The sequence below is a fragment of the Microvirga splendida genome (genome assembly GCF_016427565.1).
Taxonomy (GTDB): Bacteria; Pseudomonadota; Alphaproteobacteria; order Rhizobiales; family Beijerinckiaceae; genus Microvirga; species Microvirga splendida.
Genome location: NZ_JAELXT010000013.1, coordinates 1 through 56,041, shown reverse-complemented (window position 1 = coordinate 56,041; position 56,041 = coordinate 1). Strand labels below are relative to the sequence as shown.

Sequence of the window (56,041 nt, the reverse complement as noted above, 5' to 3'; positions counted from 1 at the left end):
TCCAGCGGTCCGACAGGGGCTCCACGCTCTCGTCGCCGTCGCGGATCGACTGCCGGTCGTTCGTGCCCAGCATGACGACGGCCACGGAGGTTTTCTGCCCCCCGTCGAGGGTGGCCTTGATGAAGTTGGGCCAGTCGGCCGGGTCGCTGCGAACGAGGTTCGTGTCGCTCCTGACCTTGGACACGACGGCGACATCCTGGTCGTCGTCGAAATGGGCGTCGAGCCCCTGGCGGGCATATCTCGCCAGGGCGTCGCCGAACACCACCACATGGGTGCTCGGATCGACCTTCGGCTTCTCCTGCTTCGCGACGGCCGCCGGCGGGGGCGTGGACCTGCGGGGCCTGGACACGGGAGCACGCGCCGGCGGCTCCTCCTGAGCGCCGAAGAAGCGTCTTAAGCTGAAGCCCTGCTGTGGCTGGGCCGGCTGCACGAGCTTTCCGGGGTAGTAGCCGGGCGGATAAGCCCGCGGATCGCGATAGCCCGGCTGCTGGTAATAGCCGGACTGCGCCAGGGCGGCATCGATCCCGCCCGCTCCCAGGAGCAGGGCCAGGGTCATGCATCGAAGGATCGGCACTATCCTCATGGGCGGTTCCATCCTCGTCCGGACCAGCCTGGCATAGAGCCGTAGGACGGTTCCGTCAGCGGGTCGCGCGCAGTTCGCGCAAGACAGCATAATCCGCATAGCCGTCCGGGATCAAACCACGCCGGAGCTGGAAGTTCCGCACGGCCTCCCGGGTCTTCGAGCCGAACTTGCCGTCCGTCTCACCCTCATAGAAGCCCAGGCGGGCGAGGCGCTCCTGCAATTCCTGGCGCTGGTCCTTTTCCATCATGGGGCCCTTGGGCCAGGCCCCCTGGATCGGCAGACCGCCCAGGAGGCGATCCCCCAGATGGGCCACGCCCATGGCATAGGCATCCGACGAATTGTAGGCCTTGATGACATCGTAGTTCTTGGTGACCAGGAAAGCCGGCCCGCCCGCCCCGCCGGGCAGGAACAGGGTGGCTTCGCCTGCCCGAGGCATGGCCTTTCCGTCGGACCGGCGCAGGCCGAGCGTCTGCCACTGGGCAAAGTTCAGCTTCAGGTAGCGGAAGTCGAATCCCTTCGGCAGCTGGACCTCAAAGCCCCAGGGCAGCCCCGGCTCCCAGCCGTGCTGGCGCAGGTAATTGGCCGTGGACGCCATGGCGTCCGGCACCGAGGACCAAATGTCCCGCACCCCGTCCCGATTACCGTCGACGGCGTATTTCATGAAGCTCGAGGGCATGAACTGGGTCTGGCCCATGGCGCCGGCCCAGGAGCCCAGCATCTTGGAGCGGTCCACATGCTCCTGCTCCAGAATCTGGAGCGCTGTCAGCAGTTCCTCCCGGAAGAAGTCGGGGCGATAGCCGGTATAGGCCAGGGTCGACAGCGCTCGGATGGCATAGATCGAGCCGGTGAAGCTGCCGTAATTGGTCTCCATGCCCCAGACGCCGAGCACCACGGAGCGTGGGACGCCGTAGGTCTTCTCGACGGCGGCCAGGGTTTTCGACCACTCGGCATTCATCTCCCGGCCGCGCTTCAGACGCTCGGCCGAGATGGACCCGTTGATGTAGTCCCAGATCGGGCGGACGAACTCAGATTGCTTCTTGGTGAGCGCGATAATCTTGGCATCCGGCTCGACGCCCCGGAACGCCTCGTTGAAGGTGGCCTGGGAGACGCCCCGCGCCTTGGCCTCCGGCCAGAGCCCCTGGACGAAGCGCTGGAACCCGGCTTGCGAGGCCTCCTGCGCCTGAACGGGCAATGCCATGACCGCCGCACCGGCGGTGAAGCTCAAACCGAGAAGGAGGGCGCCGGAAAGGCGGCGCACCAGAAGCTGGCGCATGGGAGTCGCTCACGGAAACAGGACGGATCGTCCTGCCATTGCGACACTACGAGAGTTAACAGCCGGTTGACAGCTAGCCTTATAGGTAGGGGCCTATGCGGCTTTTCGACCCGCCAGGGCCTGCTCCCAGCGCAGGGCCTGAGCGACGATCGCCTCCAGATCGTCGTGCTGCGGTGTCCAGCCCAGCTCCCGGATCCGGTCGACCTTCGCCACGAGTTGAGCCGGGTCGCCGGGCCGGCGCGGGCTCAGGCGGACCTCGAAATCGACGCCGGAGACCCTTTTGACCACGTCGACGACCTCCAGCACCGAGGCCCCGTGGCCGTAGCCGCAATTCATGACCGTGCTCTCGCCGCCATTGCGCAGGTGCTGGAGGGCGACGAGATGCGCGCGGGCAAGATCGTTGACCTGGATGTAGTCGCGCACGCAGGTGCCGTCCGGCGTGTTGTAGTCCGTCCCGAACACGTCGAGATGGGGCCGCTGGCCGAGCGCGGCTTGAGCCGCCACCTTGATGAGGTGCGTCGCCTGAGGGGTCGACTGGCCGGAGCGGCCTTTGGGGTCGGCGCCGGCAACGTTGAAATAGCGCAGGATGGCATAGCGCAGCCCATGGGCCGTATGGGCATCCTGCAGCATCCATTCGCTCATGAGCTTGCTGCGGCCGTAAGGGTTGATCGGCACCAGCGGCATGTCCTCGGTCAGGAGGGGCGCCTCGGCATTGCCGTAGACCGCAGCCGTGGAGGAAAAGACGAAGTTCTTGATCCCCTTCCGGACCGCCGTTTCGATGAGCGCCCGGGTCTTCACCGTATTGCCGAAGTAGTAGCCCAGCGAGTCGGTGACGGATTCCGGCACCACGATCCTGGCGGCAAAATGCAGGATGCTGTCGATGCCGTGCTCGTCGATGATGCCGGACACGAGGCCTGCGTCGCTCACGTCGCCGGCGATGAATGTGGCCTCCTGCGGCACGGCCCAGCGGAAGCCCGTCGACAGGTTGTCGAGCACCACCACCATCTCGCCGGCGTCCAGGAGTTCGAGCACCATGTGGCTGCCGATATAGCCCGCGCCCCCCGTCACCAGTACCGCCATGTCCGTCTCCCGAAATCCACCCCGTTCAGAGGCTTAACCACAACGCTTCAGGTTCAATTCAGGTCCGGAGCTTCAATGAAGAAGCGCCCCGGTGAAACAAGCCGGGACTTACCGCGGTATGGGTCACCGAAGCTTGGCCTTTGTCGGTTTCCTTTTCCGGGTCCTGTCTTAGATTATCCCTCCACCTTTCTGCTCACTCATGGCTCATTCAATGAAGCGTATCCGCAAAGCAGTCCTGCCCGTCGCCGGTCTCGGCACCCGGTTCCTGCCAGCCACCAAAGCCGTGCCCAAGGAGATGCTGTGCGTCGTCGACCGCCCGGTGGTGCAGCACGTGGTCGACGAGGCCCGCGCCGCCGGGATCGAGCACTTCATCTTCGTCACCGGCCGCAACAAGGCGGTGATCGAGGACCACTTCGACATCGCCTACGAGCTCAACCGCACCCTCGAGGGCCGCGGCAAGACCAAGGAACTGGAGATTCTGGCCAAGGACCAGCCGCAGGCCGGTCAGACGAGCTTCACCCGTCAGCAGGAGCCCTTAGGGCTGGGTCACGCGGTGTGGTGCGCCCGGGAGCTGGTGGGCGACGAGCCCTTCGCGGTGATCCTGCCAGACATGCTCAGCCGCGGCTCCATGGAGCAGATGATCGGGGCTTACGAGAAGCACGGCGGCAACATCATCGCCGTGGAGGAAGTGCCGGAGGACCAGACCCACCAATACGGCATCGTCTCGGTCGGCCAGGAATTCGGCCAGACCTTCGAGATCACCGGCATGGTGGAAAAGCCCCCGAAGGGCACGGCCCCGTCGAATTACATCATCTCCGGCCGCTACATCCTGCAGCCCCAGGTCTTCGACCTGCTCTCGACCCAGGAGCGCGGCGCCGGCAACGAGATCCAGCTGACCGATTCCATGATCCGCCTCATGAAGGAGCAGCCCTTCTTCGGCATGAAGTACCAGGGCAAGACCTACGACACGGGCTCGAAGATCGGCTTCCTCATGGCCAACGTGGCCTATGCCCTCGAGCGTGAGGAGCTCTCAGGGGAGTTCCGCAAGGAACTCGAAGCCCTGCTGCGTCAGAAGTAAGCGGCTTAGGCTTCCGCCAAAGGGTTCCTCCAAGGGTTCCTCTCGGCCGCCCGCCTATGCTAAAGGGCGGCCATGGCACTTGCAAAACCCGCACCCCACTCGCCCGATCCGGCCATCCACTCGGCCCTGCGCACGCTTGAGACCGAGCGGGACGGGCTGACGATCCTGATGGAGGCCATCGGCAACGGCCTTGGGCAGCCCTTCATCGCAGCGGTTGAAGCGATCGCTGCTGCCAAGGGCCGGGTCATCGTCACCGGCATGGGCAAGTCCGGCCATGTGGGCCGCAAGATGACCGCCACCTTCGCCTCCACTGGCACCCCCGCCCACTACGTCCACCCGGCGGAGGCGAGCCACGGCGACCTCGGCATGATCCAGACGGACGACGTGATCATCGCCCTGTCCTGGTCGGGGGAGACCGCGGAGCTTGCCGACATCATCGGCTATTCGAGGCGCTTCCGGGTGCCCCTGATCGCCCTAACGTCGAACGCGGAATCGACCCTGGGGGGCGCCGCCGACATCTGCCTGACCTTGCCCAAAGCCAAGGAGGCCTGCCCCAACGGGCTGGCGCCCACCACATCTACCACGATCCAGCTGGCGCTCGGCGATGCCCTGGCCGTCGCCCTCCTGGAGCGGCGCGGATTCACGGCCGACAATTTCCGGGTCTTTCATCCGGGCGGAAAGCTCGGCGCACGCCTCAAGCTCGTGCGCGACATCATGCACAAGGACGAGCGCCTGCCGGTGGTCGGGATCGAGGCCCGCACGGGCGAGGCCATCGACGAGATCGGCCGCAAGGGCTTTGGGGCCGTGATCGTGGTGAACGGCGACGGCACGCTCGCCGGCATCGTCACGGACGGCGACCTGCGCCGCAACCTGCGGCCCGATCTGGCGACGCTGCCGGTGACCGCCATCATGACGAAGACGCCGCGCACCATCGCGCCGGACGCTCTCGTGGCCACGGCCCTGGAAATGGAAGAAGCCTCCCGGATCACCGCCCTGATCGTGGTCGAGAACAGCCGGCCCGTCGGCCTCGTGCATTACCTCGACCTGCTGCGCGCGGGCGCAGCTTAATCAGGGGTCATCCACCACAAGCGTCGAGCCCTCGACTCGGACCACGCGCACCCTGGCACCGGCGAAGCGGTCGGCGCCTGTCACCCGCCAGGAGCTGTCATCGACCCGGATGCGCCCCTCCCCGTCCTTGATGGGGGTCTCAAGCGTGAAGACCCGTCCGACGAGGGACTGGCCGCGCCGGTTGAGCATCTCGGCCTGAGGATCGGTCTGTGACCTGAAGCGGGCAACGGCCCGTCCCAGGATCGCCGCCGCGATGCACAGGGCCGCGAAGAGCAGCGCAGCCGTCTGCCAGGAGAGGCCGAGCGCCGCATCGATCAGGCCGGTGACGATGGCGGCAAGGCCGAGCCAGAGGAAGAACGAGCTGGGCGCCACAAGCTCGACGCCGATGAGGATCACGCCGAGGATGATCCAAGACCAGGCGCCGAGGCCGATGAAGACGTCCCGGATCATGAGCGCTCGGCCCCTCCAGACACCGTGGGGACGCTTCGCGCGGGCCTGTTGAGCCCCGCCCCGCCCTCGCCGAACACCGATTTGGTGAGTTCGGCGATGCCGCCGAGCGTTCCGGCTAGCCCCGCCGCCTCGATGGGCACGATGACGACCTTCTGGTTGGGGGCCGATGCGAGCGCGCGGATCGCATCGATATATTTTTCGGCCACGATGAAGTTGGCCGCCGCGAGATCGCCCCTGGTGATGGCATCGCTCACCATGGCGGTGGCCTTGGCCTCGGCCTCCGCCTGACGCTCGCGGGCTTCCGCATCGCGGAACGCCGCCTCCCTCCGGCCTTCCGCCGCCAGGATCTGCGACTGCTTCTGACCCTCGGCGCGCAGGATCTCCGCCTGGCGCAGGCCCTCGGCCTCGAGAACGGCGGCGCGCTTCTCGCGCTCGGCCTTCATCTGCCGCGCCATGGCGCCGGCGAGATCCTGCGGCGGGAGAATGTCCTTGATCTCGACGCGGGTGACCTTGGCGCCCCACGGCGAGGCGGCCGCATCCATGACCCGCAGCAGGCGCTCGTTGATCTCGTCGCGGTGGGAGAGCAACTGGTCGAGATCCATGGAGCCGACGACGGTGCGGATGTTGGTCATGGTCAGAACCAGCAGGGCCTGGTTCATGTCCGAAACCTCGTAGGAGGCGCGGGCGGGATCGAGGATCTGATAGAAGGCGGCGGCATCGATGGTGACGCCCGCATTGTCCCGCGTGAACGCCTCCTGGCTCGGGATGTCGAGCACCTGCTCCATGACGTTCACCTTCTTGCCGATCTGATCGATGTAGGGAACGATCAGACCGAGGCCGGGGGTGAGCGTGCGCGAATAGCGCCCGAAGCGCTCGACCGTATAGGCATAGCCCTGCGGGACCGTCCGGATGCCCATGGCGATCGTCACCACGACGAGCAGCACCAGAACGATGACGAAGATGTCGAAACCACTCACCAGCATGAGTCCCCCAGGCAACGTCGTTGCAGAGGGCTCACGCTATCCCAATCAGGCCTGGAGTCCTAGAGAGCAGAGAGGCCGTTGCAGACAAAGGGCCGGCGAATGGCTGGTCCTACAACGTCATTTGCCCAAGAAGTCAACGAAGCACGGCGCATAGCCGCTCGAAGATCCCGGGAGCTGCAATCACATAATCGGTCCCATCCTCTCCCTCGCAATCAGCCGGATTGAGCACCTTCAGGCGCGCACCGGCTTCCACTGCAATCAAGCCGGCGGCCGCGACGTCCCATTCGTGGATCCGGTCGACGAAGCCCGTCAGGCGGCCGTCGGCGACCCAGCAGATGTCGAGTGCGGGAGCCGCGAGACGGCGAATGTCTCCGAACTCGCGCAGGAGCGGCTTCAGGCGATCCACGACCTCGTCGAGGCGGTTACGGCGGTGCGGAAATCCTGTTCCGATCAGGGCCCGCCGAACATCGGTTGAAGGCGAAGCCTTGATTTGTTGGCCGTTGCGATACGCACCTCGTCCGGCAACGGCCCAGAAGGTTTGCCCCTGGAACGGCGCGTGAACGACGCCGAGCACAGACGTGCCATCGACCTTCAGCGCTGCCGAGACGGCAACATGGTCGTGCCCGTGAACGAAGTTCGCCGTGCCATCAAGCGGATCGATGATCCAGCACAGCCCCTTCGAGGAGGTCCCACTGCCCGCCCCCTCTTCGGACAGGACGGCATGATCCCTGAAAGTCTGCGCGATGCGCTGCTTGAAATGACGGTCGACGGCGAGATCCGCATTGGTGACGACCTCAAAGCCATCTTTGCCGTCAACGGCAACGTTGCCCTTGCTGCGGATCTCGCGAAGAATGTCGCCGGCCTCGGCACAGACGGCCAGGGCGAAAGCCAAGCCCCGTTCGACCAGTTCATCGTCGTACGACACAGCCAAGGCTCGGCCTCATGCAGTAAATTCAGATCCAGCCCTGCAGCTCGCGCTCCACGATGTGGTTGATGACCCGCATGCCGTCGTCGCTGTCGTTGAGGCAGGGCAGATAGGCGAATTCCTCGCCGCCGTTGTGCATGAAGATCTCGCGGTTCTCGCCGTCGAGCTCCTCAAGGGTCTCCAGGCAATCCGCCGAGAAGCCGGGCGCCACGATGGCCATGCGCTTCACGCCGCTTTTGGCCAGCGCCTCGACGGTCTTGTCGGTGTAGGGCTGGAGCCATTCCGCCGTGCCGAACCGGGACTGGAAGCTCATGCGGAACCTGTCCGGCGACCAGCCGAAGGCCTCGCGCATCAGGCGCCAGGTCTTCACGCACTGGCAGTGATAGGGATCGCCTTTCAGCAGGTATTCCTTCGGCACGCCATGGAAGGAGGTGAGGACGACCTCCGGCTCGAAGGGGAGCTTGGCCAGTTCCTTCTTCATCGAGGCGACCACGGAATCGATATAGACCGGATCGTCGTGGTAGGGCGGCGAGACGCGCACGCTCGGCTGCCAGCGCATGTCCATCAGCGCCCGGAAGGCCTGATCGCAGGCGGTGGCCGAGGTAGCGGCGGCATATTGCGGATAGAGCGGCACGAGGAGAATGCGGTCGCAGCCCTGGTCGAGAAGCGCCTGGATGCGCTCGCGCACCTCGGGCTTGCCATAGCGCATGGCCCAGTCGACCGTGATCCTGTCGCCCGCGATGCTCTTCAGGTGCTCGGCAACCTTCTCGGCCTGATTGCGGGTGATGGTCTTGAGCGGACCCTCGTCGCGGTCGTTGTTCCAGATCGACGCATAGTCACGGCCCTTGGGACCGGGGCGCTTGGTCAGGATGATCAGGTTGAGGATCGGCCACCACAGGAGGCGCGGGGTCTCGATGACGCGACGGTCGGAGAGGAACTCCTTGAGGTAACGGCGCATGGGCCAGTAGCTGGTGCCCTCGGGGGTCCCTAAGTTCATCAGAAGCACGCCGATCCGCCCAGCCCTCACGGGCGGGTGGTCCACCGGGCGGACGCCCTGGCGCAGATCGGTCAGATTGACGTTCTCGTTCATAAGAAAAGCCCCTTGGCCGCTGAATTCCTTGAATTCCGCCCCTTGCTGCCGCTTAGATAAGGGGTTCAGGCCCGTCCGCCAACCAAAACCGCCATCACATTGGCGCGCTCGGCCGCAAGCCGCGTTTGCAGAAAACGAACGCGCCTCAGAGGGCCGGGCCCTTGTTCGGTTCTTGCTTGAGAACGGTATCGAGAGCCACCCTGAGGCCTTCCGGTCGAAAATCCATGTCCACCTTGGCATTGAGCTGTGTGGCCAGCACCCGGTGCAGCAGGCGCGAACCGAAGCCCTGCCGGGTCGGTGTCGAAACCTCGGGCCCTCCGCTTTCCTCCCAGACGAGCTTGAGCCGCGTGCCCTCCTCGACCGCTTCCGTCTCCCATGAGACGGACACCTTGCCGCGGGACGCCGACAGGGCGCCGTACTTGGCGGCGTTGGTGGTCAGTTCGTGGATCGCCATGCCGATCGGCACGGCGGCCTCGGAAGGCAGCTCGACCGCAGGCCCGGACAGGGCGATCCGCTGGCCTCTCACGTCGTTGTAGGGGCGCAGCTCCTTCTCCATGATCTCGCGCAGGGACGCGGTCTGCCAGACGGCCTCGGTCAGGAGGGAGTGGGTGTTGGCGAGCGAGATGATGCGCCCGACGAAGGCCTGGTAGAAATCGTCGATGTTCAGGGCCGAGCGGGCGGTGGCGCCCACCACGGCCTGGACGGTGGCGAGCGTGTTCTTGACCCGGTGATGGAGCTCGCGGATCAGCAGGGATTGCTGGGTCTGCGCCTGCTTGCGCTCCTCGATCTCGCTTTGGGCATCGCGATACAGACGGCTGTTCTCGAGAGCGATGGCGGCCTGTGACGTCAGGCCTGCCAGCAGGCGCTCGGACCGCTGATTGAAGAGCGCCGACCGTTCGTGGCCGAAGACGAGAACGCCATGCGTCCCGCCGCTGCGGAGCAGGACGGGAACCGCCATGAGGCTGCGGATCACCGGGAGGCCGGGCGTGGCATCCACCGTGAAGGGCGTGCCGTCGTGGCCCTGCTCGACGGCGATGTTGTCCAGGCGGACCGCCTTGCCTTCCGTGAATGCCGGCGCACAGAGAGCCCGCACGTCGAGAGCCGCGAAGGCTTCGTTGAATCCCTCGGAAGCAAACTTTCCGTAATGTGCCTTCCCATCCTGAGCGGCCCCGCAGAAGAAAGCGCCGGCCTGTGCCTCGGTCAGTTCCACGCCGGCATCGACGACGCTTTCGATGATGCGGTCCAGATCGAGTTCCGCCGCAAGGACGCGGCCTGTCCGGTTCAGAACCTCCAGGGCCGCGGTCTCGGTTCGAAGCTCATGGGTGCGTAAGGCAACCTGCCTCTCGAGAAGAGCCGCGTTCGCCGCCTGCTCGTGGAACTGCTGCGAGGCCAGGGCCGTGAGGGCCAGAAGGGCCAGAAGGGCCACCAGGGCAAAGGCGCCGTAGAGCCGGGTCTGGACGAACCAGGGCGTCCAATAGGCATCCTGCGGCATGCTGACATTGATGTAGAGCGGCATTGTGCCGACCTGCCGATAGGCCCCCACACGCTCGCGGTCCATGCTGATGAAGGAATAGAGACCGGCCTGGGAGGCAGTCCGCAAAGCCGCGTCGAAAGCGGACTTGTCGATGGGCGCAAACGACAGCCCGTCCGGCGGCGGCGGATACTGGGCAATGACCTCCGCGTCCGAGCCGCGCATAAGCACCACGCGGCTGCCGCGGGGCAACCGCACCTTGGACCAGTAGTCGTAGAAGTAGGATAGGTTCACGGTGACCGAGGCAATGCCGCCGAAGGTGCCGTCGCCGTCCTGCAGGCGGCGGCTGATCATGAAGGTCGGAGTCTTCGTGACGCGCCCGAGGATCGGCTCGCCCACGAACAGCCCCTGGTCCCCGGTCACCTGCGCGGTGAAGGCATCGCGGCCGGATGCGTTCGTGTCCGGGGCAGGAAACTGGGCGGATGTCAGACGCAGGCGCCCGCTTGGGTCATTGAGCCAGACATCGTCGATGTAAGGCAGCGCGTCCTTGACCGCCTTGATCTGCTGCCAGAGAGCCTGGGAGGCTTCCACCTGATCCCAGCTCTGCCCCTGCATCAGAGCCATGGTCTGTCTCAGGGTCAGGTCCGTGACCTCCAGGAGCCGCGCGGTGTGATCGGCCAGGAAGAAGGCGGCGTTCCGAAGGTCGTCCTCGTTGCGCTGGATGAGGCGGTTGCGCTGCTCCCAGGCGATATAGCCGAAAGTCAGCAGGATGAAGGCGACGCCGAACAGGCCCATGACGAGCGTCAGCCGTCCGCGCGCAAGGGAGCGTCGGCGGCGCTTCTGCGACAGGCTGATTGATTCGGAGGACGTCTGAAACTGCAAGGAGAGGCCGCTTTGATGTCTGAGATTCGACGTTGCACGCGCAGGATGGCACAGCAAATGCCGTTGATGGAGAGGGAATTTACGTTCCGCGCTCCCGTTGACCAGGGGAGTGCGACCTACCGTGCCTCGGCTCCAGGAGGGATGCGCCCGGACGTCGCGCCGGCCGGTGCCCCATGAAAAACGCCGGGACCCTTTCGGATCCCAGCGCCAGAACAGGCCTTGGTTTTGGATCAGCGCAGGACGACGCGGCCCTCGACCTTCGGCGAGACCTTGCCGGCCTTGTTGACGTAGTCGATCACCTGGCTCGCCATGAGCTGGCTGGCGGACGCATCGATGAGCGACTTGGCGCCGGTGAAGGCCTTGTAGCCATCGCCGCCCCGGGCCATGAAGTCGTTAGTGGCAAGCTTGTAGGTCTTGCCCGGATCGAGCGGCTGGCCGTTGATCTTGACCGACTTCACGCGACTTCCCACCGGTTCCTTCACGTCGACCTCGGCCGTAATACCGGAGACCTGCGGGAAGCGCCCGCCGAGCTCGCGCACCTGGCTGACGCCGTTCTCGAGCGCATCCTTGATCTGCGCACCGGTGACCTCGAGCAGCACGGTGGTGTTGCCGAAGGGCATTTCCGACAGAATGTCGCGCCGGGTCAGCTTCTGGCCCGCGCTGTACTGTTTGTCGGCCCGGATGCCGCCGCCGTTGGTGATGGCGACGTCGGCGCCGACCGCGGCCTTCATGGCATCGGTGATCAGGTTGCCCATGGCGGCCTCGCCTCCACGCACGGTGGCGCGGCGGCTGTCGAGGGGGGTCTCGGTCACGCCGATCTCCACGTCGAGTTCCTTGGACAGCTTGTCCTCGTAGCCCTTCACCACGGCCTCGATCTCGGGGTCCGGCTTCACGCTGGCCGTATCGATGATGCGGAAGTTCGGCGACCAGGTAACGGTGGTCTTGCCGTCCTTCGTCGCCTTGTTCACCGATAGCTCGACGACATTGACGAAGTTGGCCTGGGACTCGGATTCCGACAGGACGACCTTGCCGTCGTAGAAGGCGAGCAGGTGCTCGTCATGGCCGCCGATGATCACGTCCACGCCGGCGGAGCGGGCGATGATCATGTCCACTTCCAGCGGCGTGTGTGCGATGGCGACGACGATGTCGGCGCCCTTCTCGCGCAGCTCCTTGGCCTTGGCGCGGGCGGTGTCGATGGTGGAGGAGAACTTGATGGTGCCGGGGCTCGACGCGATCGGCGTATCCTCGGTGGTCAGGCCGAAGAAGCCGACCTTCACGCCCTGCACCTCGACCATCTTGTCGGACTTGGTGTTGGCGGGAAGGCCGTTGCCGTCGACGATGTTGGTGGCCAGCACGTCGAACTTGGCCTCGGCCATGCGGGCCCGGAAGGCATCGGGACCCAGATCGAACTCGTGGTTGCCCGGGGCCATCGCGTCGACATTCATTCGGTTCAGGATGTCGATGACATGCGCGCCCTTGTCGAAGCCCGAAAGAAGCGAGGGCGAGATCGTGTCGCCTGCATGGATGAAGAAGGCATTGCCCTTCGCCTTCTCCTCCTTGATGACGGTTGCAAGCTTGGCAAATCCGCCGCGGCCCTTCTCGGGGCTCATGCGGTCGATGTCGTTGGTCTGGACGAAGCGGATCGTCACGGCTTCCTGCGCCAGGGCAGTGCCCGACAGCAGAAGGGACAATCCGAGAAATCCGGCGCGCAGGGCGGCAGAGGGGCGGCTCTGAAGCATCATACAAAGTCCTCGTAGCAGGGTGGCATCCACGGATGGAGGCGTGGAGCCTAGACCGGCAACGTGTCACAGAAGTAACATCCTGTCGACGATTTCGACGCCTGCACCGGCGGCACCCCTGATGGCTTTCTCCCTCAGCCGTCGCCACAACCCTTAGCCGGCATACGGTCTCCGCCCGCACCGGGCAGAAAGGCACGTTCTCCTCATGACTGGCCCCATCAGCCACGCCCTCAATGAGTTCCGCGCCACGCCTCAGGCGGCGGGATGGCTCAAGCTGCCCTTCTTTCGGGATGGCAGCGCGGAGGCGGTGGCGGCCAAGGCCGATGCGGCGCTCGCCTCCGGCGCCCAGGTGCTGCCGCCCCCGGAGGCCGTGTTCACGAGCATCTCCCTGACGCCCCTTGAGACGGTCAAGGTGGTGGTCCTGGGCCAGGACCCCTACCCCACGCCGGGCGATTCCCACGGGCTCGCCTTCTCCTATCGCGGCTCCCGTCGGCTGCCCGCGTCGCTGCGCACGATCCTGCGCGAGATGTCCGAGGATCTGGACGTGCCTATGCCCACTTCAGGAGACCTCTCGAAATGGGCCCGTCAGGGCGTGCTGCTCATCAACACGGCCCTGACCGTGGAGGCCGGCCAATCGGGCGCCCACATGAAATTCGGCTGGTCGGCCCTGGCCGATCAGGCCATCGCGGCCATTTCGCAGCAGCAACCGGCCGTCGTGTTCCTTCTCTGGGGAGGCCCGGCCCGCAAGCGCGCGGCGCTGGTGGACCGGACGAAGCATCTTGTGATCGAGGCGGGGCACCCCTCCCCGCTCAACCGACTCAACGACTTCCGCGGGACGAAGCCCTTCAGCCGCGCCAACGCGTGGCTCGTCGAGAAAGGACTGGAGCCGGTGGACTGGCGCCTGGACGCTTAAAGTCCACGAAGAACCTTGCCGAGGAGGCCTCTCAAGGGCTAGGTCTCGCGGCATCTGAACGATGCGTCGCAGGCAGGCTGCCGCGACAGGCTTGGAGATCAGCATGACGGAATCCCTGTTCGGCCAGGTGGAAGCCTTCGCGGGCGACCCGATCCTCTCCCTCAACGACAGCTTCAAGACCGATCCGCGCCCCGAGAAGGTGAACCTCAGCATCGGCGTCTACACCGACGAGCACGGCCGGCTTCCGGTGCTGGGCTCGGTCCGGGCGGCTTACGAGCGCATCGGCTTTGCGGAGCGTCCCTATCTTCCGATGGAGGGCCATGCGGCCTACCGCGAGGGCGTGCAGAAGCTGATCTTCGGCGACAAGCATCCGGCCCTTGCCGGCAAGCGCGTCGCGACGATCCAGACCATCGGCGGCACGGGCGCGGTGGGCATCGCGGCGGACTTCCTCGCCAAGCACTGCCCCGGCCGCACCGTTCTCGTCAGCGACCCGACCTGGGACAACCACCACGGCCTGTTCCAGCGGGCGGGCTTCAAGACCGCGACCTACCCGTATTGGAACCGCGCCACCCGCTCGGTGGATTTCGACGGCATGGTGAAGGCGCTGGAAGCTGCGGAGCCCGGCTCCATCGTGGTGATCCAGCCCGTCTGCCACAACCCCACCGGCGTCGATCTCGACGAGCGGCAGCAAGCCGGCGTGACCGACGTGCTGGTGGCCAAGGGCCACATCGTGGTGTTCGACATGGCCTATCAGGGCTTCGGCACCAGCCTCGACGAGGACGCCGCCTTCGTGCGCCGCTATGCGGAGCGCGCCTCCTGCCTCGTGGCCAATTCCTTCTCGAAGAACTTCTCGCTCTACGGCGAGCGCTGCGGCGGCCTGAGCGTCGTGTGCCGCGATTCAGACGAGGCCGAGCGCGTGCTCGGGCAGCTCAAGCTCGCCGTGCGCCGCAGCTATTCGAGCCCGCCGATGACCGCAGGCCTTCTCGTGGCGACGGTTCTCGGCAGCGACGACCTGCGCGCCCAATGGACCCGGGAGGTGGAGACCATGCGCACCCGCATGGATTCCATGCGCAAGCTTCTCGCGGAGCAAATCCGCTCCCTGTCGAACGAGGTGGATGTGGGCTTCCTCACGAACCAGCGCGGCATGTTCAGCTATACGGGGCTCAGCGCCCAGCAGGTCGACATCATGCGCGAGCGCGACGGCATCTATCTCGTAGGCTCCGGCCGCATGTGCGTCGCGGGCCTCAACGAGGCGAACGTGCTGAAGGTGGCGAAGAGCTTTGTCGAGGTGAGCCAGGCGCGGGGCTGAAGAATACTACTCAGGCCGTCATCCCCGGACTTGTTCCGGGGATCCACGTCTTCTTGCGGTTCTTAAAACGTGGATGGCCGGGACAAGCCCGGCCATGACGTGAAGTGTGGGGTGTGCGGAGTAAGAAACTTACTCCGCCGCAACCGCCATCGGCTGCGGGTCCGTGCGGAACTTGGCCAGCAGATCGGCTTCTTCCGCCTTGGCGGCTTTCAAGTTCCGTTCCTTGATGTGGCCGAAGCCGCGGATCTTCTGCGGGATGGCGGCGATCCCGATGGCCGTGGCGTGATTGCCGGCATTCAGCTTCGACACGATCTCCTCGATCCGTTCCTCGAACTCGCGGACGAGCTGGCGCTCGGTGCGGCGCTCGTGGGTGTAGCCGAACACGTCGAGCGGCGTGCCGCGCACCGCCTTGAACTTCGCCAGAACGCCCATGGCTTTCAGCATCCACGGCCCGAAGCTCATCTTGCGCGGAAGACCCGTGACCGGATCCTTCTTGGCAAGCACAGGCGGCGCCATGTGGAACTCGTAACGCAGGTTCTCGCCCTCGAAGGCTGATGCGACTTGGCGTTCGAAATGGCCGTTCGTGTAGAGACGCGCCACCTCGTACTCGTCCTTGTAGGCCATAAGCTTGAACAGCGAGCGCGCCACAGCGTCGGTGAGCGTCGTCGAACCCGGCACGGCCTTGTCCTCCGCCGCGCGCACGCGCTCGACGAGGCTGCCGTAGCGACGCGCATAGCGCCTGCTCTGGTAGCCGGACAGGAAGGCGACGCGCCGCTCGATCACCTCGTCGAGGGTCTCGGACAGCTTGCGCGATTCCGTGGGCGCCTTCAGCTCGCTCATCATGGACGCGATCACCTCCGGCTCTGCGGCCGCGCGGCGGCCCCAGGTAAAGGCGGCGAGGTTCATCTTCACCGCTTCGCCGTTGAGCTCAATGGCCTTCTCGATGGCAGCACCGGAGAGCGGAACGCGGCCGGTCTGATAGGCATAGCCCAGCATGAACATGTTGGCCGCAATCGCATTACCGAGAAGCGCGGTGGCAATCGCTGTCGCGTCGACGAAGGACACGCCCTCGGCACCTGCCGCCGACTTGATGGCGCGCTTCAGGCGCTCCGTCGGCAGGGAGAAATCGGCGTTGCGGGTGAACTCGCCCGGCATCACCTCCGCAGTGTTCACCACGAGCGCCGTCTGCCCCTCCTTCACGGCGGCCAGCACCTTCTTGGTTCCGGTCACCACGAGATCGCAGCCGAGCACGAGATGGGCCGATTCCGCACTCACGCGGATGGCGTGGATGTCGTCTTGGTTGTTGGCGAGGCGCACATGGCTGTAGACTGCGCCGCCCTTCTGGGCGAGGCCGGCCATGTCGATCATGCCCAGCCCCTTGCCCTCGAGATGCGCCGCCATGCCCAGGATCGCCCCGATGGTGACGACGCCCGTGCCGCCCACGCCTGTCACGATGACGTTGAAGGTGCGGTCGATGGCGGGGATCGCCGGATCGGGCAGCGGCTTGAACGTCATGCCCTCCGTCGAGACGGTCTCCGGCACGGCCTTCTTCACCTTGGCGCCGTGCACCGTCACGAAGGACGGGCAGAAGCCGTTCACGCAGGAGAAGTCCTTGTTGCAGTTCGACTGGTCGATCTGGCGCTTGCGGCCGAACTCCGTCTCGACCGGCTGCACCGCCACGCAGTTGGACTGCACCGAGCAGTCGCCGCAGGCTTCGCAGACGAGATCGTTGATGATGACGCGCTTGTCGGGATCCGGGAACTCGCCGCGCTTGCGGCGGCGGCGCTTCTCCGACGCGCAGGTCTGGTCGTAGATCATCACCGACACGCCGGGCACGTCCGCGAGTTGGCGCTGCACGGCCTCAAGCTCGCTGCGGTGATGGATCGTCATGCCCGCCGGCCAGCGGACCTCCTTCGGGTATTTGTGCGGCTCGTCCGTGACGAGGGCGATGCGCTCGACGCCTTCCTCGCGCACCTGGCGGGCGATCATGTCGACGGTGAGCCCGCCCTCGTGCTTCTGCCCGCCTGTCATGGCGACCGCGTCGTTGAAGAGGATCTTGTAGGTGACGTTGGTCTTGGTGTGGATCGACCAGCGCAGGGCCAGCACGCCGGAATGGTTGTAGGTGCCGTCGCCGAGATTCTGGAACACGTGGCCGCGCTTGGAGAACGGCGACTCGCCGATCCAGTTGGCGCCTTCGCCGCCCATCTGGGTGAAGCCTTCGGTGGAGCGGTCCATCCACTGCACCATGTAGTGGCAGCCGATGCCCGCATAGGCGCGCATGCCCTCGGGCACCTTCGTGGAGGAGTTGTGCGGACAGCCGGCGCAGAAATGCGGCGTACGGGTTGCCACGTCGCCGGTTGCGACAAGCACCTCTTGTGCGTGGCGAAGCCGCGCCACGCGTCCACGCAGGTCGTCGTTGTTGTGGTAGGCCAGCAGCCGCTCGCCGATGGCGATGGCGATGTCGTTGGGATCGAGCGCGCCCTTCACGGGGAAGAGCCAGCTTCCCTCCTCGTCCTTCTTGCCGATGCAGACCGGCTGATTGGCCGTGCCGTAGAGCTCCTCGCGCAGCTGCACCTCGATGAGGGAGCGCTTCTCCTCGACCACGATGACCTTGTCGAGGCCGCGCGCGAAATCCACCAGCTCCCGCTGCGACAGCGGCCATGGGCAGGCGACCTTGTAGAGGCGAAGCCCCATGTCGTTGGCCTTCACCTCGTCGAGACCGAGTTCGTCGAGCGCCTGGCGCACGTCGAGATAGGACTTGCCGACGGTGATGATGCCGATCTTCGGATTGCGGCCGCCGGAGAGCACGATGCGGTTGAGGTTGTTGGCGCGCACGAACGCCAGCATGGCGTCGCGCTTGAAATCCTGAAGCCGCGCCTCCTGGTCGAGCACGCCGTCGCGGTTGCGGATGTTGAGGCCGCCCGGCGGCATCGCGAAATCGTCAGGAATAATGATCTTCACGCGGTCGAGCGATGCATCGACGGAAGAGGTCGATTCGATGTTGTCCTTCACGCATTTGAAGGCGACCCACGTGCCGGAGAAGCGGCTCATGGCATAGCCGTAGAGGCCGTAATCAAGGATCTCCTGAACGCCCGCCGGGTTCAGGATCGGCATCATCACGTCGACGAAGTGGAACTCGGACTGGTGCGCGACGGTGGAGGATTCGGCCGTGTGATCGTCGCCCATGAGCGCCAGCACTCCGCCGTGCTTCGACGAGCCGGCCATGTTGGCGTGGCGGAACACGTCGCCGGAGCGGTCGACGCCCGGGCCCTTGCCGTACCAGAGGCCGAAGACGCCGTCATACTTGCCCTCGCCGCGAACCTCCGCCTGCTGCGCGCCCCAGATGGCGGTGGCGGCGAGTTCCTCGTTGAGGCCGGGCTGGAAGACGATGTTCGACTGATCCAGCCACTTGCGGGCACGCCACAGGTTCTGGTCGAGGCCGCCGATGGGGGAGCCACGATAGCCGGACACGAGACCGGCGGTGTTGAGGCCCGCCAGCCGGTCGCGCTCGCGCTGCATCAGCAGCATGCGGATGACGGCCTGGGTCCCGGTGATGAAGACGTGATCCTTGGTGAGATCGTACTTGTCGTCGAGCGTCACCTGACGAAGCGCAACAGAACCTTCGGCCATGATCCGTTTCCTCCTGGGGCTTCCGCCCCTCTGCCGGTGTTCCGGTCTTATCGTGCAGAATATGTCAGTAATGCTGACATATTTGCCGGAGCCCGTCAATTGATCCCCATCGCCCACGCCTTTGTTTCGCCTCTGTTAACCCTACAAGGATCATATCGTCTCTCGCGACCGGCTCTCGTCGGCAGCGTCGCTGTTCCCTGGGTCAAACGCATGACACGCCATCTCGGTCTGATCTCCGCCTTGGCGGCCTTGAGTGTGGGCCTGGTCTCACCGGCCCTGGCACACCCGCATGTGTGGGTGACCGCCAAGGCGGAAGTGGTTTTCGCCCTCGATGGGCGGGTGACGGGCGTTCGCCACCATTGGACGTTCGACGAGGCCTATACGGCCTATGTCACGCAGGGCCTGGACAAGGATGGCGACGGCAAGCTGACGCCCGAGGAACTGCAGGAACTCGCCGACGAAAACGCCGCCTCCCTCAACGAATTCGACTACTTCACCGTGCTCAAGGCCCGGGGCAAGCCCCAGACTTTCGATGCGCCGCGGGAAGCCCGGATGAGCATGGAGAAGACGCAAGTGTCCATGTCCTTCCTCCTGCCCCTCAAGGCGCCGGTGGCGCCCACGGGAGCGGTCTCCGTCGAGATCGAGGACCCGACTTTCTTCGTTTACTTCAGCCTGACGGAGGGCCAGGCGGCCATCTCGCTCGCCAATGCGCCCCAGGGCTGCGTGACCAGCATCGCCAAGGCCAAGCCGCTCGATGCCACCATGCAGCAGATCCTGCAGGATGAGGGCGCCATCCAGCCGCAGGATATCGGCATCGAATATTCCAACAGGGCCATCATCGCATGTCCCTGACCTCCGACGCCCCTGCCCTTCCGAGCACCGACCGCACGCCTCTGTGGCGACGGGTCGGCATCATGCTCGCCGCTATCGCCGTCGTGGCCGCCGTGATGGGCCTGATCGGCCTGTGGCTTGGGCCCATCGGCAAGCCCCCGCCGCGCAATCCCTTCGGCATGGGCCTGCGGGAGGCGACGCCCTCCGGCAGCATCGGCGCCTGGATCCTGTCGGTGCAGTCCGACTTCTACGCAAGCCTGAGGGACAGCGTGCGGGAGCTGAAGGAAAACGGCTCCGCCTTCCTCACGCTTCTGCTCGTCGGCTTCGCCTATGGCGTCTTCCATGCGGCCGGTCCCGGGCACGGAAAGGCTGTGATTTCGGGCTATCTCGTGGCGGACGAGAAGGCGCTGCGCAAAGGCTTCCTCCTGAGTCTGGCGGCCGCCCTGGTGCAGGCGCTGGTGGCCATCGGCATCGTGTCGCTCGTCAGCCTCGTGCTGCGCGCCACCGCCTCCACCATGAACAGCATCGCCCTGAACGTGGAAGTGGCAAGCTTCATTGCGGTCGCCCTGCTCGGCGCGGTCATCACCTGGCGCAAGGCCGGCAAGGTGCTGGGCGTCATAGCGCTCGCTCGCAACCCTTACGCCTCCGTCCAGGAGGATTGCGACCACGCCCATCTGCCCCCGCCCGACGAGATCAACCGGCTGACGCGCTGGCGCGACATGGCGGGCGTGGCGATTGCTGCCGGCATCCGCCCCTGCGCGGGCGCCCTCATCGTCCTGGTCTTTGCCCTGTCCCAGGGCCTGTTCGCCGCCGGCATCGCAGCGACCTTCGCCATGGCGCTGGGCACCGCGCTCACCACCAGCGCCATCGCGGCGCTGGCGGTCTTCTTCAAGGCTATGGCCCTGAAGCTCGCCGGCGGGCGCGGTGCATGGGGCGCCATCGCGATTGCGGGCCTGGAACTGCTCGCCGCCGGCTTCGTGCTGGTGCTGGGACTGAGCCTCCTCTACGGCCTCTGGGCCGCCGGTTAAAGTCCCAGCGATCCGCCATCCGAGCGCGGATCGTGCACCGCCTCGACCCGTCCGCTGCGCGGGTGCTTCACCAGCATGCCCGCATGGCCGAAGCGCCCGGAATAGGCTTCATCCATCTCCTCGACCGTATGCCCGAGCCGGGAGAGACCACGGATCAGGCCGGGGTCGAAATGGCTCTCCACCTTGAGCACGGCCTCTTGTCCGCGCAGCTTCGCATCGAGCAGCCAGCGGGGCGCTTCCACGGCGTCCGCCAACCCCATGCCGGCCTCCGCGTAGCGTGAAAAGATCTGGCTGAGGAATTGGGGCTGGGTTTCGCCGCCCATCGCCCCGAAGGACAGCACCCGCCCATCGTCGAACACCGCCATGGCCGGATTGAGGGAATGGAGCGGCCGGTGGCCAGGCTCCAGCCGGTTGCGGCTGGCAGGATCGAGCGAGAAGCCCGTGCCGCGATTGTGCCAGAGAACACCCGTCGCCGGGAGCAGGCAGCCGGAGCCATAGGCCCAGAACACGGACTGGATATAGGACACGGCGAGCCCATCCCGGTCGATGGCCCCCATCCAGATCGTGTCCCCGTCGATGGAGCGCGGCAGGGGAAAGGAAGCAGCTCGCTTCATGTCGATGAGGGCAGCCTCCCTGTCCAGCGCCCGGGGCGTCAGGAAGGAGGCCGGGTCGTGGGCGAGGTTGCGCGGATCCGCGACCACCCGGTCGCGGATGGCGAAAGCGCGCTTTGCGGCCTCGATGAGCCCGTGGTGGCGCTCGGGCGTCTCGCCCCGAAGACCTGTGAGCCGCTCGACCATGCCGAGGATCAGCAGGGTGGCCAGCCCCTGGCTCGGCGGCGGCAGGTTGTAGACCGTCGAGTGCCTGAGCCGAACCGCCAGGGGATCGACGACGCGGGCGCGATAGTTTTCCAGGTCCTTGCGGGTGATGGGGGTGCCGATCCGCTCCAGGTCGAGGGCGATCTCCCGCCCCACATCGCCCCGGTAGAAATCGGCCAGGCCTGCATGGACGAGCTGCTCCAGGGTGTCGGCGAGGCGAGGCGTCCGCCTCAGCGTGCCCTCCGGCGCTCGCTTGCCCTCAACCAGGAAGGCCTCGGCGAAACCGGGGACCTCATAGAGGGCGGCCTCCTCGCCGGTCACAAACCGCTCCTCGGAGCGGGAGACCGGGTATCCGTCGCGGGCGTGGCGGATGGCATCTCCGAGCAGGAGATCGACGGGGAGCTGCCCGCCCAAGGCCTTGGCGAGCTCCAGCGCCAGCGCCCAGCCGCCGACAGCTCCGGCGACGGTGAGCGCCGCATCCGGCCCGCGCGCCGGGATGGCATCATAGCCCTTCTCGCGGTAGCTCTTGATGTTCGCGAGCGAGCCGGCAGGCCCGGAGGCATCGAGGGCATGAACCCGCCCCTTCGGCTCGCGCACGAGCCAGAACCCGTCACCCCCTATGCCGTTCATGTGCGGATAGACCACCGCGATGGTGGCGGCCATGGCCACCATGGCCTCGATCGCATTGCCACCGGCGGCGAGAATGGTCTGGCCGGTCTCGGCGGCGAGGCTGTGGGGTGCCGCAACGGCGGCGGTCGAGAAGACGGGTGTCTCGGACATGGGCTCTTGAATGTGAGGCGCGACAGAATGAAATTCGGGCAGACCTTGCACCGGAGGGGGCGTTTAGGGTAGTCCCATTCGCAAGTAATGGAGTGAGACAACAGTGGCTCAGGCGAAAAGCACCAACTGGCGCAGCGTGATCACCGTGATCAGCATCATGATCCTGGTGGGCGCGGAAGTCTTCGGCGTCGCGATCGCCGCCGGCTGGGCCATCGCGGGCATGTTCGAGCTCGGCGACTATGTGGGCTATGCCCTGATGGCCCTATTCAGCCTGTTTGCCCTCTACATCCTGGTGAACCTCTGGCGCCGCTGCGTGGCGGTCGAGCCGCTCACCGGGCGCGCTTAAGGCTTTTCACAAGGCTTCATCACGACAGGGTCGGCCTCGGGCGGCACATAGGCCTCCATCGGGCGGCATCGGCCCGAGATGCAGATCCGCCAATCCGTCGTCGCACCTGAGCGGCGCATAACCACCTGGGCCTGAGGCGGCAGGTTCGGCTTCCACGACCAGACACCATTGACGAGCCTGGCCTCCGGCGGCGGCTCCATTCCGGCTCCAGAGCCGCGCACCCGCGCCTGGACGAGTTCCAGACCCGCAGCGGTGCGGCGCCAGTCCTCCTCCCAGACGATCTTCTCGACCGAATGCGTCCAGGCCAGGGTGATCGCGCCCGCCATGAGGGGCGCGATCATGGAGCTGGCCAGGAGGCAGATCATCAGCCGATAGCGGGCTTGGCGGTCCGACGGGTCCGCCAGAAGTGAAGGCCGAGGACGAGGATGGCGAGGCCGAAGCCGATCTCGTCAGTAATGGGCAGCGCCAGCACGAGACTCGCAGCCGCGGCGACGGCGATGATCCTCTCCCACCAGGGCATCTTGCCATGGAGATAACCGACGGAAGCGGCGCCCCACAGGACCACCGCGAGGCCGGCCTTCACCACCATGTAGGCCACCTTGAGCCAGAAGGCCGGTCCGCCGTCGGCATACGGGCCCACGGCCTGCATCATGAGCGCCGGATCGTAGACCGCCATGTAGGGAATCACGAAACCCGGGAGCGCGATGCGCAGCGCCGCGAAGCCGATCCGGAAGCCCGAGGCCTTCGCGATCGGAGCCGCCGCGAAGGCGGCCAGCGCCACGGGCGGCGTCAAGTCCGCCATGATGCCGAAATAGAAGACGAACATGTGCGAGACGATGAGCGGCACATCGAGCGTCAGCAGCGCCGGCGCGGCCAGCGACGAGGTGATGATGTAGTTTGGGATCGTCGGAATGCCCATGCCGAGGATCAGGCTGACGAACATGGTCAGCACCAGGGAGGCGATCAGCGAATCCTTGCCGATGGACACGACCCAGTTGCCGAAGATCGTGCCGATTCCGGTGAGGGTCATGGTGCCGATCACGATGCCCACGACGGCGCAGGCAAGACCGACGGGCAGCGCCTGACGCGCGCCATCCGCCAGGGCGTCCCGGCAGGCTTCCAGGGTTTCCGGACCGCCCCGGACGAACAGGCTGAGGAGCACCAGAATGGCGACCAGCACCAGGACCAGGGTGACGCCCGCCCACAGGAAGGCTGCCGCCAGCAGGCCGAGACCGACCCAGAAGACCAGGCGCACCGTCTCGCTCACGAGGCCGAGCGCGAGCGCCCCCGCCAGGATGAGCACGACGGTGAGCGCAAGGCCGACTGAGCCGGCAAAGAGCGGCGTGTAGCCGGAGAACAGGAGGTAGACGAGAACCGCGAGCGGCAGGATGAGGTGCCATTTGTCCCGCAGGGCCCGCCCGGCGCTCGGCAGTTCCGCCTTCGGCAGCCCCATCAGCCCGGAGCGGCCGGCCTCCAGATGCACCGCCAGGAACGCGGAGGCATAGTAGAGGATCGCCGGGATGATCGCGGCCTTGACGATCTCGACATAGGGAACGCCGATGGTCTCGGCCATGATGAAGGCCACGGCGCCCATGACCGGCGGCATGATCTGGCCGCCCATCGAGGCCGTCGCCTCGACGCCGCCCGCAAATTCAGCCCGGTAGCCGAAGCGCTTCATGAGCGGGATGGTGAACTGGCCCGTGGAGACCACGTTGGCGACGCCGGAGCCGGAGATCGTTCCCATCAGCGCGGAGGAGAAGACCGCCACCTTGGCGGGGCCGCCTTTCGCGCTTCCGAACAGGCCCATGGCCACGTCGGTGAAGAGCTGGATCATGCCGGCGCGCTCGAGGAAGGCGCCGAAGAGGATGAAGAGAAAGATGTAGGTGGCCGAGACGAGGGTCGGCGTGGCGTAGAGGCCCTCCGTCCCGAAGGACATGTGCTCGATCACCTGATCGAGCGAGTAGCCGCGATGGTCGAAGGGTGCGGGCAGGTAGTTCCCGAAGAGGCAGTAGGCGAGGAAGAGGCCGGCGACGATGGGCAGTGCCGGTCCCATGACACGCCACACGAGATAGAACAGGATCGCGATCGCCGTGACGCCGACGATGAAGTCCCCCTGTGTCAGCTCGCCTGCGCGGATCACGAGCTCGTCGTAGAGAGCCCAGTGGTAGAGGCCGACGCCGAAGCCGGCGAAGCCGATGATCCAGCCGATGGCGCGCGAGGCGGAGTTGCCGGCCCGGTGGTTCGCCAGCATGGCGCCGGCGACGAGGCAGAGGAAGCCCACATGCAAGGCCCGCACGACCTGGCTCGGCAGGCTACCCGGGAATTTGAGAATGAGGCCGTAGACGGCGGCCAGCGCGACGAGAGCCAGCACCCCGTCGATGACGCGATGCCCCTTCATGGCGCTGAAGGCGAGCCATCCCGCCCAGGCCACGAGGGCTGCGCCGATGAGATAGATCAGCGTGATGTTGCTGAAGAAAGGCCGGTCGAGGGGAATGCCGAAGGCCGTGATGATCTGGAACGTGGAGAAGGCGATGGCAATCCAGAACAGCAGGCTTCCCAGGATGCCCCCGCCGAAATTTTCGGGCAGGCCGTGCTCGGGGTTCGCCTGCGGCGTCGACGGCGCCTCCAGCTCTGCAACCTCAGATGCGTTCACACCGTGGCTCATGGTGCGCTGTCTCCCTCGAGCGTCGTTGCCGGCTTACATGAAAAAGGCCGGAGCAGTTCACCTGCCCCGGCCTTTTTGTCAAATGGATTAAGGCTTACGAGCCCTGCTTCTTCACGCCCTTCTCGTCGAAGTAGCGCTGCGCTCCCGGATGCACCGGCACCGGCATGCCCGACAGGGCCTGATCCAGCTTGATGTCCTTGGCCGCCGAATGGGCCGCGACCAGCTCGGGCAGGCTCTCGTAGAGGGACTTGGTCATCTTGTAGACGGTGTCGTCGCTCACGCCGGAATGCGTGACGAGATAGTTCACGACCGCCGCGGTCGGCACGTCCGCGGTCTGGCCATCATAGGTGCCGGCCGGAATCGTGGACTTCACGTAAGGCGAGCCGACCTTCTCGACGACCGAGGTGGGAATTTCCACCACGGTGATCGGCACGGAGGTGGCGAGGTCGCGGATCGAGGACACGCCGAGGCCGGCCGATTGCAGGGTGGCATCGAGCTGGCGGTTCTTCATCAGCTCGACGGACTCGCCGAAGGGCAGATACTCGACCTTGCCGAGATCCTTGTAGGACAGGCCGGCGGCTTCGAGGATCGCGCGGGCATTGAGCTCAGTGCCGGACTTGGGCGCTCCGACCGAGACCCGCTTGCCCTTGAGATCGGCCAGCGTCTTGATGCCGGAATCCTTCGTGGCCACGATCTGGATGTGGTTGGGATAGATGGCCGTGACGCCGCGCAGCTTGTCCAGCTTCGACTTGAAGCCGGCCTCCTCGTCGCCCTTCCAGGCGAGAGCCAGGCTGTCGCCGAGGGTGAAGCCGAGCTCGCCCTTGCCCTGCTGCAGCAGGTTGAGGTTCTCGACCGAGGCCTTCGTGGCCTGGACAGACGGACGGCTGCCCTGGATCTTGTCCGTATAGACCTTGGAGATGGCCACACCGAGGGGATAATAGACGCCGGAGGTGCCACCGGTCAGGATATTGATGAAATCCTGGGCCTGGGCCGGGATGCTGGCTCCGGCCATCGCGATGGCGGCCGCAGCCCCGATGAGGCGGCGCATGACTTTTCGATGCATAGCGTACTCCCTAATTTACGGCACGGCATTCACCACGCCTGTGTGCGGGGGTACTTTGGCCGCTGACGAGAATTTCTCAAGAGGCTAAGAGAGACTTAATCCTGCCACCTTGGTCGGTAGGGGTGCGTCCCTCCACAGAATCCATGCGTTCATCCATGATCAATCGCCGCCAGTTCCTCCAGACCGCAACCGCCACGGCCGCCCTGGCCGTCCAAGGCTTTTCCGCCCCCGCCCTGGCGCAGCAAGGCCTGAAGATGGGAGCCCCCTCGCCGTTCTCCTTCGAGGAGCTGAAGAAGCGGGCGCAGGAGATGGCGCGCTCCCCCTATGTGGCGCCGCCGAGCCCTTCGCCCGAGGTGCTCCAGCAGATCGATTACGATGCCCACGGCAAGATCCGGTTCAAGACGGACCTGGCGCTCTGGGCCAACGGCCCCAGCGAGTTCCCGGTCACCTTCTTCCACATGGGCCGCTTCTTCCAGAAGCCGGTGCGCATGCATGTGGTCGAGGCAGGCCAAGCCCGCGAGATCGTCTACGACAGCGACTATTTCGACATGCCGGCGTATTCTCCGGCCCGGAAGCTCCCCGACAATTCCGGTTTCGCCGGCTTCCGCTTCCAGGAGGCCCGCACCGGCAAGCTCGACTGGAAGAAGAACGACTGGGTGGCCTTCCTGGGCGCCTCCTACTTCCGGGCCATCGGCGAGCTCTACCAGTACGGCCTCTCCGCCCGCGGATTGGCGGTCGATGTGGCCGTGTTCGGCAAGAACGAGGAGTTCCCCGACTTCACCCATGTCTATTTCGAGACCCCGCAGCCGGGCTCGAACACGGTGACGGTCTATGCCCTGCTCGACGGCCCCAGTGTGGCCGGCGCCTACCGCTTCGTCATGCAGCGGGCCGCCGCGATCATCATGGACATCGACAGCGCCGTCTACATGCGCCAGGACGTGAGCCGCCTGGGGGTGGCCCCCCTGACGTCGATGTACTGGTATTCGGAGAAGGCCAAGACCACTGCCATCGACTGGCGTCCCGAAATCCACGATTCGGACGGCCTCGCCCTGTGGACCGGCGCCGGCGAGCGCATCTGGCGTCCCCTCAACAACCCGCCGCACATCATCACCTCGGCCTTCGCCGACGAGAACCCGAGGGGCTTCGGCCTGCTTCAGCGCGACCGGAACTTCGACCATTACCTGGACGGCGTCTATTACGACCGGCGCCCCTGCCTCTGGATCGAGCCGCAGGGCGCCTGGGGCCGGGGTTCCATCCAGCTCGTGGAGATCCCGACGGATGACGAGATCCACGACAATATCGTGGCCATGTGGGTGCCGGCGGAGCCGGTCCGCGCCGGTCAGGCGCTCGAGATGCGCTACCGCATGCACTGGTCGGCGGACGAGCCTTACCCGACGCCCCTCGCCCGCGTGATCGCCACCCGGCTCGGCAATGGCGGGCAGGCGGGCACCAACCGGCCCAAGGGCGTGCGCAAGTTCATGGTGGAGTTCATCGGCCGCCCCCTGACCCTGCTGCCGAGCGGCGTGATCCCCAAGCCCGTGCTCACCGCCTCCCGCGGCGAGTTCTCGAACATCCTCACCGAGGCGGTCCCCAACAACGTGCCGGGCCACTGGCGCACCCAGTTCGACCTCACCGTGACCGGAACCGAGCCCGTGGAGATGCGCTGCTACCTGCGCAGCGGGAACGAGGTTCTGAGCGAGACCTGGCTCTACCAGTACCATCCTACGTTCTGAAATTAACCCTTCAAAACCATGTTGTTGAAGGGGGCGTATAAAATACTATACGCCCCTGGAAATCACACGCAGATGGGTTTATGTAGGAGGCCATGTCACATGGCCATCACCATCATACCCATGCGCATCGAGCGACGGCCGCCGCGCCGACCTTCTCGCTCCTGCGTCTCTCGGTCGGGCAGCGCCTGGCCGGGTCTGCCGTCCTTCTGGCAGGCCTGTGGGGGATGGTTCTCGGCGTGATGGGGTAGCGCATGTCCTCAGCAACCGCCGCCGTCCGTTTCGATGAAGTCACCTTGGGCTATGGCCGCAGGCCCGCCGTTCATCACCTCGACGGGGAGATCCCGGCCGGCAGCCTGATCGCCGTGGTCGGTCCCAACGGGGCCGGCAAGTCCACCCTGCTCAAGGGCATCGTCGGGACGCTGAAGCCTCTCGAAGGCCATATCCGCCTCAAGGGCCCCGGCTCAGGCATCGCCTATCTCCCCCAGGCGGCCGAGATCGACCGCACCTTCCCGCTCTCGGTCTACGACCTGGTCGCCATGGGCCTCTGGTCCCGCTCAGGCCTGTTCGGCGGCATCGCACGCCGCGACCATATCAAAATCGAGGAGGCGCTGGCGGCCGTGGGCCTGATCGGCTTCGAGCGGCGGCCGATCTCGACCCTTTCCGGCGGGCAGATGCAGCGGGCGCTCTTTGCCCGCCTCCTCCTGCAGGATGCTCCCGTGATCCTGCTGGACGAGCCTTTCACGGCCATCGACGCCAAGACCACCGCCGACCTGCTCGATCTCGTCCGCCGCTGGCATGATGAATCCCGCACCGTCGTGGCCGTGCTGCACGATCTCGACATGGTCCGGCGCACCTTTCCGCAGACCCTGCTCATCGCCCGCGAGCCGGTGGCCTGGGGCGAGACCGGCGAGGTTCTGAGCCCGGAGAACCTCCTGAAGGCCCGGCGCATGGTCGAGGCATACGATCCCCATGCGGACGTGTGCCACCGCGGCGCCGCGTAAGAGCCGCCTCTCATGGTCGATCTGTTCTACGCGCCCTTGGCCGAATTCGAATTCATGCAGCGCGCCCTGGTGGGCGTGATCGCCATCGCCCTCGGCGGCGGCCCCGTCGGGGTCTTCCTGATGCTGCGGCGCATGAGCCTCACCGGCGACGCCATGGCCCACGCCATCCTGCCGGGCGCGGCCGTCGGCTATCTGCTGGCCGGCCTCTCCCTGCCGGCCATGACCGTCGGCGGATTGTTCGCCGGCGTGATCGTGGCCGTGGCGGCGGGCCTGGTCTCGCGCTTCACCGCGCTCAAGGAGGATGCGTCGCTCGCAGCCTTCTATCTCCTGTCCCTGGCGCTCGGCGTCACCATCGTGTCGCTGCGCGGCTCGAACGTGGACCTGCTGCACGTGCTGTTCGGCACCGTGCTGGCGCTGGACGACGGCACCCTCCTGCTGCTCGCCTCCATCTCGACCATCACCGTGGTTGCGCTGGCCGTGCTCTACCGCCCGCTCGTGCTCGAATGCGTGGACCCGATCTTCCTGCGCTCCGTGAGCCGCTCTGGCACGCCGACGCACCTGATCTTTCTCGGCCTGGTCGTCCTGAACCTCGTCGGCGGTTTCCATGCGCTCGGAACCCTTCTGGCGGTGGGCATGATGATGCTGCCGGCCGCCGCCTCGCGCTTCTGGACCAGCGACATCACCATGATGATGCTTGTCTCCGTCCTCGTCGGCATCGTCTCAGGGATCAGCGGCCTGCTGCTCTCCTTCCATGCGGAACTGCCCGCGGGACCGGCGATCATCCTGTCGGCCGGCGCCGTCTACGTCATTTCCCTCGTGCTGGGGCGCGAGGGCGGCCTGCTGTGGCTTGCTTGGCCCGGCCGGCATCTGGAAGCCTGACCCTTCAAAAGGATCGACCCATGCTGACGAGAAGATCTGCCGTGTCCGTGCTGGCAGGATGCCTCACCCTTGCCGCGTCCATGTTTCCCGCAGGCGCTCAAACGACCGAGAAGCTGAAGGTCGTGGCGACGTTCTCGATCCTCGGCGACCTGGTGCGCAATGTCGGCGGCGAGAGGGTCGAGGTGACAACCCTCGTCGGCCCGAACGGCGACGCCCACGTGTATTCGCCGACGCCGGCGGATGGACGGCGCCTGACGGAAGCGAAGATCGTCTTCACCAACGGGCTGAAGTTCGAAGGCTGGATCGACCGGCTCGTGAAGTCCTCGGGCACCAAGGCCGCGAAGGTCGAGGCCGCCAAGGGCGTGAAGCCGCTGAAGGGCGAGGATGACGGCCATGGTCACGGGCATGACCACGGTCATGGCGGATCCGACCCGCACGCCTGGCAGAGCATCGGCAATGCCAAGACCTATGTGGCCAATATCCGCGATGCCCTGATCGCCGCCGATGCGGCCGGCAAGGACACCTATGAGGCGAATGCGAGCGCTTATCTCAAGCAGCTCGACGAGCTTGAGGCGGAAGTGAAGAGCCTCGTGGCGAGCATTCCCGCCAACCGCCGCAGGATCATCACGTCCCACGACGCCTTCCGCTATTTCGAGAATGCTTACGGCATCGACTTCGTGTCGCCCCAGGGCGTCTCCACCGAGTCCGAGGCCTCGGCCAAGGACGTGGCCCGGATCATCCAGCAGATCAAGCGCGAGAAGATCGCCGCTGTCTTCGTGGAGAACGTCTCCGACGCCCGCCTCATGGAGCGCATCGCCAAGGAGACCGGCGCCAAGGTCGGCTCCCAGGTCTATTCCGACGCCCTCTCGGAGGCCGGCGGCCCCGCCGGCACTTACATTGACATGATGAGACACAATATAAGGGCCTTCAGCGCGGCACTGTCGAGCTGAGAATACCCTCCCCTGCGAGGGGGAGGGTCGGAGCGCGCAAGCGCTCCGGGGTGGGGTGGCAGCGCGACCTCACTCAGTATGGTGTTTCCACCCCACCTCGGCCTGTTCGGCCGATCCTCCCCCTCAAGGGAAGGATGAACGTTGCGGATGAACGCGATGACCGACAAGATCCCCGTCACTGTCCTCACAGGCTATCTCGGCGCCGGCAAGACGACCCTTCTCAACCGCATCCTCACCGAGCAGCACGGCAAGAAATATGCCGTGATCGTCAACGAGTTCGGCGAGATCGGCATCGACAACGAGCTTGTCGTCGGCGCCGACGAGGAAGTGTTCGAGATGAACAACGGCTGCATCTGCTGCACCGTGCGCGGCGACCTGATCCGCATCCTCGACGGGCTGATGAAGCGAAAAGGAAAGTTCGACGCCATCATCGTCGAGACCACGGGCCTGGCTGATCCGGCTCCCGTGGCTCAGACCTTCTTCATGGACCAGGACGTGTCCGACACCGCCCGCCTCGACGCGGTGGTGACGGTGGCCGACGCCAAGTGGCTCTCCGACCGGCTGAAAGATGCGCCCGAGGCCAAGAACCAGATCGCCTTCGCCGACGTGATCATCCTCAACAAGATCGATCTCGTGAACGAGCAGGAGCTTGCGGAGGTCGAGGCCCGCATCCGCGCCATCAACCCCTATGCCAAGCTCCATCGCACGCAGAACGCGGCGATTCCCATCGCCGAGGTGCTCGACCGCAAGGCCTTCGATCTCGACCGCATCATCGAGCTGGAGCCGAACTTCCTGGAGGAAGGTCATCACCATCATCACGACGAGGAGATGCAGTCCGTCGCCGTGCACCACGATGGCGAGGTCGATCCGGAGAAGTTCATGCCGTGGATCTCGAACCTCACCCAGGTAGAGGGGCCGAACATCCTGCGCTGCAAGGGGATCGTGGCGTTCCCGAACGAGCCGAAGCGCTTCGTGTTCCAGGGCGTTCACATGATCCTGGACGGGGACGTGCAGGGCGAGTGGAAACCGGGCGAGAAGCACACCTCCAAGGTCGTGTTCATCGGCCGCGACCTGAACGAGAAGGCGATCCGCGAAGGCTTTCTCGCCTGCGCGGCATAAGAGGATCAGAAAAGGTCAGGAGGGTTTGCGGCTCAGCCGGCGGCCGCAACCCCCTTCGCCAGGCAGTCCCTGACATAAGCTCTGCGCGCGGCGATCATCTGCGCGCGGACTTCAGGCAGCGTCCTGCCGCCTGTCCGGTAGATCAGGCGGGCGTCCCTCTGGCAGGCGGCCTTCACGGCCTCCCTCGTCGAGGTGACGCCGCGCTGCTCCTGGGCTGCAAGGCCCATCGGCATGGCGATCGCGATGGCAAGGGTGATCAGAGGCAAGATCCGCATTATGTCGCTCCTGATTCGAGAACGCGCATCATCGGTGCGGTGTCCCGGCAGGTCTAAGGCGCAAAGGTCTTAGCTCTTCCGGACATCTGGCCGGCACACACCCTAGCCCCGTGACGGCTTGCCCCGGTTTTGCAGTTTTGTGCTATGGGCATCCCATCTGAAGGAATTGCTCGATGACCGCAGGAACCGCCCCGTCTCTGACCCAAAGCGTGACGCCCCTGACCGTGGGATCTCATGTGACGGGCATAGGCTGGCTGAAAGCCACGGTGGCCTTTGGCCTCGGCGACGGCGGCGTCGTGCTGGCAAAAGACGGCGAGACCCACCGGGTCGAGGCCCATCCGGATGCGGGCGTTCTGGCGGCGGCGAGCGACGGCGAGCGCTTCGTCACCGGCGGTGACGACGGCCGCGTCGCCGTCACGGGCGCTGACGGCTCCACCAGGACGCTCGCCGAAGCCAAGGGCGCCTGGATCGACGCGCTCGCGGTCAATGCGGGCGGTGCCTTCGCCTATGCGGCGGGCAAGCGCGTCATCGCCCACGACGACAAGGGGCGTGCGAAGACCCTTGAGGTTCCCTCCACAGCCCGCGGCCTCGCCTTCGCGCCCAAGGGCTATCGTCTGGCGATCTCCCATTACAACGGCGCCACGCTCTGGTTCCCCAACGTGGAGGCCAAGCCCGAGGGCCTCGAATGGAAAGGCTCGCATATCGACGTCACCTGGTCGCCGGATGCCCGCTTCGTGGTGACGTCCATGCAGGAGAACGCCCTTCACGGATGGCGGCTCATCCCAGACAAGGGGCACATGCGCATGAGCGGCTATCCGTCGAAGACGCGCTCCTTCTCCTGGTCGGGCGACGGCAAGTGGCTCGCCACCTCCGGGGCCGAAGCCGCCATCATCTGGCCCTTCGAGTCGAAGGAAGGCCCCATGGGCAAGGCCCCGCGGGAATGCGGCGTCAGACATGCCAAGGTCAGCCGGGTGGCCTTCCACCCGAACACCTATGTGCTCGCGGTGGGCTACGAGGACGGCTGCATCCTGCTCATCCGCCTCACCGACGCCTCCGAGCTGCTGGTGCGCCCGGCCATCAAGGGCAGCGGCATCACGGCGATGGCCTGGGACAAACCCGGCAAACGCTTGGCTTTCGGCTGCGACGACGGTCAGGCCGGCATCCTGACCCTGCCCGCATGAGGTCGCCGGTGGCTCTCTTCGGCGCCTTCATGCGGGGGACCTTCGGTTTGCCCAAGCCCGACAAGCAGGCGGTCGAGCGGGTGAAGGAACTCGCCCGCTCGGTCATTGCGGCCTCGCCTGAGACGGCCTACGCGGTCAACGAGATCGCCTGCAATGACCCTGGCTGCCCAGGCATCGAGACGGTCATTCTGGTGATGGAGCCGGGCCGGAAGACCAGGGCGCTCAAGGTGGCCAAGCCCCTGGATGAGGTGATGGAACAAGATATCCTCGCCGCTCTTGACGGGTAAGGAGGTCAAGCTTGTCCCGGATCGTCCGCATCATTGCCTTCGGTCTCGGGCTCCTCGGCGGCGGCGTTGCCTCGCAGGGGCCTGAATTCGCGCAGCAATATCGCCAGCGCCTGGGCGGCGCGGTCGACGAGCTGCGGCAGGTGATCACACGCTTCGACACAGATGCTCAAGTGAGCGGCGAGACGCGGGAGAGCGCCATTGCGCGCCTGCGCTCCAACACCGACGATTTCGTCAGCCGCCAAGGCGCGGCCATGGAGGCCAATGTCGAACGCTTGGGCCGCTTGGAAGCGCACCGCGCGGCGATGCTGGAGGCGGGCTCCTTCTCCCGCATCGCCCTGATGGTGCGTGACGGGGATACGGACATCATGGAAGCCGTGTCGCGCGACTTCGAGCCGGCCGTGCCGGTTACGGAGGAAGGCGTTCTCTCGGCAGCCGCCGGCTTCGTCGCGGTCTGGGGCGGCCTGCTTCTGCTGTCGGTCTTCCTGCGCAGTCTCTTCCGGCGCCCGCGCCGGCATCCGAAGCCGGTTCAGGCCTGAGGCTTTCAGGCCTCCAGCTCCGGCTTTCCGGCAAGCACCACATAAAAGCCCAGTCCATCCTGCGCCGGCAGGGTCTGCAGCCGGTCGATCCAGCCGCGCTTCTTGGCCTCCAGCAACGCCTTGCCGACCGGCTGGAACAGGGTCTCGCCCCCGCCCTCCGGCGGCGGTTCGAGCCGGATGGCGACCGCTTTGGCCTGGGAAAAGCGGCTGCGCTCCAGCATATCCTGCAATGAAGCCGAGGCCTGCTCGCGGGAGGCGCCCCGCAGGTCGAGCACGCTGTCGGCATCGGTGACGCCGAGACCGCCGCGGAGTTTGTTGGCGTAGAATTCGTCGAAGTGGGGCATGCGGGCCTGTTCCGTATCGATCCTGGCCGACCCTTGAGGTCGGCCAGGATAATGATCGTTACCGCACCAGAATGTTCCGGAACTGCCACGGATCGGAGGTGTCGATATCCTCCGGGAAGAAGCCGGGACGGTCGTCGAGGGGCGTCCAGTCCGTATAGACACCGACAACCGGGCCGAGATAGGGCGTCTGCACCTGGAGGCAGCGGCGGAAGTCGATGTCGTCGGCCTCCACGATGCCGGCATCCGGGTTCTCCAAGGCCCAGACCATGCCGGCGAGCACCGCCGAGGTCACCTGCAGGCCGGTGGCGTTCTGGTAGGGCGCGAGCTTGCGCGTCTCCTCGATAGAGAGTTGCGAGCCGTACCAATAGGCGTTCTTGCCGTGGCCGTAGAGCAGCACGCCGAGTTCGTCCTTGCCGTCGACGATCTCGTCCTCGGTGAGGATGTGGTGCTTCTCCTGCACCTTTCCCGCATTGCCGAACATCTCGTGCAGCGACAGCACCGCGTCGTTGGCCGGGTGATAGGCGTAGTGGCAGGTCGGCCGGTAGGCGACCTTGTCGCCCTCGCGGACGGTGAAGTAATCCGCGATCGAGATCGCCTCGTTGTGCGTGACCAGGAAGCCGTATTGCGGGCCGGGCGTGGGGCACCAGGACCGGACGCGGGTGTTGGCGCCGGGCTGGAGCAGGTAGATCGCGGCGCCGCAGCCCTTGTCGTGCGTGCGGCCGTTCTCCGGCATCCAGGTTTCATGCGTGCCCCAGCCGAGTTCCGCCGGCTGCATGCCTTCCGACACGAAGCCCTCCACGGACCAGGTGTTCACGAAGACGCCCATGGGCTTGGGATGCTCCGCGCGCTGGGTGTCGCGCTCGGCGATGTGGATGCCTTTCACGCCTACGCGCTGCATGAGGCGCGCCCAATCCTCGCGGGACTGCGGCTCGTCGTGCGCGATGCCGGTGTCCTTGGCGATGTTGAGAAGCGCCTGCTTGACGAACCACGACACCATCCCGGGATTGGCGCCGCAGCAATTCACCGCCGTGGGGCCGCCGGGGTTCTGGCGGCGCGCATCGAGGATGTTCTCGCGCAGCATGTAGTTGGTGCGATCGGAAGGGCCTGCGTCCTTGTCGAAGTAGAAGCCGGCCCATGGCTCGGCCACCGTGTCGATGTAGAGCGCGCCGAGTTCCCGGCACAGCTCCATGATGTCCCGCGAGGAGGTGTCCACCGACAGGTTCACGCAGAAGCCCTGTCCGCCGCCCTCCGTCAGCAGGGGAGTGAGGATCTCGCGGTAGTTGTCGCGGGTGAGAGCCTTGTGAACGAGGTCGATGCCGCGCACGTCGAGCATGGAGCGGTCAGTGTCGACCGGATCGATGACCGTGAACCGGTTCTTGTCGAACTCGAAATGCCGCTCGATCAGGGGCAGCATGCCTTTGCCGATCGAGCCGAAGCCGATCATCACGATCGGGCCGGTGATGCGACCATGAACGGGCCAGGTGGTCATCAGATCTGTCTCCTTGCGAAAGCAGCGATGGAAGGGAGTCAACGCTGGATGTCGAATTTCGGGCGCATCTAGGATTGAGCAGCCCCTGGGGTCAATGCCTGGGGGCCTTTCCGGGCAATGGATGACTTTTTCCCCTGCGGATGGCAACGGCCGGATGACGACACAGGCCAGCCATGCCGTTTTCGCGCTCGACATTGTGAAACAGGGCTTCATGTTAGAGCCCCTCGACCCTCCACCTGACCACGACCGATGACATTTCACGAACTCCTCATGCGCCACGGGCGGGTGATCGGCCTGGGTTTTGCCCTGACTTTCCTGTCCTCCTTCGGCCAGACCTTCTTCATCTCCCTGTCGGGGCCCGATATCCGCGCCGCCTTCGGCCTGACCCATGGCGCCTTCGGGTCGATCTATTCCCTGGCGACCCTGTCCTCGGGCCTGCTGATGATCTGGGTCGGCAGCGTGATCGACCGGGTCGACATCCGACTTTACGCCACCACGGCCATGCTCGGTCTCGCCGCGGCGGCGCTCAGCCTGTCGCTGGCGCCGAACGTGATCGCCCTGGGCCTGAGCCTGTTCGCCCTGCGCCTCTTCGGCCAGGGCATGCTGAGCCATGCGGGCGTGATGAGCACCGCACGCCTCGACGAGGGCGTGCGCGGGAGGGCTTTGGGCGTCGCGGCTCTGGGCTTTCCGGCCGGCGAGGCGATCTTTCCAGCCATTGCCATCGCGCTGATCACAGCCATCGGCTGGACCGGCACCTGGCGCACCGCTGCGCTGGCCATCGCGGTGGCTCTCGGCCTCGGCTGGCTGCTGGGGCTTCTGATCCGGCGCAAGGACCCGGACCTCGAGGGATCCGCACGGAGAAAAGCCGCAAGCGGTCCAGGACCTCGCTGGATCGATACCTTACGCGACTGGCGCTTTCTCGCGCTGGTTCCCACCATGATCGGCTACCCGGCCATCATGACGGCTTATTTCTTCCATCAGCGCTTCATTGCCGAGGTGAAGGGCTGGTCCCTGGAGCTGCTGGCAAGCAGCATCACGCTTTTCGCACTGGTCTCCGTGGTCGTTGCCATGTCGGCGGGCAGTTTCGTGGATCGATTCGGAGCGGTGCGGCTCAGTCATTTCTACCTGGCCGGCATGATTGCGGCGTCCTTCACGCTGGCCCTGTTCGACGCGCCGTTCCTGCCGCTCGTGTTCTTCGGGCTGATCGGCCTCACCTCGGGCTGCACCAACGTGGTGATCGCGGCCGTTCTGGCCGAACTGTTCGGCACCACGCATCTGGGCAAGATTCGCGCGCTGGCGGGCGCCATCATGGTGGTGGCCTCGGCCGCAACGCCCGGCGCCATCGGCTTGCTGTTCGATGCCGGAATCAGCCTGGAGGCGATCTGCCTCGGCTTCGTCGTCTATATGCTGGCGGCGGCGGCCGTCACTTTTGCGCTGCCGAATCCGAGAGCCGCGCGGTTGCGGCCCTCGGAAGGATAGCGGTTAGCGCATCGTGCGGAAAAGTGGAATCCGGATTTCCGCTCCGAACGATACACTCTTCCTAAGTGGAGCATCGGATGGATCCCAAAAGTGCAAATCCACTTTTGGGCCCGATGCTCAGTGGGCCGAGCGCAGACCGGCCCAAGCGCCTTGCGCTGCGGCGGCCACGAGGGCGCCGAGATCCGGCTTCTGCTCCAACGGACCGGTCGCGGACACGAGACCGCGCGCGCCATCGAGAGCACCCTCTTCGAGTTCCAGCGCGAGGAAGCGGCCTCGCTCGTAAGGACCCGGCAGCCACAGGGAGCCGGTCTTCTCCGTCGAGAAGCCGAAGCGCTCGTAATAGGGCGCATCGCCCACCAGCAGCACGGCCTCGTGGCCGAGGCCGGCGGCGCGGTTGAGCGCCTCGCGCATCAGCTTTCCGCCGAGGCCGAGGCTCTGCACGGATGGGTCGATGGCGATAGGGCCCAGCATGAGCGCCGGACGGTTCGGGCCGGCCGAGACGTGCCACAGGCGCACCGTGCCGATGACCTCGTCATCGCGGTCGATGACCAGCGACAGTCCGTCGGCCGGCATCCTGCCCTCGCGCAGGCGCTCGCAGGTCTTCTGGAACCGGGCGGGTCCGAAGCAGGCGTCGAGCAGCGCCTCGCGCGGCTCGACATCGCGGAAGGCTTCTTCGCGGATCGTGATCATGGCCGTGGCCTCCCAGAACGCATGGGGTGAGCGACAGCCCTCGCACCGACGCGAACTCGCGCCGGCCGTCCGGGACAAATTGGGTGAGGTTGGTGCCTGCCTCATTCAACGAGGCAGGCGGAACGTGAATCAGATCACGTAGGACTTCAGGGGCGGGAAGCCGTTGAACGCGACCGCCGAGTAGGTGGTCGTGTAGGCCCCCGTGCCTTCGATCAGCACCTTGTCGCCGATCTCCAGCGAGACGGGGAGCGGATAAGGCTCCTTCTCGTAGAGAACGTCGGCCGAGTCGCAGGTCGGGCCGGCGAGCACGCACGGAACCTTGCGGTCGTGGTCGCGCTCGCTGAGGATCGGGTAGCGGATCGACTCGTCCATCGTCTCGGCGAGACCGCCGAACTTGCCGATGTCGAGATAGACCCAGCGCACCTCGTCCTCGTCCTGGCTCTTCTTGGAGATCAGGACGACCTCGGCCTCGATCATGCCGGCATTGCCGACCATGCCGCGGCCCGGCTCGATGATCGTCTCCGGGATGCGGTTGCCGAAGTGCTTCGACAGCGCCCGGAAGATCGACTCGCCATAGGCTTCGACCATCGGGACCGTCTTCAGGTACTTCGTCGGGAAGCCGCCGCCGAGATTGACCATCGACAGGTGGATGCCGCGGTGTGCGCATTCACGGAAGATCGCGGACGCGGAACCGAGAGCCTGATCCCAGGCTTCGGTGTTGCGCTGCTGCGAGCCCACGTGGAACGACACGCCGTAAGCCTCAAGGCCCTGACGATAGGCATGCTCCAGCACGTCCACGGCCATCTCGGGCACGCAGCCGAACTTGCGGGAGAGCGGCCACTCGGCGCCGGCGCCGTCGCACAGAATGCGGCAGAACACCTTCACGTCGGAGGCCTCGATGCCGGCCGTCTCGGCCGCACGGGCGATCTTCTCGACCTCGACCTCGCAGTCGACCGCATAGAGGCGCACGCCAAGCTCGAGCGCACGAACGATGTCGCGCTCCTTCTTGATCGTGTTGCCGAACGAGATGCGATCGGGCGTTGCGCCGGCATCCAGCGCAAGCTGGATCTCGACCACGGACGCGGTGTCGAAGCACGAGCCGAGCTCGGCCAGGAGCTTGAGCACCTGCGGCTCCGGGTTCGCCTTCACGGCGTAGAACACGCGCGTGTCGGGGAGCGCACGGGCAAACTTCGAGTAGTTGTCGCGCACGACCTCGAGGTCGACAACCACGCACGGGCCGTCCTCACGTCGGTTACGCAGAAATTCACGGATGCGCTGAGTCATGGCGCTCTCCCCACCAAAGGTTCAATGGAGGTCTTCAAGCCTCCGGATTGAAATTCAGACGATCAGGAATTCCTGCCGTCCGGCGTCAGCGAGGGAAGATGGCATCCCGCTTCGTGCGATGGAGACACGACAAGCGCGATGGGCTCTTCACCCGACGATGCTGCCTTGGATTGGATGGGGATACTCCATCCGCACGCCTGGCAATGATAAACAAGCCTCTTCGGTGTTGACCTTTGGAGGGTCAACGAGACCAAAAAAGCCCGTTCGTCGTTGCTTTAAGTCGCGTCCCCCGCTGAGAGCGAAGTACGCCGGTTTTCGCCTCCGGCTGCCGGTTAGGGGTATCGAGAGCTAGAGCGCTCTCGGGCGGCTGTCCGGCCTCTTGTCCGGATGCCCACCAACCGACACACGACCACAGGCACGTGCGAAATTGGGCAAGCGGGAGATAAGCATATTTGATCTGGATCACAAGAGCTTTCGGGCCCTCCCGGAGGATTTTTTTAACCCTGCCGGGACCTGTGTCCTGGCCGCATCACCATTCAGCTTCCATTAAGCGGCCGAGCTACACGGATGGGGGCTCCGGCCCCATATTCCGGGCTCCTGAGCCCCGCCTTTTCCAAGACGAGAACCGCTCCACCGCCATGATGACCCTGTCCCGCCGCACCCTCCTGCAAAGCCTGCTCGCAGCCACGGCTCTGTCCGCATCAAGCCAAGCTTTCGCGCAGCAGAACGGGGTGCCGCAGCCCAATCCGTTCCGCTACGAGGATGTGGTGCGCCGGGCCCGCGAGCTGTCGACCGCGCCCTTCGAGGCTCCGCCCTCCCAGCTGCCGGAGCCCCTGAACCGGCTCAGCTTCGACGATTACCGCGACATCCGCTTCCGCCCGGACAAGGCACTGCTCGGATCGGGCAGCGGGCCGTTCCGGATGCAGCTCTTCCACCTCGGCTTCCTCTACCAGAAGCCGGTGACGGTGAACGTCATCCGCGACGGCGTACCGACCCCGATCCCCTACCAGCGGGAGCTGTTCGACTACGGCCGCAACAAGATCGAGCGGCCGCTGCCGGTCAACCTGGGCTTTGCGGGCTTCCGGCTGCACTACCCGCTGAACACCCCCAAGGTGATGGACGAGCTCATCGCCTTCCTGGGCGCGAGCTATTTCCGTTTCCTCGGAGCCGGCCAGAAATACGGCCTCTCGGCCCGCGGGCTTGCGATCAACGTGGAAGGCGGAGAGGCGGAGGAGTTCCCGCACTTCCGCGAGTTCTGGGTCGAACTGCCGAAGCCGAACGAGGATCGGGCGGTCATCTACGCGCTTCTTGATAGCCCGTCAGTGGCCGGCGCCTATCGGTTCGAGGTCTATCCGTCGAAGGAAACCACCATCGACGTGACGGCCACGCTCTTCCCCCGGAAGACCCTCACCAATGTGGGGCTTGCCCCCCTCACCTCCATGTATTTCGAGGGCGAGAACGACCGGAAGCCCACCGACGACTTCCGGCAGGAGCTGCACGATTCGGACGGCCTGCTCATGCAGTCGGGCGCCGGCGAGTGGATCTGGCGCCCCCTGCGCAACCCGGAAAAGAAGACGATCTCGTCCTTCAGCGACAACAACCCACGCGGCTTCGGCCTGATGCAGCGCGACCGGGTGTTCGAGCACTACCAGGACCTGGAGGCGCATTACCACCAGCGGCCCGGCTACTGGGTCGAGCCCGTCGGGCAATGGGGCGAAGGCTGGGTGGAGCTGGTCGAGATCCCGACGGCGGACGAGACCCAGGACAACATCGTCGCCTATTGGCAGCCGAACCGGCCCTACGAGCCGGGGCAGGAAGTCGTCGTCTCCTATCGCCTGAGGGCCGCAGCCGCGATCGGCGGCATGCATCCGGGCGGCAAGGCGGTGAACACCTTCCAGACCCCGCCGCGCGCCAGCGGCTCGAACGCGCCAAGCGACCCCCGGCATCGCCGCTTCATCATCGACTTTGCCGGAGGCGACCTGCCCTATTACTTCAGCGCTCCGGAGCAGGTGCAGCTGGTCCCCTCCACGTCCACGGGCCAGATCACCAACACCTTCATCATGCCCAATCCCCACATCGATGGCTTCCGCGCCGCTATCGACGTGCGGCTGGAGCCGGGCCAGTCCACGGATCTGCGCGCCTTCCTGCGGGCCGGCAACCGGGCCCTGACGGAGACCTGGACATATCCCTGGTTCGTGGAATGATCCGCCTCGGGGCCTCCTCCTGACGCTGCGGACCTTGCCAAGCCTCGCCGGACCGCGCAGAAGCGGACGCGGCCGGCAAGGTGCCGAAGCGACGGAGTGAATGCGCATGATGCGGAAGGCTTGGGTGGCAGGAATGCTGGCGGCCGGCCTCGCCTGGGGCGCGGGAAGCGCCCTGGCGCAGCAGCCGCTGACGGAAGTGACCTTCGGCACCAACTGGCTCGCGCAAGGGGAGCACGGCGGCTACTACCAGGCGCTCGCCGACGGTACTTACGAGAAATACGGCCTGAAGGTCACCATCGTGCCGGGCGGTCCGCGCGCCAGCAACCGCATGCTCATGACTGTCGGCAAGCTCGACTTCTACATGGGCGGCAGCATGATCCAGGCCTTCTCGGCCGTGGAGAAGGACATTCCCACCGTCGTGGTGGCGGCCCATTTCCAGAAGGAGCCGCAGATCCTCATGAGCCATCCGGGCCAGGGACTCGACAGCTTCGCGGATCTGAAGAAATCGAACGACATCCTGCTGTCCAAGGACGCGGTCGCCACCTTCTTCCAGTGGATGAAGGCCGAGCACGGCTTCAGGGACGAGCAGGTGAAGCCCTTCGGCTTCAACCCGGCGCCCTTCATCGCCAACAGCCAAGCCGTGCAGCAGGGCTATGTCACCTCGGAGCCCCTCACCATCGAGAAGGCTGCGGGATTCAAACCCAACGTGTTCCTGCTCGCCGATCACGGCTTCAGCTCCTACTCCACCACGGTAGAGACGCGCCGCGAGGTGGTGGAGACAAACCCCGATCTCGTGCAGCGCTTCGTCGATGCCTCTACCATCGGCTGGTACAACTATCTCTACGGCGACAACACGAAGGCCAAGGAGCTCATCAAGCGCGACAACCCGGAGATGACAGACGAGCTTCTCGCCTATTCCCATGCCAAGATGAAGGAACACGGCATCGTCGATTCCGGCGACGCGCAAAGCCTCGGCATCGGCGCCATGACGGATGCGCGCATGAAGGACTTCTTCGACAAGATGGTGAAGGCCGGCCTCTTCAAGCCGGACCTCGACTACCGGAAGGCCTATACGCTCCAGTTCGTGAACAAGGGCGTGGGCCTTGAGCTGAAGCCTCGCAAGTGAGGAAGGGCTCCTATGCCTGATGTGCTGTGGGTTGCTGCAGGCTTGTTGCTGGCTCTGCCTGCCGACATGAAGCCGGCTGCCGTCGCGGTCGAGCGGATTGCGGTCTCGGGCCTTCAGCCTCCTGCCCTCGGTCATACCGATCAGCTTTTCTGCTCCTGGTCCAATGGCGGCGGAGCCAGCATTGCGCTGCACTGGTGGAATGCACCGAACCCTCCGAGAGATCTTGGCCCTCTGTCGACGGCTGAAAGCTGGGATACATCCATCGACGGGCACAGCGTGTCCGCAGCGCGAACGGATATGTTCATGGGGCGCAAGGAAGAAGTCCTGGTCGCCTGGCCCTCCCTGGCCGGCCTCAAAGCTTCCGCCATGCTTCACGCCAGAGGTTTATCTCGGGAGCAATTCGACCATATGCTCAAACAAGGCCGGATCGTCGAAGACAGGCAGCCGTGGAGCATGACGTGCGAACCTGCACCGCAAGGTTCCCGGTGAAACGGCCATCTCGATGAGCGAACCCCCGCCTTTGACGTCACGAAACGGCTCTCCGGAGCTCGTCACCTTGCATGACATCAGCAAGGTCTTCGCCAACGGTGTGACGGCGCTTGCCGGCTTCGACCTCAGCATTCGTGCGGGCGAGTTCGTGTCTCTCCTCGGCCCCTCCGGCTGCGGGAAATCGACGGTGCTGCGCCTCGTTGCGGGGCTGGCTGCACCGACGGCGGGACAGGTGACCTGGCCGGGCTCGACGAACGCCGATCACCGCAGCGAGATCGGCTTCGTGTTTCAGGAGGCGACGCTGATGCCCTGGGCCGATGTGGCGAGCAATGTCTGGCTGCCCCTGCAGCTGCGCGGCGTGTCGCGGCGCGATGCGCGGGAGCGCATCGCCGAGAGCCTCGCCCTCGTCGGCCTGGAGGACTTCGCGAAGGCCTATCCGCGCGAGCTTTCGGGCGGCATGAGGATGCGCGTGTCGATTGCACGGGCGCTCTCGATCAGGCCTCGGCTGCTGCTGATGGATGAGCCCTTCGCGGCTCTCGACGAGATCGCCCGCTTCCGGCTCAACGACGATCTCCTGAGGCTGCAGAGCGAGCTCGGCTGCACGATCGTGTTCGTGACGCATTCGGTCTACGAGAGCGCCTATCTGTCGAGCCGCATCGCGGTGATGTCCCGGCGCCCCGGCCGCATCGTCGCCGAAATCCCCGGCGAACCGCCTGGGCCGAGACCGAAGGACTTTCGCACCAGCCCTCGCTATGCGGCGCTGTGCGGACAGATCTCGCAGATCCTGCTGGAGCAGACGGAGGAGCACTTGTGATGGCTTCTCACGTCACTCCTGCGCCCAAGCGGGGCAACCCTGTCAGGCTCATCCTGCCCCTTGCGGTTTTCGCCGCGGCTCTTGCGGCCTGGGAGGGCTATGTGCGCCTGAACGGCGTTCCGCCCTACATCCTGCCGGCTCCCAGCCTGATCGCAACGACCATCGTGACCGACTGGCCGCTTCTCCGGGCTTCTCTTTTCACCACGCTCCAGACGACGCTCCTAGGCCTGGTGCTCGCCGTGCTCGGCGGCGTGTTCCTGGCCGTGCTCTTGAGCCTGTCGCGGATCGTCGAATACTCGCTCTACCCCTTCGCCATCGTGCTGCAGGTCACGCCGGTCATCGCCATCGCGCCGCTGCTCCTGATCTACATGCCGCAGGATGCTGCGGTCCTGACCTGCGCCTGGCTCGTCGCCTTCTTCCCGGTTCTCTCGAACACGATGCTGGGCCTTCAATCGGTCGACCGCAACCTGATGGAACTGTTCGGGCTCTATGGCGCCCCCGCAGCTAACCGGCCGCTTGCGCGCTTCCGGTCCCGGCTCAAGGCCCTGTGGTACCTGCGCCGCCCGGCCGCCCTGTCGGCCTTCCTGACGGGCCTGCGGATCGCCGGCGGACTCTCGCTCATCGGCGCCGTGGTGGCCGAGATGGCGGCAGGATCGGCGGGTGCCGGCTCGGGACTGGCCTATCGCATCATCGAAAGCCAATACCGCCTCAACATCCCGCGTCTGTTCGCAGCCCTCGTTCTCCTGGCGCTGACCGGGATCGTTCTTTATCTCCTGCTCGCCGGCATCAGCCATCTTCTCCTGCGCCGCTGGCATGAGAGCGCCCTTTCGCGGGACGCTTGAGCCCTCCCGATCCTTAGCCTGTGAACAATGAGCCGGCTTGTCATCGTACCGTCATGAGTCGCGTCCATGCTATGAAAGGCAGAGCTTCGAAGAGCGAGGGATGGATGGAAACCGACAACAAGCATCCGAGCATCAAGAGCGTCGGATGGGCTCTGGTTCAAGCCTCGCGCCTGCATCGAAGCCGGACGGGCGACAAGCTTTCCGAACTCGGCCTGTTCGCCGGCCAGGAACAGGTTCTGCAGGCCCTCGGCACGTCCGGTCCCATGACCATGGGAGAATTGGCCGCCATCCTGCGAGTGCGCCCGCCGACCGCCTCCAAGACCGTCTCGCGGCTGTCCGCCCTCAAGCTTGTGGAGCGCCACACTGAGCCCGGCGATGCCCGGGTCGTGCGCGTGAAGCTTACCAAGGAAGGCAAGCGAAAGGCCGCCGCCATCGATGCCCTGTGGGACGAGGTCGAGGGCGAACTGCTCCAGGGCTTCGACAACAAGGACCGCAAGCGCCTGCGCAAGCTCCTCCGGAAGGCGGCCAAGAATCTGGCTGGCCTCACGGGAGCCGATCAGAGCGGCTTCGAGGCCGACGACGAGGTCGACGGGCTGGAAGCCGTCGAGCCGGAGCTCGCCGCAACCGCCTGACGCACCTGCCACCCCTGCCGGCAGTGCACGAGGGGCGTGCGCTGCGGGTATTCGCATCGGGATGAAGCTGCCGCTACCATCCTCCGATGGCCGATACCGTTTCCACGTCCCTGATCAAACCAGTGTCCCAGCGCCGGAACCGCATGATCGGCATCGGCCTCATGTGCGCGGCACTGTTCTGCTTCTCCTGCCTCGACGCCACGGCCAAATGGGTGAACCAGTCGGTGGACCCCATGGTGACGGTCTGGGCCCGCTACATGTCGGCGGCCCTGCTCACCTTCATGGTCATCAACCCGCGGACCCAGCCGGGAGCGCTCAGGACGCGCCGCCTCCCGCTCCAGCTCCTCCGCTCCTTCCTGCTCCTCGCCTCCACCCTGTGCAATTTCCTCGCGCTGAAATACCTGCAGCTGGTCGAGACGCAGTCCATCATCTTCGCCACGCCCCTGCTGGTGGCGCTTCTGGCAGCCCCCATCCTGGGGGAGCGCATCGGCTGGCAGCGCCTGACCGCCATCGCCGTCGGGTTCGTGGGCATTCTCGTCATCACGCGGCCGGGCTCGGGAACCATGCACCCCGCGGCCCTGCTGTCGCTCGCCGGCTCCGTGGCCTATGCCTTCTACAACATCGTGACCCGGATGCTGGCCTCGAGCGATTCGATTGCGACCACGACCCTCTATTCGAGCGTTGCCGGCATCGCCCTGGTGACCCCTGCCCTGCCCTGGATCTGGTCCACCCCGTCCTCGCCCCTGGTCTGGTTCTTCCTGGCCACGACCGGCTTCTATGGCGCCTTCGGGCATTGGCTCCTCGTTCTCGCCCATGCCCGGGCTCCGGCGGCGATCCTGGCGCCCTTCATCTACAGCCAGATCATCTGGATGCTCGCGCTGGGCTACATCCTGTTCGGCGACTGGCCCGATTCTTGGACCTTCGTCGGGGCTGGCATCGTGATCGCATCGGGGCTCTACTTGCTCTCCCGCGAGCACACGAAACAGACACAGCCGGAGACGTCCTCATGAGCGATGCCCCCATCGAGACCCTGCCGGGGATCGGCCCCGTCACGCAGGGCTGGCTGAGCGAGGTCGGCATCTGCACCGAGGGAGAGCTTCGCTCCATCGGCGCCGTCGAGGCCTACCGGCGCCTCAAGTTCATGCTGCCCCGCCGCGTCAACCTGAATGCCCTCTACGCCCTGGAGGCGGCCTTGCGCGGTTGCCACTGGCTCGACCTGCCCCAGGATGTGAAAACCGCACTTCAGGATCAGGCCAAAGTCATCGACGAGGCCCTGCGCCGCGGTGCCGCCGCACGCTGCGCCATTCCCTGATCCCGGACAACAACAGGAAACGCCATGAGCCGCACCGACATCCTGATGACCGCGCCGATGATGCCGATCGTCATCGATACGCTGGAGAAAGCCTGCACGCTGCACCGCCTGTGGGAGCAGCCGGACCAGGAGGCGTTTCTCAAGGAGGTCGGGCCTCGCATCCGCGGCGTGGCCACCAGCACGCTCTACGGCCGCCTCGAGGCCTCGCTTTTCGACAATCTGCCGAACGTCGAGATCGTCTCGAGCTTCGGTGTGGGCTACGACAACGTGGATGCGGCGGAGGCAGCCCGGCGCGGTATCGTCGTCACCAACACGCCTGGCGTTCTCGACGACGAGGTGGCCGACCTGACCCTCGGCCTGCTGCTCGCGACCCTGCGCAAGATCCCGCAGGCCGACCGCTATCTGCGCGAGGGGAAATGGCTGAAAGCCTCCTTCCCGCTCTCGACGACCCTTCGTGAGCGCAAGGTCGGCATCGTCGGTCTCGGGCGCATCGGCAAGGCCATCGCACGACGCCTCGCAGGCTTCGATGTGGGCATCGCCTACCATGGACGCACGAAGCAGGACGATGTCGCTTATGCCTATCATCCCACAGTCATCGGCCTCGCGGAGGCCTGTGACGTGCTGATCGTCATCACGCCGGGTGGCGCCGCCACCCGCCACCTGATCGATGCGGATGTGCTGAAGGCCTTGGGGCCCAACGGCGTGCTGATCAACGTGGCGCGCGGCACCGTGGTGGACGAGCAGGCACTGATCGAGGCCCTCAGGTCCGGGACCATTCTCAGCGCCGGCCTTGACGTCTACGAGGATGAGCCGCGCGTGCCGCAGGAATTGATCGACATGGAGCACGTGGTTCTCCTGCCCCACATCGCATCCGCCTCGGTCCACACCCGCAACGCCATGGGCAAGCTCGTGGCCGATAACCTGATTGCATGGTTCGAGGGCAAGGGGCCGCTGACGCCGGTGCCGGAGACGCCTTACAAGGGGCGATAGGTTCATCGTCATCACCGGCCTTGTGCCGGTGATCCCGATTCATTGAAACGTTGAGCTCTTCTTATCGGGATGGCCGGGACAAGCCCGGCCATGACGAGGAGGGTGTCATTCCCGGCCGGAGATGGCGGAGCCATCGGAGGGGAAGGGAATCCACAGCCGCGCGTGAGAGTGGATCCCCTTCCCTCGCTCCGCTCGCCGGGGATGACATCAGTGTCCGCTTGTGAAGAGCGAAGTCTAAAGCGCGAACCCACCATCGACCAGGTGAATGTGCCCGGTCGTGTAGCTCGCCTCGTCCGACGCGAGATAGACAGCAAGCGCCGCCACCTCTTCGGCCGTGCCGAGCCGGCCCATGGGCTGGCGGTCGACAAAGGCCTGGCGCACGGCCTCCAGGCTCTGGCCGGAGCTCTCGGCCTGAGCGGCGATCCGCTCGTCGAGAGACGGCGACTGAATCGTGCCGGGGCAGATGGCGTTGGCGCGGACGCCGCGCTTGATGAAATCCGCCGCCACCGCCTTGGTGAGGCCGATCACCGCCGCCTTAGTGGTGCCGTAGACATAGCGGTTGGGAATGCCGCGCACGGAGGAGGCTCCGGACGCGATGTTGACAATCGAGCCACGGCCCTTCTCCAGCATGCCCGGCAGCACCGCGTGAATCGTGCGGTGCATGGACTTCACATTCAGGTCGAAGGAGAAATCCCAATCCTTGTCGGAGCATTCGAGAATCGTGCCGTGATGCACGAAGCCCGCCGCATTGACGAGGATGTCGAAGGATCCCGCCTCGGAGACGAGTTGCTCGACATCCGTGCCCGAGAGCACATCGAGCCTGCGCTTCTCGGCACCCTCGAGGCCCTCCAGCTTCCCCACATCCAGGTCCGTCGCCCAGACCGTCGCGCCCTCGCGGAGGAAGGCCTCCGCAATGGCGCGTCCGATCCCCTGCCCTGCCGCCGTGACGAGAGCGGTTTTTCCTTGAAGCCTGTTCATGAGAACCCTCGCTCCCGTCGTTGCGTTCAGTGGTTGTCGCGCGGCACGCCGAAGGTCTGCGCGACCTTCTGGTACTTCACGGCGGGCTTGAGGGTCATGCCCTCGGAGAGCTGATCGACCATGGAGCGCTGGATCTCCTGCCAGGGCGTCTGGCTCGCCGGATAGGCATAGCCGCCCCGCGCTTCGAGATCGGCGCGGCGCTTCTGCAATTCTTCCGCCGGGAGAAGAATGTCGGCACTGCGCTTGTTGAGGTCGATGCGGATGCGGTCGCCCGACTGCAGTAGCGCCAGTCCGCCGCCGACGGCAGCCTCGGGCGAGGCGTTCAGGATCGACGGCGTGCCGGACGTGCCGGACTGACGGCCGTCGCCGATGCACGGCAGGGAGAGAACGCCGCGTTTGATCAGCGCGCCCGGCGGCTGCATGTTCACCACTTCCGCCGCGCCCGGATAGCCGACGGGGCCGGCGCCGCGCATGATCAGGATCGTGTGCTCGTCGATGTTGAGCGACGGATCGTCGATGCGGTGGTGATAATCCTCCGGCCCATCGAACACGACCACACGTCCCTCGAAGGCATTGGGATCCTCCGGGTTGTTGAGGTAGCGCTCCTGGAATTCGGGGCTGATCACGCTCGTCTTCATGATCGCGGAGTCGAAGAGCGTACCCTTCAGATTCAGGAAGCCCGCCTTCTCCTTCAGCGGATTGTCGTAGGAGCGGATCACGTCGTGATCCCAGGTGTGCTTGCCGCGGCAATTCTCGCCGATGGTGGTGCCGGTGCAGGTGATAGCATCCTCGTGGATCTTGCCGGCGCCGATCAGCTCGGCCATCACGGCCGGCAGGCCGCCGGCGCGGAAATACTCCTCGCCGAGATATTCGCCCGCAGGCTGCACGTTGACGAGCAGCGGGATCTCGAAGCCGATGCGCTCCCAGTCGTCGCAATCGAGCGGCACGCCGATATGCTTGGCGATGGCGTTGATGTGGACCGGCGCGTTGGTGGAGCCGCCGATGGCCGCATTGGCCACGATGGCGTTCTCGAACGCCTCGCGGGTCATGATGTCGGAGGGCTTCAGATCCTCCCACACCATGTCGACGATGCGCCTGCCGGTCTCGTAGGCCATCTGCCCGCGCTCGCGATAGGGAGCGGGCACCGCCGCCGAACCGGGCAGGGACATGCCGAGCGCTTCGGCGAGAGCGTTCATCGTCGAGGCCGTGCCCATGGTGTTGCAGTGGCCGACGGAGGGCGCGCTCGAGCCCACGATGTCGATGAACTGCTGGTAGTCGATGTCGCCGGCCGCATGGCGCTCGCGCGCCTTCCACACGATAGTGCCGGAGCCCGTGCGCTCGCCGTGGTGCCAGCCGTTCAGCATCGGCCCGACATTGAGCGAGATCGCCGGAATGTTCACGGTGGCCGCCGCCATGAGGCAGGCCGGCATGGTCTTGTCGCAGCCGGTGAGCAGCACGACGCCATCGAGCGGGTAGCCGTAGAGCACCTCGACAAGGGACAGGTAGGCCAGGTTGCGGTCGAGGCAGGCGGTCGGGCGCTTGCCGGTTTCCTGAATCGGATGGCACGGAAATTCGAAGGCCACGCCGCCGGCCGCCGTGATTCCGTCGCGCACGCGCTTGGCGAGATCCAGGTGGTGCCGGTTGCAGGGGGACAGATCGGATCCGGTCTGCGCGATGCCGATGATCGGCTTCTTGCCCTGCAGCTCCTTGCCCGTAAGGCCGAAGTTCAGGTAGCGCTCAAGATAGAGCGCGGTCATGCCGGGATTGTCCGGGTTGTCGAACCAGAGCCGCGAGCGAAGCTGATCGGGAGTGCGACGGTGAGGCCTCTCAGCCATTCTTCATTTCCTTATTAGACATCGATAAGCGGATGGGCAGGTATTTGATCTGGAGCGGGAGCCGAGATCAACCATCCCTGTGATGAAAGTCGGGTCATTCGACGAGAAACTTCCGGTGAAGGTTTCCTCGGATGGTCCGCCCGTCTTCCTGGCGAGCAGGCACTTGATATGCTATATCGATTACAAGACCTCGCCCGACGCACTCCCCACCTCGGTTCCGTGACACGACAATGCTGCGCCCTGCCCTTTTCCTCATCATGACGACCACGCTGATCCTTCCGGCTCAGGCCGGCGATTGCCCGACAGCCCAGACGGCAAAGCTCGGCTTCGTCCTGGAGCGGCGGGGCACGACGGCGGAGATCCGCCCCGCTTCGGATCACTTCGTTCACGTGGTGAATTCCTATCCCGACGGGAAGACCCAGAATGTGATCTACTACCGGGGCCTCTTCCCGGTCAGCCGCTTCGACGACACGGCCCGCAGCATCAACATTCCCGTGTCCGACCTGCGCACCGTGTTCCCGCTGGAGCCCAAGTCCCGCCGCGCCATCACCTATGCGCCGGCCCAGCCCGACAAGGTGGGCGCCCTGATCTCGCTCGAGCTTGCGGTCACGGGCCAGGAGCAGATGCAGCTCGGCGACTGCTCCTACAAGGTTCTGGTCGTCCGCAACCGCTACCTGAACGCAGCAGGCAAGGTCACATCCGAGTACACGGATCTCTACTCGCCCGAGCTCGGCTTCGTTCTGGCCAAGCGTTACGATGAAAGAGGCACGCAGACCACCGTGCGGTATGAAACCATCAGGCCCCTCGGGAAGACCTCGCCTCTCTGAAACGCCTCAGGTCAGCGCGCCTGCCGTGTTGTCGATCTGGGATCGCACGGCCGAATCGAGATCGAGCGCCTCGGCCAGCTGGTTCAGGAACTCGCGCTCCTGGATCGTGTCGGGATCGATGGCGATGCGGGCTGCCGAATAGACCTGAGCGGCCTTCTCCGGATCGTTCACATTGGCGGCGAGCTCTTCCACATCGGCGGGCGACGCCATCTCGGTGTCGAGCCAGCGGGTGGCATCCGGGTCGATGCCCGCCTCGGTCAGGCCTTTGACGATTCGCGACCGCTCCGCGTCATCGATATGCCCGTCGGCTGCCGCCGCTGCCACCATGGTGCGCAGGAAGAGGAGCGCATCGTCCTCGGTCTGGGAGACCGGGTGGAAGCGCGAGGTTTCCGGCACGCTGAGGGCCGACTGCGCGACCGCTTCATCCGGCCCGGATGCAGGAGATCCGGCTGCGGCCGCCTCGGCTCCGTCCATGGTCGGGACGGTCGCGCCACCCGCTGCTTCTGCGGTGGAGCCCTTGGCCGATTGCTGGCTCTGATAAGCCTTATAGGCCAACCCGCCGATCACCGCGAGACCGCCGAGCTTCACCAGATTGCCGGTGAGCTTGCTCTTCTTGCGCCCTCTGAACAGGAGCCCGGCCAAGCCGAGGAGAGCCGTCTGGGTCAGGCCCGGATGCTGGGTGGCGAAATCCTTGGCCTTCTGCAACAGCTGGTCGGGCGACTGGCCGGTGACCTGGGTGACGCTCTTTTCGACCTGCTGCCGCATGCCGCCTTGAGCCGGCTGGCCCGAATTCTGCTGATCGGGACGCCCGATGGTTCCGATGAATGCATCCAACAGCTTCCGGTAATCGACCATTCGGCCCTCCTGTCGTCTCTGAACCAAGCCAAGAACAACGGGAGCGCCGCCGAATGGTTCAGGTTCTCGCGATAAGGCCCGGGCTCGGGCCTTGGAGCACCGCGCTTCACCCTCAGGCCGACTTCGGCACCATGGCGGTCCGGGCCTTGAACAGCTGGGACACGATCACCGGGGCTGCCATGGCAAGGCCGATCAGCGTGGTGGTTCCGTTGGGCGCGATGATCGGCAAGGCCGCCAGACCGATGAGCCAGCGCTCCCAGGCCCGCATCGTGGTCAGCCCATAGCTGGCGAAGGCTGCCGACAGGAACATGATGCCGACAACGGCACCGCCGACGACGAACAGAAAACCGGGCCATGTGAATTCGGGCGTCACAATGAGCATGGCCGGCCCATAAACGAAGACGAACGGCACCAGCACCTTGCCGAGACCGAGACGGAAGGCCGTGTTGCCGGTCTTGAACGGATCGGCGCCCGCCATGCTGGCGCCCGCATAGGCCGCCAGCGCCACGGGGGGCGTGATGTCGGCGAGCACCCCGTAATAGAAGACGAAGAAATGGGCGACGAGGGGCTGGACGCCGAGAAGGCCGAGGGCCGGCGCTGCCACCGTCACCATGATGATGTAGTTCGCCGTCGTCGGCACGCCGCAGCCGAGCAGGATGCAGACGAGGGCGGTCATCAGCAGGGTGAAGAACAGGGTCATGGCCTTTACGTCGGTCAGCGCCACCGGCAGGACATCCGTGAAGGTCTGCGCCATCTGGGCGGCGAAGGACGTGACGATGAAGGAGATCTTGAAGCCCACGCCCGTAAGCGTGACGATGCCCACGATGATGCCGACCGTGGCGGCCGCCGCGCCGACGCCGATGGCGTATTTCGCCCCCACCACGAAGGCGTCGATGAGGTCGAACACCACCGCTTTGCCGGCGTCGCTCCTGAGGAAGGTGTAGACCAGGAGCGCCAGGACGAAGGCGAGCACCGGCCCCACGAACACGAGCTGCGTGAGCAATCCCGCGGCGATAGCTGCGATGACGGCGACGAGGAAGCCGATATTGATCAGCGGCACCCGGGTGGCGCCGACGACCAGGCAGGCCGTGATGCCCCAGAAGGCCGCCAGATAGGGCGTGAAGCCGGAGAACAGCACGATCAGCAGAACCGCAAGCGGCATGATCGTCTGCCATCCCTCGCGGATCACCTGCGCGGCTCTCGGCAGTTCCTCCGGCGGCAGGCCCTTCAGCCCGGCGCGCTTGGCCTCGAGGTGGACCTGCATGAACACGCCGAAGAAATGCATGCAGGCCGGCACGAGCGCCGCCAGGATGATCGTCTGGTACGACATGTTGAGGAACTCGACCATCAGGAAGGCCGCGGCGCCCATGATCGGCGGGGTGATCTGGCCGCCGGTGGAGGCCGCCGATTCGACGGCCGCCGCGAAATGGCGCTGGTAGCCGACCCGGATCATCGCCGGGATCGTCAGCGAGCCGACCGTCACCGTGTTGGCGATGGAGGAACCGGAGATCATGCCGAACAGGGCGGAGCCGAAGATCGAGACCTTCGCCGGCCCGCCGGCAAAGCGCCCGGCCAGGCAGGTGGCGAGATCGATGAAGAGCTTGCCCAGCCCCACCCGTGTGGCGAGCACGCCGAAGAGCACGTAGTGGAAGACGTAAGTGGCAACAACTCCCAGGGCGATGCCATAGATGCCCTGGCTGGTGAGGTAGAGGTGATTGACGATGTTGGACCAGGAGGCGCCGGGATGCTGCAGAATGCCCGGCATGGACGGGCCGAAATACGCATAGAGCATCACGCCGATCGAGATGACCGGGAGCGGCCATCCCACCGAGCGGCGGGTTGCTTCCAGCAGGACGACGATCAGGATCGTGCCCATGACCACGTCGTTGGTGGAAGGATTGCCGACGCGGAAGGCCAACTCGTTGAAGATCCAGGGCACGTAAAGGCTCGCGACCGCGGCCGCGATGGCCAGAGCCCAGTCGACCAGCGAGATGCTGCCCGGGCGCCACCAGCTCGACGGGGCGATCCGGTCGTAGTCCCTTTTCGATGCCGAGAAGACGAGGAAGATCAGGCCGAGCACGAAGGCCATGTGGATGCCGCGATGGGTGGCCTCCCGCAGCAATCCGAAACCCGCCGTGTAGTAGTGGAAGAACGACAGGGCCAGCAGGAGGCCCGCCACGAGCCATGCGGTCCCTGTCGGCAGGGGCCGGAAGCGCATCTCGGGATCGAACTTCTCCTCGAGGCTGCGATCCTCGATAAGCGTCTGGGCATCGGTGGCGGTCATGACGGGGTCTCGGGCTGGAAGCAAAGCGCCTCCCGCGACGCTCGCCGCGGGAGGCTTGGATCGGACGTCAGATCAGAATCAGCTCTTGAGGAGGCCGGCTTCCTTGTAGAAGCGCTCCGCGCCCGGATGGAGCGGAATGCCGGCGCCGGCAAGCGCGGTGTCCTTGCGGATCAGCTTGCCCTTGGCATGGCCAGCATCCAGCGCTGCACGGGTCTTGTCGCTCCACAGGCCCTTGACGACATCATAGACGACCGCCTCCGGCACCTTGGCCGAGGTCACCCACTGGGCTCCGACAGCCAACGTCTTCACGGCGCCCACGTCCTTGTAGGTGCCGGCCGGGATCTCGTCCGCGGCAAAGAAGCTGTATTGCTTGCGGATCGCGTCCGCCTCGGGACCAGACAGGGGAACGAGATCGATGCCTCCGCCCGTGGCGGCGAGTTCCGTGATGGCGCTGGTGGGATATCCGCCGACGAAGAAGAAAGCGTCCAGTCCGCCGTCGCGCATGCGCTCGGCCGCCTGGTTCGGCTTCAGGAAGTCGGCCTTCACGTCGGATTCCTTGAGACCCCAGCCTGCCAGGATGATCCTGGCGTCGACGAGCGTGCCCGAGCCTGGCTCGTCGAGAGAGACGCGCTTGCCCTTAAGGTCGGCGACGGACTTGATATTGGCGGATTTCGCGGCGACGAGATGGATGCTTTCAGGGTAGAGATTGGCCAGGAGCCGCAGATCCTCGATCTTGCCCTTGCCCTCGAAGAGGCCGGTTCCCGTGTGAGCCCAATAGGCCACGTCGGCCTGGCTGAACCCGGACTCGAGAGCCCCCGAGGCGATGGAGTTCACGTTGGCCACGGAGCCGTTCGAGGCCTGGGCCGTCAGGACGAGCTGGGGTGGGTTCGACACGGCGTTGGCGATGAGGCCGCCGATCGGATAGTAGGTGCCGGCGGTGCCGCCCGTGCCGATCCGGAAGAAGGCAGGCCCTTGGGCGAAGGCGTTGCGGCCGAGAGCCACTGCGGCGCCCAGGCCGAGGCCGATCTTGGCCAAGTCGCGGCGTGTCATTGTCATGGACATGTACTCCCCTCGTGAAGGATGGACCGCATGTGATACGGTTCCGCTCCACTCTAACGGGAATTCCGTCCTCGTCTACGGCCGTCGGGGTTTGACGTAGCGGGTCATACAGATTGCGTAAGGACACTCTCAGTCGCCTGACCGTTTAGGGCGTTTCGCCCTCCACGGTCCGTTTGCACAAGCCATGGATCGGATAAAGCCTTTTTGGGCGGGTGGTTTAGGGCATTCGTGTCCCGATGTGCCGCATCACTCTGCGGCAATTTCGGGTGCGCGGGTGCCTGGCTTGCTGGATCGTTTCCGGCTGCGCTGAGCTCTGCGTTGCGGGCGAGCGCAGGCAGTTCGGTCTGTTCCTCGATGGTTGATGCGGAAGGGCTCTCGCGGTTTTCCGTTTTGCGGTGTCTGGACAAGCAAAAACCCTCGAAGGACGAGCCGTTCGAGGGCTTTGTTGATCTCATATGCTGTTGAGTATTGGTTGCGGGGACAGGATTTGAACCTGTGACCTTCAGGTTATGAGCCTGACGAGCTACCGGGCTGCTCCACCCCGC

General features: G+C 65.6%; 51 protein-coding genes (1 of these 51 cut by a window edge). 27 read left to right on the top strand and 24 right to left on the bottom strand.

The window, feature by feature from the left end; all coding sequences use genetic code 11:
- From JAO75_RS13810 to galE, 3 genes are all read right to left on the bottom strand, one after another.
- A protein-coding gene (locus JAO75_RS13810) for an SGNH/GDSL hydrolase family protein (RefSeq protein WP_199049727.1) crosses the window boundary here: on the bottom strand, positions 1-556 show its start. It extends 653 nt beyond the left edge of the window; only the first 556 of its 1,209 coding nucleotides appear in the window; the start codon lies at positions 554-556; the stop codon falls past the left edge of the window.
- Positions 557-638: 82 nt separating this feature from the next.
- Entirely contained in the window at positions 639-1,856 is a 1,218-nt protein-coding gene (locus JAO75_RS13805; protein ID WP_199049726.1) for a lytic murein transglycosylase, read from the bottom strand.
- A 93-nt stretch (positions 1,857-1,949) separates the two neighbouring features.
- A complete protein-coding gene (gene galE, locus JAO75_RS13800) occupies positions 1,950-2,936 on the bottom strand; it encodes a UDP-glucose 4-epimerase GalE (RefSeq protein WP_199049725.1) in 987 nt (328 codons plus the stop codon).
- Positions 2,937-3,147: 211 nt separating this feature from the next.
- Between galE and JAO75_RS13795 the strand changes: the two genes are divergently transcribed.
- Complete coding sequence (locus tag JAO75_RS13795; protein WP_199049724.1) at positions 3,148-4,014, top strand: UTP--glucose-1-phosphate uridylyltransferase; 867 nt, start codon at positions 3,148-3,150, stop codon at positions 4,012-4,014.
- A 72-nt stretch (positions 4,015-4,086) separates the two neighbouring features.
- On the top strand, positions 4,087-5,082 hold the full coding sequence (locus JAO75_RS13790; RefSeq protein ID WP_199049723.1) for a KpsF/GutQ family sugar-phosphate isomerase: 996 nt from the start codon (positions 4,087-4,089) through the stop codon (positions 5,080-5,082).
- Here JAO75_RS13790 and JAO75_RS13785 read toward each other — a convergent pair whose 3' ends face one another.
- The 6 genes from JAO75_RS13785 to JAO75_RS13760 all read right to left on the bottom strand — a co-directional run bounded on the left by JAO75_RS13785 (position 5,083) and on the right by JAO75_RS13760 (position 12,625).
- Positions 5,083-5,532: an NfeD family protein gene (locus JAO75_RS13785; RefSeq protein WP_199049722.1), complete on the bottom strand. Its 450-nt coding sequence runs from the start codon at positions 5,530-5,532 to the stop codon at positions 5,083-5,085. It lies immediately after the preceding gene.
- Positions 5,529-6,515, bottom strand: coding sequence for an SPFH domain-containing protein (locus JAO75_RS13780; protein ID WP_199049721.1), 987 nt, complete (start codon positions 6,513-6,515; stop codon positions 5,529-5,531). Before JAO75_RS13780 ends, JAO75_RS13785 begins: the two co-directional genes overlap by 4 nt.
- A gap of 133 nt (positions 6,516-6,648) precedes the next feature.
- On the bottom strand, positions 6,649-7,440 hold the full coding sequence (locus JAO75_RS13775; protein WP_343234618.1) for an inositol monophosphatase family protein: 792 nt from the start codon (positions 7,438-7,440) through the stop codon (positions 6,649-6,651).
- 28 nt (positions 7,441-7,468) lie between these two features.
- Positions 7,469-8,530, bottom strand: coding sequence for a ferrochelatase (hemH, locus tag JAO75_RS13770; protein WP_199049719.1), 1,062 nt, complete (start codon positions 8,528-8,530; stop codon positions 7,469-7,471).
- 145 nt (positions 8,531-8,675) lie between these two features.
- Positions 8,676-10,883, bottom strand: a complete 2,208-nt coding sequence (locus JAO75_RS13765) for a sensor histidine kinase (RefSeq protein ID WP_199049718.1) — start codon at positions 10,881-10,883, stop codon at positions 8,676-8,678.
- A 230-nt stretch (positions 10,884-11,113) separates the two neighbouring features.
- Positions 11,114-12,625 (bottom strand): bifunctional metallophosphatase/5'-nucleotidase, encoded by a 1,512-nt coding sequence (locus JAO75_RS13760; protein ID WP_199049717.1) that lies wholly within the window; start codon positions 12,623-12,625, stop codon positions 11,114-11,116.
- A 202-nt stretch (positions 12,626-12,827) separates the two neighbouring features.
- Between JAO75_RS13760 and ung the strand changes: the two genes are divergently transcribed.
- A complete protein-coding gene (ung, locus tag JAO75_RS13755; RefSeq protein WP_199049716.1) occupies positions 12,828-13,535 on the top strand; it encodes a uracil-DNA glycosylase in 708 nt (235 codons plus the stop codon).
- A 103-nt stretch (positions 13,536-13,638) separates the two neighbouring features.
- Positions 13,639-14,844: an amino acid aminotransferase gene (locus JAO75_RS13750; protein ID WP_246742499.1), complete on the top strand. Its 1,206-nt coding sequence runs from the start codon at positions 13,639-13,641 to the stop codon at positions 14,842-14,844.
- Between the two features lie 129 nt (positions 14,845-14,973).
- On the opposite strand, the gene JAO75_RS13745 is transcribed toward JAO75_RS13750, so the two are convergent.
- Complete coding sequence (locus tag JAO75_RS13745) at positions 14,974-18,474, bottom strand: indolepyruvate ferredoxin oxidoreductase family protein (protein WP_199049715.1); 3,501 nt, start codon at positions 18,472-18,474, stop codon at positions 14,974-14,976.
- A 210-nt stretch (positions 18,475-18,684) separates the two neighbouring features.
- Here JAO75_RS13745 and JAO75_RS13740 point away from each other — a divergent pair, with 210 nt between their 5' ends.
- A complete protein-coding gene (locus JAO75_RS13740) occupies positions 18,685-19,326 on the top strand; it encodes a DUF1007 family protein (protein WP_199049714.1) in 642 nt (213 codons plus the stop codon).
- The gene (locus JAO75_RS13735; protein ID WP_199049713.1) at positions 19,317-20,333 is read left to right on the top strand and encodes a nickel/cobalt transporter; all 1,017 of its coding nucleotides are present in this window, start codon (positions 19,317-19,319) and stop codon (positions 20,331-20,333) included. The genes JAO75_RS13740 and JAO75_RS13735 overlap by 10 nt, the downstream gene beginning before the upstream one ends.
- On the opposite strand, the gene JAO75_RS13730 is transcribed toward JAO75_RS13735, so the two are convergent.
- Entirely contained in the window at positions 20,330-21,928 is a 1,599-nt protein-coding gene (locus JAO75_RS13730; protein WP_199049712.1) for a gamma-glutamyltransferase family protein, read from the bottom strand. The genes JAO75_RS13735 and JAO75_RS13730 overlap by 4 nt on opposite strands.
- Before the next feature lie 157 nt (positions 21,929-22,085).
- Here JAO75_RS13730 and JAO75_RS13725 point away from each other — a divergent pair, with 157 nt between their 5' ends.
- Positions 22,086-22,274, top strand: coding sequence for a hypothetical protein (locus JAO75_RS13725; protein ID WP_199049768.1), 189 nt, complete (start codon positions 22,086-22,088; stop codon positions 22,272-22,274).
- Here the strand turns inward: JAO75_RS13725 and JAO75_RS13720 are convergent.
- The 3 genes from JAO75_RS13720 to JAO75_RS13710 all read right to left on the bottom strand — a co-directional run bounded on the left by JAO75_RS13720 (position 22,271) and on the right by JAO75_RS13710 (position 26,002).
- Positions 22,271-22,615: a DUF1850 domain-containing protein gene (locus JAO75_RS13720; RefSeq protein ID WP_246742498.1), complete on the bottom strand. Its 345-nt coding sequence runs from the start codon at positions 22,613-22,615 to the stop codon at positions 22,271-22,273. The genes JAO75_RS13725 and JAO75_RS13720 overlap by 4 nt on opposite strands.
- Positions 22,616-22,638: 23 nt before the next feature.
- Positions 22,639-24,939, bottom strand: coding sequence for a TRAP transporter permease (locus JAO75_RS13715; protein ID WP_199049710.1), 2,301 nt, complete (start codon positions 24,937-24,939; stop codon positions 22,639-22,641).
- 94 nt (positions 24,940-25,033) lie between these two features.
- On the bottom strand, positions 25,034-26,002 hold the full coding sequence (locus JAO75_RS13710) for a TAXI family TRAP transporter solute-binding subunit (RefSeq protein ID WP_199049709.1): 969 nt from the start codon (positions 26,000-26,002) through the stop codon (positions 25,034-25,036).
- Positions 26,003-26,157: 155 nt separating this feature from the next.
- Between JAO75_RS13710 and JAO75_RS13705 the strand changes: the two genes are divergently transcribed.
- The 6 genes from JAO75_RS13705 (at position 26,158) to JAO75_RS13680 (ending at position 31,684) form a co-directional block, all read left to right on the top strand.
- A complete protein-coding gene (locus tag JAO75_RS13705; protein WP_199049708.1) occupies positions 26,158-27,735 on the top strand; it encodes an OpgD/OpgG family glucan biosynthesis protein in 1,578 nt (525 codons plus the stop codon).
- Between the two features lie 92 nt (positions 27,736-27,827).
- Positions 27,828-27,983, top strand: a complete 156-nt coding sequence (locus JAO75_RS13700) for a hypothetical protein (RefSeq protein WP_199049707.1) — start codon at positions 27,828-27,830, stop codon at positions 27,981-27,983.
- Positions 27,984-27,986: 3 nt separating this feature from the next.
- The gene (gene aztA / locus JAO75_RS13695) at positions 27,987-28,736 is read left to right on the top strand and encodes a zinc ABC transporter ATP-binding protein AztA (RefSeq protein WP_199049706.1); all 750 of its coding nucleotides are present in this window, start codon (positions 27,987-27,989) and stop codon (positions 28,734-28,736) included.
- Positions 28,737-28,748: 12 nt separating this feature from the next.
- Positions 28,749-29,615 (top strand): metal ABC transporter permease, encoded by an 867-nt coding sequence (locus tag JAO75_RS13690; RefSeq protein ID WP_199049705.1) that lies wholly within the window; start codon positions 28,749-28,751, stop codon positions 29,613-29,615.
- 20 nt (positions 29,616-29,635) lie between these two features.
- Positions 29,636-30,565, top strand: a complete 930-nt coding sequence (locus JAO75_RS13685) for a metal ABC transporter substrate-binding protein (protein ID WP_199049704.1) — start codon at positions 29,636-29,638, stop codon at positions 30,563-30,565.
- A gap of 156 nt (positions 30,566-30,721) precedes the next feature.
- Entirely contained in the window at positions 30,722-31,684 is a 963-nt protein-coding gene (locus JAO75_RS13680) for a CobW family GTP-binding protein (protein WP_199049703.1), read from the top strand.
- Positions 31,685-31,716: 32 nt separating this feature from the next.
- Here the strand turns inward: JAO75_RS13680 and JAO75_RS13675 are convergent, their stop codons facing one another.
- Positions 31,717-31,959 (bottom strand): hypothetical protein, encoded by a 243-nt coding sequence (locus JAO75_RS13675; RefSeq protein WP_199049702.1) that lies wholly within the window; start codon positions 31,957-31,959, stop codon positions 31,717-31,719.
- A 173-nt stretch (positions 31,960-32,132) separates the two neighbouring features.
- On the opposite strand from JAO75_RS13675, the gene JAO75_RS13670 reads away from it, so the two are divergent.
- The 3 genes from JAO75_RS13670 to JAO75_RS13660 are packed head-to-tail and all read left to right on the top strand — an operon-like array spanning position 32,133 to position 33,963.
- The gene (locus JAO75_RS13670) at positions 32,133-33,140 is read left to right on the top strand and encodes a WD40 repeat domain-containing protein (protein WP_199049701.1); all 1,008 of its coding nucleotides are present in this window, start codon (positions 32,133-32,135) and stop codon (positions 33,138-33,140) included.
- Between the two features lie 8 nt (positions 33,141-33,148).
- Complete coding sequence (locus JAO75_RS13665; RefSeq protein WP_199049700.1) at positions 33,149-33,427, top strand: hypothetical protein; 279 nt, start codon at positions 33,149-33,151, stop codon at positions 33,425-33,427.
- A gap of 11 nt (positions 33,428-33,438) precedes the next feature.
- Entirely contained in the window at positions 33,439-33,963 is a 525-nt protein-coding gene (locus JAO75_RS13660) for a DUF2937 family protein (RefSeq protein ID WP_199049699.1), read from the top strand.
- Between the two features lie 5 nt (positions 33,964-33,968).
- On the opposite strand, the gene JAO75_RS13655 is transcribed toward JAO75_RS13660, so the two are convergent.
- Both JAO75_RS13655 and JAO75_RS13650 read right to left on the bottom strand, forming a co-directional pair.
- Positions 33,969-34,307: a hypothetical protein gene (locus JAO75_RS13655; protein ID WP_199049698.1), complete on the bottom strand. Its 339-nt coding sequence runs from the start codon at positions 34,305-34,307 to the stop codon at positions 33,969-33,971.
- Between the two features lie 58 nt (positions 34,308-34,365).
- Complete coding sequence (locus JAO75_RS13650) at positions 34,366-35,796, bottom strand: homospermidine synthase (RefSeq protein ID WP_199049697.1); 1,431 nt, start codon at positions 35,794-35,796, stop codon at positions 34,366-34,368.
- 249 nt (positions 35,797-36,045) lie between these two features.
- On the opposite strand from JAO75_RS13650, the gene JAO75_RS13645 reads away from it, so the two are divergent.
- Positions 36,046-37,275, top strand: coding sequence for an MFS transporter (locus JAO75_RS13645; RefSeq protein ID WP_199049696.1), 1,230 nt, complete (start codon positions 36,046-36,048; stop codon positions 37,273-37,275).
- Between the two features lie 117 nt (positions 37,276-37,392).
- On the opposite strand, the gene JAO75_RS13640 is transcribed toward JAO75_RS13645, so the two are convergent.
- Together JAO75_RS13640 and JAO75_RS13635 are read right to left on the bottom strand one after the other, a co-directional pair.
- Positions 37,393-37,965, bottom strand: coding sequence for a GNAT family N-acetyltransferase (locus JAO75_RS13640; protein ID WP_199049695.1), 573 nt, complete (start codon positions 37,963-37,965; stop codon positions 37,393-37,395).
- A gap of 129 nt (positions 37,966-38,094) precedes the next feature.
- Entirely contained in the window at positions 38,095-39,249 is a 1,155-nt protein-coding gene (locus tag JAO75_RS13635; protein WP_190846183.1) for a type III PLP-dependent enzyme, read from the bottom strand.
- 638 nt (positions 39,250-39,887) lie between these two features.
- On the opposite strand from JAO75_RS13635, the gene JAO75_RS13630 reads away from it, so the two are divergent.
- From JAO75_RS13630 to JAO75_RS13590, 9 genes are all read left to right on the top strand, one after another.
- A complete protein-coding gene (locus JAO75_RS13630; protein ID WP_199049694.1) occupies positions 39,888-41,453 on the top strand; it encodes an OpgD/OpgG family glucan biosynthesis protein in 1,566 nt (521 codons plus the stop codon).
- Positions 41,454-41,559: 106 nt separating this feature from the next.
- A complete protein-coding gene (locus tag JAO75_RS13625) occupies positions 41,560-42,579 on the top strand; it encodes an ABC transporter substrate-binding protein (protein WP_199049693.1) in 1,020 nt (339 codons plus the stop codon).
- 12 nt (positions 42,580-42,591) lie between these two features.
- Positions 42,592-43,068, top strand: a complete 477-nt coding sequence (locus JAO75_RS13620; protein ID WP_199049692.1) for a hypothetical protein — start codon at positions 42,592-42,594, stop codon at positions 43,066-43,068.
- Positions 43,069-43,081: 13 nt separating this feature from the next.
- Positions 43,082-43,882, top strand: a complete 801-nt coding sequence (locus JAO75_RS13615; RefSeq protein WP_199049691.1) for an ABC transporter ATP-binding protein — start codon at positions 43,082-43,084, stop codon at positions 43,880-43,882.
- A complete protein-coding gene (locus JAO75_RS13610) occupies positions 43,882-44,724 on the top strand; it encodes an ABC transporter permease (RefSeq protein WP_199049690.1) in 843 nt (280 codons plus the stop codon). Before JAO75_RS13615 ends, JAO75_RS13610 begins: the two co-directional genes overlap by 1 nt.
- A 71-nt stretch (positions 44,725-44,795) precedes the next feature.
- Positions 44,796-45,356: a MarR family winged helix-turn-helix transcriptional regulator gene (locus tag JAO75_RS13605; protein ID WP_199049689.1), complete on the top strand. Its 561-nt coding sequence runs from the start codon at positions 44,796-44,798 to the stop codon at positions 45,354-45,356.
- 86 nt (positions 45,357-45,442) lie between these two features.
- Entirely contained in the window at positions 45,443-46,366 is a 924-nt protein-coding gene (locus JAO75_RS13600) for a DMT family transporter (protein ID WP_199049688.1), read from the top strand.
- Positions 46,363-46,668 carry a TfoX/Sxy family protein gene (locus tag JAO75_RS13595; RefSeq protein WP_199049687.1) on the top strand — a complete coding sequence of 102 codons (306 nt, stop codon included), beginning with the start codon at positions 46,363-46,365 and terminating at the stop codon, positions 46,666-46,668. Before JAO75_RS13600 ends, JAO75_RS13595 begins: the two co-directional genes overlap by 4 nt.
- Before the next feature lie 24 nt (positions 46,669-46,692).
- The gene (locus JAO75_RS13590; protein ID WP_199049686.1) at positions 46,693-47,658 is read left to right on the top strand and encodes a 2-hydroxyacid dehydrogenase; all 966 of its coding nucleotides are present in this window, start codon (positions 46,693-46,695) and stop codon (positions 47,656-47,658) included.
- A 234-nt stretch (positions 47,659-47,892) separates the two neighbouring features.
- Here the strand turns inward: JAO75_RS13590 and JAO75_RS13585 are convergent, their stop codons facing one another.
- Together JAO75_RS13585 and JAO75_RS13580 are read right to left on the bottom strand one after the other, a co-directional pair.
- A complete protein-coding gene (locus JAO75_RS13585; RefSeq protein WP_199049685.1) occupies positions 47,893-48,636 on the bottom strand; it encodes an SDR family oxidoreductase in 744 nt (247 codons plus the stop codon).
- A 26-nt stretch (positions 48,637-48,662) separates the two neighbouring features.
- Positions 48,663-50,471: an IlvD/Edd family dehydratase gene (locus tag JAO75_RS13580; RefSeq protein WP_199049684.1), complete on the bottom strand. Its 1,809-nt coding sequence runs from the start codon at positions 50,469-50,471 to the stop codon at positions 48,663-48,665.
- A 230-nt stretch (positions 50,472-50,701) separates the two neighbouring features.
- On the opposite strand from JAO75_RS13580, the gene JAO75_RS13575 reads away from it, so the two are divergent.
- On the top strand, positions 50,702-51,298 hold the full coding sequence (locus JAO75_RS13575; RefSeq protein ID WP_199049683.1) for a hypothetical protein: 597 nt from the start codon (positions 50,702-50,704) through the stop codon (positions 51,296-51,298).
- 6 nt (positions 51,299-51,304) lie between these two features.
- Here JAO75_RS13575 and JAO75_RS13570 read toward each other — a convergent pair whose 3' ends face one another.
- The 3 genes from JAO75_RS13570 to JAO75_RS13560 form a co-directional block, all read right to left on the bottom strand.
- Positions 51,305-52,153 carry a tellurite resistance TerB family protein gene (locus JAO75_RS13570; RefSeq protein ID WP_199049682.1) on the bottom strand — a complete coding sequence of 283 codons (849 nt, stop codon included), beginning with the start codon at positions 52,151-52,153 and terminating at the stop codon, positions 51,305-51,307.
- Positions 52,154-52,265: 112 nt separating this feature from the next.
- The gene (locus JAO75_RS13565; RefSeq protein WP_199049681.1) at positions 52,266-54,437 is read right to left on the bottom strand and encodes a TRAP transporter permease; all 2,172 of its coding nucleotides are present in this window, start codon (positions 54,435-54,437) and stop codon (positions 52,266-52,268) included.
- A gap of 78 nt (positions 54,438-54,515) precedes the next feature.
- Complete coding sequence (locus JAO75_RS13560; RefSeq protein WP_199049680.1) at positions 54,516-55,493, bottom strand: TAXI family TRAP transporter solute-binding subunit; 978 nt, start codon at positions 55,491-55,493, stop codon at positions 54,516-54,518.
- Positions 55,494-56,041 lie beyond the last annotated feature (548 nt).

Bases quoted from the DNA above. Each gene is read 5' to 3' on its own strand.
- galE (WP_199049725.1), bottom strand. From the start codon at position 2,936: ATGGCGGTACTGGTGACGGGGGGCGCGGGCTATATCGGCAGCCACATG.
- hemH (WP_199049719.1), bottom strand. From the start codon at position 8,530: ATGAACGAGAACGTCAATCTGACCGATCTGCGCCAGGGCGTCCGCCCG.
- JAO75_RS13805 (WP_199049726.1), bottom strand. From the start codon at position 1,856: ATGCGCCAGCTTCTGGTGCGCCGCCTTTCCGGCGCCCTCCTTCTCGGT.
- JAO75_RS13740 (WP_199049714.1), top strand. From the start codon at position 18,685: ATGACACGCCATCTCGGTCTGATCTCCGCCTTGGCGGCCTTGAGTGTG.
- JAO75_RS13600 (WP_199049688.1), top strand. From the start codon at position 45,443: ATGGCCGATACCGTTTCCACGTCCCTGATCAAACCAGTGTCCCAGCGC.
- JAO75_RS13630 (WP_199049694.1), top strand. From the start codon at position 39,888: ATGATGACCCTGTCCCGCCGCACCCTCCTGCAAAGCCTGCTCGCAGCC.
- JAO75_RS13685 (WP_199049704.1), top strand. From the start codon at position 29,636: ATGCTGACGAGAAGATCTGCCGTGTCCGTGCTGGCAGGATGCCTCACC.
- JAO75_RS13590 (WP_199049686.1), top strand. From the start codon at position 46,693: ATGAGCCGCACCGACATCCTGATGACCGCGCCGATGATGCCGATCGTC.
- JAO75_RS13715 (WP_199049710.1), bottom strand. From the start codon at position 24,939: ATGAGCCACGGTGTGAACGCATCTGAGGTTGCAGAGCTGGAGGCGCCG.
- aztA (WP_199049706.1), top strand. From the start codon at position 27,987: ATGTCCTCAGCAACCGCCGCCGTCCGTTTCGATGAAGTCACCTTGGGC.
- JAO75_RS13610 (WP_199049690.1), top strand. From the start codon at position 43,882: ATGGCTTCTCACGTCACTCCTGCGCCCAAGCGGGGCAACCCTGTCAGG.
- JAO75_RS13735 (WP_199049713.1), top strand. From the start codon at position 19,317: ATGTCCCTGACCTCCGACGCCCCTGCCCTTCCGAGCACCGACCGCACG.
- ung (WP_199049716.1), top strand. From the start codon at position 12,828: ATGACTGGCCCCATCAGCCACGCCCTCAATGAGTTCCGCGCCACGCCT.
- JAO75_RS13570 (WP_199049682.1), bottom strand. From the start codon at position 52,153: ATGGTCGATTACCGGAAGCTGTTGGATGCATTCATCGGAACCATCGGG.
- JAO75_RS13785 (WP_199049722.1), bottom strand. From the start codon at position 5,532: ATGATCCGGGACGTCTTCATCGGCCTCGGCGCCTGGTCTTGGATCATC.
- JAO75_RS13575 (WP_199049683.1), top strand. From the start codon at position 50,702: ATGCTGCGCCCTGCCCTTTTCCTCATCATGACGACCACGCTGATCCTT.
- JAO75_RS13640 (WP_199049695.1), bottom strand. From the start codon at position 37,965: ATGATCACGATCCGCGAAGAAGCCTTCCGCGATGTCGAGCCGCGCGAG.
- JAO75_RS13750 (WP_246742499.1), top strand. From the start codon at position 13,639: ATGACGGAATCCCTGTTCGGCCAGGTGGAAGCCTTCGCGGGCGACCCG.
- JAO75_RS13615 (WP_199049691.1), top strand. From the start codon at position 43,082: ATGAGCGAACCCCCGCCTTTGACGTCACGAAACGGCTCTCCGGAGCTC.
- JAO75_RS13655 (WP_199049698.1), bottom strand. From the start codon at position 34,307: ATGCCCCACTTCGACGAATTCTACGCCAACAAACTCCGCGGCGGTCTC.
- JAO75_RS13595 (WP_199049687.1), top strand. From the start codon at position 46,363: ATGAGCGATGCCCCCATCGAGACCCTGCCGGGGATCGGCCCCGTCACG.
- JAO75_RS13745 (WP_199049715.1), bottom strand. From the start codon at position 18,474: ATGGCCGAAGGTTCTGTTGCGCTTCGTCAGGTGACGCTCGACGACAAG.
- JAO75_RS13625 (WP_199049693.1), top strand. From the start codon at position 41,560: ATGATGCGGAAGGCTTGGGTGGCAGGAATGCTGGCGGCCGGCCTCGCC.
- JAO75_RS13760 (WP_199049717.1), bottom strand. From the start codon at position 12,625: ATGATGCTTCAGAGCCGCCCCTCTGCCGCCCTGCGCGCCGGATTTCTC.
- JAO75_RS13680 (WP_199049703.1), top strand. From the start codon at position 30,722: ATGACCGACAAGATCCCCGTCACTGTCCTCACAGGCTATCTCGGCGCC.
- JAO75_RS13675 (WP_199049702.1), bottom strand. From the start codon at position 31,959: ATGCGGATCTTGCCTCTGATCACCCTTGCCATCGCGATCGCCATGCCG.
- JAO75_RS13710 (WP_199049709.1), bottom strand. From the start codon at position 26,002: ATGCATCGAAAAGTCATGCGCCGCCTCATCGGGGCTGCGGCCGCCATC.
- JAO75_RS13645 (WP_199049696.1), top strand. From the start codon at position 36,046: ATGACATTTCACGAACTCCTCATGCGCCACGGGCGGGTGATCGGCCTG.
- JAO75_RS13690 (WP_199049705.1), top strand. From the start codon at position 28,749: ATGGTCGATCTGTTCTACGCGCCCTTGGCCGAATTCGAATTCATGCAG.
- JAO75_RS13560 (WP_199049680.1), bottom strand. From the start codon at position 55,493: ATGACAATGACACGCCGCGACTTGGCCAAGATCGGCCTCGGCCTGGGC.
- JAO75_RS13580 (WP_199049684.1), bottom strand. From the start codon at position 50,471: ATGGCTGAGAGGCCTCACCGTCGCACTCCCGATCAGCTTCGCTCGCGG.
- JAO75_RS13620 (WP_199049692.1), top strand. From the start codon at position 42,592: ATGCCTGATGTGCTGTGGGTTGCTGCAGGCTTGTTGCTGGCTCTGCCT.
- JAO75_RS13725 (WP_199049768.1), top strand. From the start codon at position 22,086: ATGATCCTGGTGGGCGCGGAAGTCTTCGGCGTCGCGATCGCCGCCGGC.
- JAO75_RS13635 (WP_190846183.1), bottom strand. From the start codon at position 39,249: ATGACTCAGCGCATCCGTGAATTTCTGCGTAACCGACGTGAGGACGGC.
- JAO75_RS13605 (WP_199049689.1), top strand. From the start codon at position 44,796: ATGAAAGGCAGAGCTTCGAAGAGCGAGGGATGGATGGAAACCGACAAC.
- JAO75_RS13790 (WP_199049723.1), top strand. From the start codon at position 4,087: ATGGCACTTGCAAAACCCGCACCCCACTCGCCCGATCCGGCCATCCAC.
- JAO75_RS13670 (WP_199049701.1), top strand. From the start codon at position 32,133: ATGACCGCAGGAACCGCCCCGTCTCTGACCCAAAGCGTGACGCCCCTG.
- JAO75_RS13730 (WP_199049712.1), bottom strand. From the start codon at position 21,928: ATGTCCGAGACACCCGTCTTCTCGACCGCCGCCGTTGCGGCACCCCAC.
- JAO75_RS13585 (WP_199049685.1), bottom strand. From the start codon at position 48,636: ATGAACAGGCTTCAAGGAAAAACCGCTCTCGTCACGGCGGCAGGGCAG.
- JAO75_RS13700 (WP_199049707.1), top strand. From the start codon at position 27,828: ATGTCACATGGCCATCACCATCATACCCATGCGCATCGAGCGACGGCC.
- JAO75_RS13565 (WP_199049681.1), bottom strand. From the start codon at position 54,437: ATGACCGCCACCGATGCCCAGACGCTTATCGAGGATCGCAGCCTCGAG.
- JAO75_RS13650 (WP_199049697.1), bottom strand. From the start codon at position 35,796: ATGACCACCTGGCCCGTTCATGGTCGCATCACCGGCCCGATCGTGATG.
- JAO75_RS13795 (WP_199049724.1), top strand. From the start codon at position 3,148: ATGAAGCGTATCCGCAAAGCAGTCCTGCCCGTCGCCGGTCTCGGCACC.
- JAO75_RS13780 (WP_199049721.1), bottom strand. From the start codon at position 6,515: ATGCTGGTGAGTGGTTTCGACATCTTCGTCATCGTTCTGGTGCTGCTC.
- JAO75_RS13720 (WP_246742498.1), bottom strand. From the start codon at position 22,615: ATGATCGCGCCCCTCATGGCGGGCGCGATCACCCTGGCCTGGACGCAT.
- JAO75_RS13705 (WP_199049708.1), top strand. From the start codon at position 26,158: ATGATCAATCGCCGCCAGTTCCTCCAGACCGCAACCGCCACGGCCGCC.